The sequence below is a fragment of the Streptomyces rubiginosohelvolus genome (assembly GCF_014649875.1).
GTDB classification, from domain to species: Bacteria; Actinomycetota; Actinomycetes; order Streptomycetales; family Streptomycetaceae; genus Streptomyces; species Streptomyces rubiginosohelvolus.
Genome location: NZ_BMTW01000011.1, coordinates 1 through 56,696 on the forward strand (window position 1 = coordinate 1; position 56,696 = coordinate 56,696).

At 73.2% G+C, this 56,696-nt stretch carries 50 protein-coding genes and 1 pseudogene (1 of these 51 running past the window's edge); 27 read left to right on the forward strand and 24 right to left on the reverse strand.

Going from position 1 to position 56,696, the window contains the following annotated elements:
* Positions 1-141: pseudogene (locus tag IE134_RS22980) on the forward strand (electron transfer flavoprotein subunit alpha/FixB family protein); the annotation flags it as partial.
* Positions 142-311: 170 nt separating this feature from the next.
* Positions 312-1,610, forward strand: coding sequence for a DUF6986 family protein (locus IE134_RS22985; protein ID WP_097987051.1), 1,299 nt, complete (start codon positions 312-314; stop codon positions 1,608-1,610).
* 16 nt (positions 1,611-1,626) lie between these two features.
* On the opposite strand, the gene IE134_RS22990 is transcribed toward IE134_RS22985, so the two are convergent.
* Positions 1,627-2,574: an SMP-30/gluconolactonase/LRE family protein gene (locus IE134_RS22990; protein ID WP_229823702.1), complete on the reverse strand. Its 948-nt coding sequence runs from the start codon at positions 2,572-2,574 to the stop codon at positions 1,627-1,629.
* A gap of 290 nt (positions 2,575-2,864) precedes the next feature.
* A complete protein-coding gene (locus IE134_RS22995) occupies positions 2,865-3,413 on the reverse strand; it encodes a CGNR zinc finger domain-containing protein (protein ID WP_098896215.1) in 549 nt (182 codons plus the stop codon).
* A gap of 93 nt (positions 3,414-3,506) precedes the next feature.
* On the opposite strand from IE134_RS22995, the gene IE134_RS23000 reads away from it, so the two are divergent.
* On the forward strand, positions 3,507-4,340 hold the full coding sequence (locus tag IE134_RS23000; RefSeq protein WP_189431560.1) for an alpha/beta fold hydrolase: 834 nt from the start codon (positions 3,507-3,509) through the stop codon (positions 4,338-4,340).
* Positions 4,341-4,456: 116 nt separating this feature from the next.
* Here the strand turns inward: IE134_RS23000 and IE134_RS23005 are convergent, their stop codons facing one another.
* A complete protein-coding gene (locus IE134_RS23005) occupies positions 4,457-5,485 on the reverse strand; it encodes a LacI family DNA-binding transcriptional regulator (RefSeq protein WP_098896212.1) in 1,029 nt (342 codons plus the stop codon).
* 208 nt (positions 5,486-5,693) lie between these two features.
* On the opposite strand from IE134_RS23005, the gene IE134_RS23010 reads away from it, so the two are divergent.
* Positions 5,694-6,623, forward strand: coding sequence for an ROK family protein (locus IE134_RS23010; protein ID WP_030712711.1), 930 nt, complete (start codon positions 5,694-5,696; stop codon positions 6,621-6,623).
* Between the two features lie 137 nt (positions 6,624-6,760).
* Here the strand turns inward: IE134_RS23010 and IE134_RS23015 are convergent, their stop codons facing one another.
* Complete coding sequence (locus IE134_RS23015) at positions 6,761-6,943, reverse strand: DUF8839 family protein (RefSeq protein ID WP_030712714.1); 183 nt, start codon at positions 6,941-6,943, stop codon at positions 6,761-6,763.
* A gap of 234 nt (positions 6,944-7,177) precedes the next feature.
* Here IE134_RS23015 and IE134_RS23020 point away from each other — a divergent pair, with 234 nt between their 5' ends.
* The gene (locus tag IE134_RS23020) at positions 7,178-8,215 is read left to right on the forward strand and encodes an NUDIX hydrolase (protein WP_030712717.1); all 1,038 of its coding nucleotides are present in this window, start codon (positions 7,178-7,180) and stop codon (positions 8,213-8,215) included.
* An 81-nt stretch (positions 8,216-8,296) separates the two neighbouring features.
* Here the strand turns inward: IE134_RS23020 and IE134_RS23025 are convergent, their stop codons facing one another.
* Together IE134_RS23025 and IE134_RS23030 are read right to left on the reverse strand one after the other, a co-directional pair.
* On the reverse strand, positions 8,297-8,983 hold the full coding sequence (locus IE134_RS23025; RefSeq protein WP_189431562.1) for an MBL fold metallo-hydrolase: 687 nt from the start codon (positions 8,981-8,983) through the stop codon (positions 8,297-8,299).
* An 85-nt stretch (positions 8,984-9,068) separates the two neighbouring features.
* On the reverse strand, positions 9,069-10,433 hold the full coding sequence (locus tag IE134_RS23030; protein WP_030712723.1) for a dipeptidase: 1,365 nt from the start codon (positions 10,431-10,433) through the stop codon (positions 9,069-9,071).
* A 195-nt stretch (positions 10,434-10,628) separates the two neighbouring features.
* Here IE134_RS23030 and IE134_RS23035 point away from each other — a divergent pair, with 195 nt between their 5' ends.
* Complete coding sequence (locus IE134_RS23035) at positions 10,629-11,843, forward strand: geranylgeranyl reductase family protein (RefSeq protein WP_029182404.1); 1,215 nt, start codon at positions 10,629-10,631, stop codon at positions 11,841-11,843.
* Positions 11,844-11,897: 54 nt separating this feature from the next.
* On the opposite strand, the gene IE134_RS23040 is transcribed toward IE134_RS23035, so the two are convergent.
* Positions 11,898-12,353 (reverse strand): nitroreductase family deazaflavin-dependent oxidoreductase, encoded by a 456-nt coding sequence (locus tag IE134_RS23040; protein ID WP_126932415.1) that lies wholly within the window; start codon positions 12,351-12,353, stop codon positions 11,898-11,900.
* Between the two features lie 127 nt (positions 12,354-12,480).
* Here IE134_RS23040 and IE134_RS23045 point away from each other — a divergent pair, with 127 nt between their 5' ends.
* From IE134_RS23045 to IE134_RS23055, 3 genes are all read left to right on the forward strand, one after another.
* On the forward strand, positions 12,481-13,188 hold the full coding sequence (locus IE134_RS23045; RefSeq protein ID WP_126932416.1) for a TetR/AcrR family transcriptional regulator: 708 nt from the start codon (positions 12,481-12,483) through the stop codon (positions 13,186-13,188).
* A 134-nt stretch (positions 13,189-13,322) separates the two neighbouring features.
* Positions 13,323-14,555 carry a sensor histidine kinase gene (locus tag IE134_RS23050; RefSeq protein ID WP_189431564.1) on the forward strand — a complete coding sequence of 411 codons (1,233 nt, stop codon included), beginning with the start codon at positions 13,323-13,325 and terminating at the stop codon, positions 14,553-14,555.
* Positions 14,552-15,217 carry a response regulator gene (locus tag IE134_RS23055; RefSeq protein ID WP_030712735.1) on the forward strand — a complete coding sequence of 222 codons (666 nt, stop codon included), beginning with the start codon at positions 14,552-14,554 and terminating at the stop codon, positions 15,215-15,217. Before IE134_RS23050 ends, IE134_RS23055 begins: the two co-directional genes overlap by 4 nt.
* Before the next feature lie 12 nt (positions 15,218-15,229).
* On the opposite strand, the gene IE134_RS23060 is transcribed toward IE134_RS23055, so the two are convergent.
* Both IE134_RS23060 and IE134_RS23065 read right to left on the reverse strand, forming a co-directional pair.
* Positions 15,230-15,982 carry a maleylpyruvate isomerase family mycothiol-dependent enzyme gene (locus IE134_RS23060; protein ID WP_189431566.1) on the reverse strand — a complete coding sequence of 251 codons (753 nt, stop codon included), beginning with the start codon at positions 15,980-15,982 and terminating at the stop codon, positions 15,230-15,232.
* A gap of 68 nt (positions 15,983-16,050) precedes the next feature.
* Entirely contained in the window at positions 16,051-17,181 is a 1,131-nt protein-coding gene (locus IE134_RS23065) for an MFS transporter (RefSeq protein WP_098020264.1), read from the reverse strand.
* A gap of 240 nt (positions 17,182-17,421) precedes the next feature.
* Here IE134_RS23065 and IE134_RS23070 point away from each other — a divergent pair, with 240 nt between their 5' ends.
* Together IE134_RS23070 and IE134_RS23075 are read left to right on the forward strand one after the other, a co-directional pair.
* Complete coding sequence (locus IE134_RS23070; RefSeq protein WP_006122607.1) at positions 17,422-18,636, forward strand: ROK family protein; 1,215 nt, start codon at positions 17,422-17,424, stop codon at positions 18,634-18,636.
* A gap of 154 nt (positions 18,637-18,790) precedes the next feature.
* Complete coding sequence (locus tag IE134_RS23075) at positions 18,791-19,084, forward strand: SHOCT domain-containing protein (protein WP_030712742.1); 294 nt, start codon at positions 18,791-18,793, stop codon at positions 19,082-19,084.
* A gap of 59 nt (positions 19,085-19,143) precedes the next feature.
* On the opposite strand, the gene IE134_RS23080 is transcribed toward IE134_RS23075, so the two are convergent.
* Both IE134_RS23080 and IE134_RS23085 read right to left on the reverse strand, forming a co-directional pair.
* On the reverse strand, positions 19,144-19,662 hold the full coding sequence (locus IE134_RS23080) for an ATP-binding protein (protein ID WP_078614383.1): 519 nt from the start codon (positions 19,660-19,662) through the stop codon (positions 19,144-19,146).
* A 256-nt stretch (positions 19,663-19,918) separates the two neighbouring features.
* Positions 19,919-20,236 carry a hypothetical protein gene (locus IE134_RS23085; RefSeq protein WP_006122602.1) on the reverse strand — a complete coding sequence of 106 codons (318 nt, stop codon included), beginning with the start codon at positions 20,234-20,236 and terminating at the stop codon, positions 19,919-19,921.
* A gap of 235 nt (positions 20,237-20,471) precedes the next feature.
* On the opposite strand from IE134_RS23085, the gene cds1 reads away from it, so the two are divergent.
* Positions 20,472-21,605, forward strand: coding sequence for an L-cysteine desulfhydrase Cds1 (cds1, locus tag IE134_RS23090; RefSeq protein WP_030712748.1), 1,134 nt, complete (start codon positions 20,472-20,474; stop codon positions 21,603-21,605).
* A gap of 19 nt (positions 21,606-21,624) precedes the next feature.
* Here the strand turns inward: cds1 and IE134_RS23095 are convergent, their stop codons facing one another.
* The 5 genes from IE134_RS23095 to IE134_RS23115 form a co-directional block, all read right to left on the reverse strand.
* A complete protein-coding gene (locus IE134_RS23095) occupies positions 21,625-22,104 on the reverse strand; it encodes an SRPBCC family protein (protein ID WP_097886449.1) in 480 nt (159 codons plus the stop codon).
* A gap of 72 nt (positions 22,105-22,176) precedes the next feature.
* Positions 22,177-23,766, reverse strand: a complete 1,590-nt coding sequence (locus IE134_RS23100; RefSeq protein ID WP_030712756.1) for an SDR family oxidoreductase — start codon at positions 23,764-23,766, stop codon at positions 22,177-22,179.
* 102 nt (positions 23,767-23,868) lie between these two features.
* Positions 23,869-25,887 carry a hypothetical protein gene (locus IE134_RS23105; protein WP_189431568.1) on the reverse strand — a complete coding sequence of 673 codons (2,019 nt, stop codon included), beginning with the start codon at positions 25,885-25,887 and terminating at the stop codon, positions 23,869-23,871.
* A gap of 90 nt (positions 25,888-25,977) precedes the next feature.
* Positions 25,978-26,430, reverse strand: a complete 453-nt coding sequence (locus IE134_RS23110; protein ID WP_030712761.1) for an SRPBCC family protein — start codon at positions 26,428-26,430, stop codon at positions 25,978-25,980.
* A gap of 45 nt (positions 26,431-26,475) precedes the next feature.
* Positions 26,476-27,336, reverse strand: a complete 861-nt coding sequence (locus tag IE134_RS23115; RefSeq protein WP_030712764.1) for a DeoR/GlpR family DNA-binding transcription regulator — start codon at positions 27,334-27,336, stop codon at positions 26,476-26,478.
* A gap of 255 nt (positions 27,337-27,591) precedes the next feature.
* Here IE134_RS23115 and IE134_RS23120 point away from each other — a divergent pair, with 255 nt between their 5' ends.
* Positions 27,592-30,021 (forward strand): hypothetical protein, encoded by a 2,430-nt coding sequence (locus IE134_RS23120; protein WP_189431570.1) that lies wholly within the window; start codon positions 27,592-27,594, stop codon positions 30,019-30,021.
* On the opposite strand, the gene IE134_RS23125 is transcribed toward IE134_RS23120, so the two are convergent.
* The 6 genes from IE134_RS23125 to IE134_RS23150 form a co-directional block, all read right to left on the reverse strand.
* A complete protein-coding gene (locus tag IE134_RS23125) occupies positions 29,988-32,417 on the reverse strand; it encodes a right-handed parallel beta-helix repeat-containing protein (RefSeq protein ID WP_030712776.1) in 2,430 nt (809 codons plus the stop codon). The two genes, IE134_RS23120 and IE134_RS23125, sit on opposite strands and share 34 nt — an antisense overlap.
* Before the next feature lie 167 nt (positions 32,418-32,584).
* Positions 32,585-33,205 (reverse strand): Rv1733c family protein, encoded by a 621-nt coding sequence (locus IE134_RS23130; protein WP_098020451.1) that lies wholly within the window; start codon positions 33,203-33,205, stop codon positions 32,585-32,587.
* Positions 33,206-33,382: 177 nt separating this feature from the next.
* Positions 33,383-33,862: a DUF6643 family protein gene (locus IE134_RS23135; RefSeq protein WP_010061801.1), complete on the reverse strand. Its 480-nt coding sequence runs from the start codon at positions 33,860-33,862 to the stop codon at positions 33,383-33,385.
* Between the two features lie 462 nt (positions 33,863-34,324).
* On the reverse strand, positions 34,325-34,840 hold the full coding sequence (locus IE134_RS23140) for a glycine-rich domain-containing protein (protein WP_030712781.1): 516 nt from the start codon (positions 34,838-34,840) through the stop codon (positions 34,325-34,327).
* Positions 34,841-34,869: 29 nt separating this feature from the next.
* Positions 34,870-36,111 (reverse strand): phenylacetate--CoA ligase family protein, encoded by a 1,242-nt coding sequence (locus tag IE134_RS23145; protein WP_189431572.1) that lies wholly within the window; start codon positions 36,109-36,111, stop codon positions 34,870-34,872.
* A 129-nt stretch (positions 36,112-36,240) separates the two neighbouring features.
* A complete protein-coding gene (locus IE134_RS23150; protein WP_179888340.1) occupies positions 36,241-36,396 on the reverse strand; it encodes a hypothetical protein in 156 nt (51 codons plus the stop codon).
* An 827-nt stretch (positions 36,397-37,223) separates the two neighbouring features.
* Here IE134_RS23150 and IE134_RS23155 point away from each other — a divergent pair.
* From IE134_RS23155 to IE134_RS23175, 5 genes are all read left to right on the forward strand, one after another.
* Complete coding sequence (locus IE134_RS23155) at positions 37,224-38,723, forward strand: sensor histidine kinase (RefSeq protein ID WP_030712786.1); 1,500 nt, start codon at positions 37,224-37,226, stop codon at positions 38,721-38,723.
* Positions 38,653-39,312 (forward strand): response regulator transcription factor, encoded by a 660-nt coding sequence (locus IE134_RS23160; protein WP_030712789.1) that lies wholly within the window; start codon positions 38,653-38,655, stop codon positions 39,310-39,312. Before IE134_RS23155 ends, IE134_RS23160 begins: the two co-directional genes overlap by 71 nt.
* A 234-nt stretch (positions 39,313-39,546) precedes the next feature.
* On the forward strand, positions 39,547-40,146 hold the full coding sequence (locus tag IE134_RS23165; protein WP_030712792.1) for a carbonic anhydrase: 600 nt from the start codon (positions 39,547-39,549) through the stop codon (positions 40,144-40,146).
* Between the two features lie 83 nt (positions 40,147-40,229).
* Complete coding sequence (locus IE134_RS23170; protein WP_098020447.1) at positions 40,230-41,759, forward strand: SulP family inorganic anion transporter; 1,530 nt, start codon at positions 40,230-40,232, stop codon at positions 41,757-41,759.
* Positions 41,760-41,835: 76 nt separating this feature from the next.
* Complete coding sequence (locus tag IE134_RS23175) at positions 41,836-43,134, forward strand: TerD family protein (RefSeq protein WP_030712797.1); 1,299 nt, start codon at positions 41,836-41,838, stop codon at positions 43,132-43,134.
* Between the two features lie 43 nt (positions 43,135-43,177).
* Here IE134_RS23175 and IE134_RS23180 read toward each other — a convergent pair whose 3' ends face one another.
* Positions 43,178-44,359: a glycosyltransferase gene (locus tag IE134_RS23180; RefSeq protein ID WP_030712800.1), complete on the reverse strand. Its 1,182-nt coding sequence runs from the start codon at positions 44,357-44,359 to the stop codon at positions 43,178-43,180.
* 58 nt (positions 44,360-44,417) lie between these two features.
* Here IE134_RS23180 and IE134_RS23185 point away from each other — a divergent pair, with 58 nt between their 5' ends.
* The 4 genes from IE134_RS23185 to IE134_RS23200 all read left to right on the forward strand — a co-directional run bounded on the left by IE134_RS23185 (position 44,418) and on the right by IE134_RS23200 (position 48,162).
* Positions 44,418-45,203: a glutamate racemase gene (locus IE134_RS23185; RefSeq protein ID WP_098017223.1), complete on the forward strand. Its 786-nt coding sequence runs from the start codon at positions 44,418-44,420 to the stop codon at positions 45,201-45,203.
* A gap of 81 nt (positions 45,204-45,284) precedes the next feature.
* Positions 45,285-45,848: a hypothetical protein gene (locus IE134_RS23190; RefSeq protein ID WP_030712805.1), complete on the forward strand. Its 564-nt coding sequence runs from the start codon at positions 45,285-45,287 to the stop codon at positions 45,846-45,848.
* Positions 45,849-46,056: 208 nt separating this feature from the next.
* A complete protein-coding gene (gene lnt, locus IE134_RS23195; protein ID WP_098017222.1) occupies positions 46,057-47,649 on the forward strand; it encodes an apolipoprotein N-acyltransferase in 1,593 nt (530 codons plus the stop codon).
* A 30-nt stretch (positions 47,650-47,679) separates the two neighbouring features.
* Complete coding sequence (locus IE134_RS23200) at positions 47,680-48,162, forward strand: NUDIX hydrolase (protein WP_030712810.1); 483 nt, start codon at positions 47,680-47,682, stop codon at positions 48,160-48,162.
* A gap of 33 nt (positions 48,163-48,195) precedes the next feature.
* Here the strand turns inward: IE134_RS23200 and IE134_RS23205 are convergent, their stop codons facing one another.
* Complete coding sequence (locus IE134_RS23205) at positions 48,196-50,256, reverse strand: neutral/alkaline ceramidase (protein ID WP_030712812.1); 2,061 nt, start codon at positions 50,254-50,256, stop codon at positions 48,196-48,198.
* 232 nt (positions 50,257-50,488) lie between these two features.
* Here IE134_RS23205 and IE134_RS23210 point away from each other — a divergent pair, with 232 nt between their 5' ends.
* The 5 genes from IE134_RS23210 to IE134_RS23230 form a co-directional block, all read left to right on the forward strand.
* Complete coding sequence (locus tag IE134_RS23210) at positions 50,489-50,656, forward strand: hypothetical protein (RefSeq protein ID WP_007449166.1); 168 nt, start codon at positions 50,489-50,491, stop codon at positions 50,654-50,656.
* A gap of 118 nt (positions 50,657-50,774) precedes the next feature.
* Positions 50,775-53,225 carry a DUF4135 domain-containing protein gene (locus IE134_RS23215; RefSeq protein WP_229823716.1) on the forward strand — a complete coding sequence of 817 codons (2,451 nt, stop codon included), beginning with the start codon at positions 50,775-50,777 and terminating at the stop codon, positions 53,223-53,225.
* Positions 53,222-54,496, forward strand: coding sequence for a hypothetical protein (locus tag IE134_RS23220; RefSeq protein ID WP_189431574.1), 1,275 nt, complete (start codon positions 53,222-53,224; stop codon positions 54,494-54,496). Before IE134_RS23215 ends, IE134_RS23220 begins: the two co-directional genes overlap by 4 nt.
* On the forward strand, positions 54,493-55,704 hold the full coding sequence (locus tag IE134_RS23225) for a JmjC domain-containing protein (protein ID WP_030712828.1): 1,212 nt from the start codon (positions 54,493-54,495) through the stop codon (positions 55,702-55,704). Before IE134_RS23220 ends, IE134_RS23225 begins: the two co-directional genes overlap by 4 nt.
* A protein-coding gene (locus IE134_RS23230; RefSeq protein ID WP_098017218.1) for a lanthionine synthetase C family protein crosses the window boundary here: on the forward strand, positions 55,676-56,696 show its 5' portion. It continues 389 nt past the right edge of the window; 1,021 of the gene's 1,410 nt are visible here — the first part of the coding sequence; its start codon is at positions 55,676-55,678; its stop codon lies off the right edge, out of view. Before IE134_RS23225 ends, IE134_RS23230 begins: the two co-directional genes overlap by 29 nt.

The following is a 56,696-nucleotide window of genomic DNA, read 5'->3' on the forward strand; positions in this document are numbered from 1 at the left end:
ATGCAGACCTCGAAGACGATCGTCGCGATCAACAAGGACGCCGAAGCCCCGATCTTCGAACTCGTCGACTACGGCGTCATCGGTGACCTCTTCACCGTCGTTCCCCAGCTCACCGAGGACATCAACACCCGCAAGGGCTGATCCCCCAGCACCACCCCGCATCACCCCGCCCGGGCCGCACGGTGAACCCCACCGCGCGGCCCGGTGCCGTTCCGGGCGACCATTGACGCAGGTCGAGCGGCCTTATAACTTCACTATACGGATTGTTGATTCCGGGAAGCGGAAACAACGAGAGCGTGGAGGGTACGGTCATGGGTCAGCAGGAGAAGGTGGCAACGAGCCTCGCCGGTGCGGTCAGCGAGGAGATCAGCGCCTCCCTCACGGCGGTCGACGCGGAGCTCGCCCGTCGCTACCCGGGCGATCCCGGTACCCGCCAGCCCGTGCACACCGTCTACGTACCCGGTGACGTCTTCGAGCCCGGCACCCTGCGCTCCTGGGGTGACCAGGCGCTGGCCGCCCTCGACGAACACGCCCCCGACGCCTCGTCGTTCGCCGCCGTCCTCGGCATCCCCGAGGAACTGGCGGGCCCGGTCCACGACCGCGTACGCGCCAAGCTGGAGCGCGAGCCCGTCGAGGACCTGCGCATCGACTTCGAGGACGGCTACGGCCCGCGCCCCGACGCCGAGGAGGACGAGGCCGCCGCCCGTGCCGCGCGCCTGGTCTCCGAGGCGTACGCGAACGGCACCGCCGCCCCGTACATGGGCATCCGGATGAAGTGCATGGAGGCCGGTGTCCGCGACCGGGGCATCCGCACCACCGACGTCTTCCTCACCGGCCTGATGGAGGCGGGCGGGCTCCCCGAAGGGCTCGTGCTGACCCTCCCGAAGGTCACGTACCCCGAGCAGGTCACCGCTTTCGTCCAGCTCCTCGAAGCCTTCGAGAAGGCCCACGGCCTCGACGCCGGGCGCATCGGCTTCGAGATCCAGATCGAGACCAGCCAGTCCATCCTCGCCGCCGACGGGACCGCAGCCGTCGCCCGCATGATCGACGCGGCGCGGGGCCGGGCGACCGGGCTGCACTACGGCACCTTCGACTACAGCGCCTGCGTCGGGGTCAGCGCCGCCTACCAGGCCAGCGACCACCCCGCCGCCGACCACGCCAAGGCCGTCATGCAGGTCGCCGCCGCCGGCACCGGCGTACGCGTCTCCGACGGTTCCACCAACGTCCTGCCCGTCGGCCCGACCGACCAGGTCCACGAGGCCTGGAGGCTCCACTACGGCCTCACCCGCCGCGCTCTGGCCCGCGCCTACTACCAGGGCTGGGACATGCACCCCGGCCACCTGCCGACGCGCTACGCGGCCGTGTACGCCTTCTACCGCGAGGGCCTGGAGCCCGCCGCCGCCCGTCTCGCGGCCTACGTGGCCAAGGCCGGCGGTGACGTCATGGACGAGCCCGCCACCGCCAAGGCCCTCAGCGGCTACCTGCTGCGCGGCATCGACTGCGGCGCACTGGACACCGCCGAGGTCGCCCGGCTGACCGGTCTGACCCGCGCGGACCTGGACGCCTTCGCCTCCCCGCGCCGGGGCGACCTGACGGTCACCGCTCCGTAAGACCGGAACGGGTGACTCAGTAGCCTGCGCGCTCCGAGGGGATGGCCAGTCCCGCCGGGGTGCGCAGGCCCGCGACCGGCACCGTCCGCTGGCCGCCGCGTACCGGCAGCTTCACCACCCGGTCGTTGTTGAAGTCCGCGATGTACAGCGCGCCCGCCGGGTCGAAGGCCAGCCCGTACGGGGAGTTGAGTCCGACCGCCGGGACGGTCCGCTGCGGTCCGCCGCCCGCCGGGAGCCGTACCACCCGGTCGTTGCCGCTGTCGGAGACGAACAGGTCCCCTCCCCGGCCGAAGGCCAGGCCGGTCGGCTGGGAGAGGCCGGTCGTGGGCACGGTCGACTGAGGGCCGCCGTCGGCGGGCACCTTGACCACGCGGTCGTTGACGAAGTCCGCCACGAAGAGGTTGCCCGCCGTGTCCAGGGCGAGACCGTTGGGGTGGAGCAGCCCGGTGGTGGGGACGGTGACCTGGCCGCTGCCGTCGGCGGGGACCTTCACCACCCGGTCGTTGAAGCTGTCGGCGATGTAGAGGTCGCCGTCCGCGTTCAGCGCCAGCCCGATGGGGCGGGAGAGGTCGGTGGTCGGGACGACGGTCTGGGGGCCGCCGTCACCCGGCACCCGTACGACCCGGTTGTTGCCGGTGTCGGAGATGTACAGGTCGCCCGAGGGGGCGAGCGCCATCCCGGTCGGGCGGATCAGGCCGGTCACCGCGACCATGACCGGGGCCCCGCCGCCGGGCGGCAGGCGCAGCACGGTGTTGTCGCTGTAGTCGGAGATGTACAGGGGTGCCGCGCCGTGCGCCGGGGGGCGCCCGTCCGCAGTGCCGGGGGTGGTCCCGGGTGCGGCGGAGGCGACCGGCGCCGCGCACAGCATCAGCGCCGCGGCCGTCGCCGCGAGCCGCCAACGGGGCTGTCTGCGCCCCTGCTTCGGGGCTGAAGGGATCGGCGGGGTCGTGGTGGGACGGCTCATGGGTGCGTACCTGTTCTGGATGCCCTGCCCGCTGCCGTACCGGCCCGGGAAGGGGAGGGGCGCCCCCGTGGTCCGGTCCGCGCGGCCGCCCGAGCCGACGGGCGAAGGAGCGGGCGTGCCGAGGGGCTGGGGAGGTGACGGTCCGACACCCGGGTCCGCCGCTCGGTCCGCCGGAGCGTGCCGTACGGGGGCGGGGCGTCGGCCGCCGACGATAGGGAGCCGTCCCCGCCGATCCGTCGGCACCACGCCCCGACGGGCCGACCCGCCACCCCAACAGCCCTGGGGTCTGCTCAGCCGTCCCGGCGTGCGGCCGCGCCGCCACGGGCGCGGTAGGCCCGCATCTTGTGCCGGGCGCCGCACACGTCCATGTCGCACCACAGACCGTTCGACGACGGAGCCCGGTCGTAGAAGACCCAGCGGCATTCCGGCGCCGCGCAGGCCTTGAGCCGCGTCGCGTGACGCCCGGTCAGGCCGTCGCGCAGCAGGGCTTCGAGCACCGTCCGTACGATCCCCGCCGCCGGCCCGTCGTCGGCCGGGCGCAGGGCGAGTGTGCCGTCCGGGCGTACGGCAGGGGCGCCCGCCACGGAGCGGATCAGGTGGTTGAGGGCGTCGAGGGCCTCGGGCGAGGTCCGGTCCACCAGGAAGGCCCGCACGGTCTCCCGGGCCTCCGTGAGCGCCGCCAGGTCGGCCGGGGCGACCGCTTCCGGATACCCGTGCGCCCGCAGCCATCCGCCCGCCGTCCCCGGCCGGGCGAGCTCGTCCTCTTCGTGGAGCAGGGTCGCCGTGTTGCAGAACGCCTCGACCGGTTCGAGTTCCGCGGGTGCCGGGTTCCGTCGCATGATCCCCACTTTATCAACGTTACCGACAAGCGGCATGCTCTGGTAACGTCGAGAGTCAGGCAGGGTTCTGCACCCGACATCAGGAGGCGTGTCATGAACGGCAAACTGACCAGGACATTCGAGACCCCGGACGGGACGGTCCGCTGGGACGTGCTGGGGGAGGGCGATCCGGTCGTCCTGATCCACGGCACCCCGTTCTCGTCGCGCATCTGGCGCGAGATCGCACCGGCGCTCGCCCAGGACCACCGGGTCCACGTCTTCGACCTGCTCGGCTTCGGGCAGTCGGAGCAGCGCGCGGGGCAGGATCTCGGGCTGGCCGCGCACACGCGGGTGTTCACCGGACTCCTGGACCACTGGGGGCTGGAGAGCCCGAGGGTGATCGCCCACGACATCGGCGGGGCCGTGGCCCTGCGGGCCCTGCTGCTGGAAGGGGCCCGGTACGCCGATCTCACCCTGGTCGACGCGGTGGGCTGCGGCGACTGGGGGACCGGGCTGTTCAGGCTCGTACGGGAGAACGCGCACCTCTTCGAGCAACTGCCCGTCTACGCGCACGAGGCGCTGGCCGAGAGCCACCTGCGCTTCGCGAGCCACACCGGCTACCGGCCGGACGTCCTGGCCGCCCATCTCGACCCGTGGCGCGGTGAGGAGGGCAGGGCCGCGTACTACCGCCAGTACGGACAGCTGGAGCAGGCGGCCACCGACGAGTTCCAGCATCTGCTGGGGTCCGTACCGGTGCCGACCCGGATCATCTGGGGGCGCGAGGACGGCTTCCTGCCGCCGCCCTTCGCCGAGCAGCTGCACGCGCTGATCCCGCACTCCGAGCTGCACTGGCTGGAGGGAGCAGGCCACGCGACGCCCGAGGACGCGCCCGCGCGGCTCCTGGCGCTGCTCACCCGGGAGTTCCGGCCGGTGGCCGCCGCGGCCTGACGGCGGGTGCCCCGGGGGCGAGGGTCTTTCGGGGCGGCGGGCTCTCCGTCCAGCCCCGGACCCGCGCGGCTCCTGGCCCTGCTGACCCGGGAGCCCCGCGCGGGACCTGACCCGGCTCAGGCAGGAGGCAGTTCGCCCGAGCCGCGCGGGATCAGGGTCGTCGGCAGCTCCACCCGCGCCGGGGCGTGCTCCGCCCCGTCGAGGCGGCGGAAGAGATGCTCGGCGGCGGTCCTGCCGACCGCCGCCGCGTCCTGCGAGATCACGGTGATGCCGAGCAGGTCGGCCAGCTCGATGTCGTCGAACCCGACCAGTGCCACCGGCCGCTCCCGCTCCGCGATCACCCGTACCGCCGTCACCGTCACCCGGTTGTTGCCCGCGAACAGGGCGGTGACCGGTTCGGGGCCGCCCAGCATCTCCTCGGCCGCGGCCCGCACCCGCTCCGGCTCGGTGGAGCCGAGGGAGACCCAGCCGTCCTCGACGGTGATGCCCGCGTCCCGCATGGCGGCGTGATAGCCGCGCAGACGCTCGGTGGCCGTGTGGATCCGCGGCTGGTCACCGATGAACCCGATCCTGCGGTGACCGTGCGCGATGAGATGCGCCACGCCCTCCCTGGCGCCGCCGAAGCTGTCGGAGAGCACCATGTCGACGTCCACATGGCCCGCCGGGCGGTCCACGAAGACCGTGGCGATGCCCGCCTTGATCTCCGGCTCCAGATAGCGGTGGTCGTCGCCCGCCGGGATCACGATCAGGCCGTCGACGCGGCGGGCGCACAGCGCCAGCACCAACTCCTGCTCCCGCTCCGGGTCCTCGGCGCTGGAACCGTTGATCAGCAACGCGCCGTGCGCGCGGGCGACCTCCTCCACCGCGCGGCTCAGCGGACCGTAGAACGGGTCCGCCAGATCCTCCAGGACCAGTCCGATGGACGCCGTACGCCCCTTGCGCAGCACCCGCGCGCTGTCGTTGCGGCGGAAGCCCAGTGCGTCGATCGCCTCCTGCACGCGGCGCTCGGTGTCGGGCGTGACGCCGGGCTCGCTGTTCACCACCCGGGAGACCGTCTTCAGGCCGACTCCGGCCCGGGCCGCCACGTCCTTCATGGTCGGCCGGTTGCCGTAGCGGGTCTCGGAATGACGGGCGGTCCGGTCCACGTGCGCTGTCCTGTCGTCGGATACGGGCGGGGCGTGCGGTGCTCCGGCCGGGGCCGAGCGGGGCCGAGAAGGGGCGCCGCGCAGGTGATCGGAGGCTGTGGCGTCGAGCATAGGCCCTGGACAACGTTGTCAAGAGGATGAAGACTGTGCAGACTATGGACGGAACCCGCAGGTCCCGCCCCTTCACCGATCCGGAGAGCCCACACCGATGCATACCGACCTCGTCGCCGCGCTCGACATCGGCGGCACCAAGATCGCCGGAGCGCTGGTGGACGGCGACGGATCCCTCCTCGTACGGGCGCAGCGGCCGACGCCCGCCCGGGAGGGCGCCGAGGCGGTCATGGGCGCGGTGGACGAGGTGCTGGGCGAGCTGATGGCCTCGCCGCTGTGGGGCAGGGCCGGCTCCGTCGGTATCGGCAGCGCCGGACCGGTGGACGCCGCCGCCGGCACGGTCAGCCCGGTCAACGTCCCCGGCTGGCGGGACTTCCCGCTGGTGGAGCGGGTGCACAAGACGGCGGGCGGGCTGTCGGTCGCGCTGGTGGGCGACGGGGTCGCGATGACGGCCGCCGAGCACTGGCTCGGCGCCGCCCGGGGCTACGACAACGCGCTCTGCCTCGTCGTGTCGACGGGCGTCGGCGGCGGCCTCGTCCTCGGCGGCACCCTGCGCCCCGGTCCCTCGGGCAATGCCGGGCACATCGGCCACATCAGCGTCGACCTGGACGGCGACCCGTGCCCCTGCGGTGCGCGCGGCTGCGTCGAGGGCATCGCCAGCGGCCCCAACATTGCCCGCCGCGCCCTGGAGAACGGCTGGCGACCCGGCCCGGACGGCGATGCGACGGCCGCCGCGGTGGCCGTCGCCGCCCGCGCCGGGGACCCGGTCGCCATCGCCTCCTACGAGCGAGCCGCCCAGGCGCTGGCCGCCGGCATCGCCGCCACCGCGACCTTGGCGGACCTCGACATCGCGGTGGTCGGCGGGGGAGTGGCCGGGGCCGGTGACGTCCTCTTCGTACCGCTGCGCCGCAGCCTGCGCGAGTACGCCACGCTCTCCTACCTCCGCCGGCTGACGGTGGCGCCCGCCGTCATGGGCAACGACGCGGGCCTGGTCGGGGCCGCGGCGGCGGCCATCGCCCTGCGGTAAGGCCGGTCCGGAGACCGCAAGGGTTTCCGGCGGACGCCCGGTTCGTCAGGCCGGGCGTCCGCCGGGCCGCATCCCGCGCCGCACGTTCCCGGCCCGTACACGCGGATCTCGGGTGAGCGCCGCTCCGCCGACACGTCCTAGGGGGCCGGTGCCGTGCTGCCCGCCTGCTGCTCCACGATCACCAGGAAAGCGTCCTGGTCCAGGTCCATCACGACCTCCGCGGCCAGGCCCTCACCACGCTGCCGGGCCGCGAACTCCTCCGCGGTCCTGCTGCCGCGCGGGTCTCCCGCGGGAAAGTGCTCAAGAACAGTCCGCCGCACGGCGCACCCCCTGGTCTTCCGGCCCCCGGGTGTCCGGATGCCGACGCTCCGACGAATCCGGCCCGCAGGCGCTGTGGACCGGCATGGTTACGTCTGCCCCGGAACCCGCTTCCCTATCGTGGAGAGGCCTTGCTCGTCCCGGACGCCGCATCCGGCCAACGCCGTCGCCCTCGCGGGGTTTCCGCGGCAGGGTGTTGCGGGCAAGCCACAGGGGGCTACGGAAGAGGGGGAACCGTGATCGTCTGGGTCAACGGTGCGTTCGGCGCGGGCAAGACCAGCGCCGCCGGCGAACTGATCGATCTGATTCCGAACAGCACGCTGTACGACCCGGAGGTCACCGGCGCGGGGCTGCGCGCCCTGCTGCCGCAGAAGCGGCTCGCCGAGGTCACCGACTTCCAGGACCTGCCGATCTGGCGGCGGCTCGTGGTGGACACGGCGGCGGCGCTGCTCGCCGAGGTGTCCGGGGTGCTGGTGGTGCCGATGACCCTGCTGCGCCAGGAGTACCGCGACGAGATCTTCGGCGGGCTCGCCTCCCGGCGCATCCCGGTCCGGCATGTGGCGCTCTCACCTGAGGAAACGATCCTGCGCAGCCGGATCGCGGGCCGCGAGGAGTTTCCCGGCGACGACGAACAGAGCGACCGGGTGCGCCGGTGGTCGTACGAGCACATCGGCCCGTACCGCGACGCCCTCGGCTGGATCGCCCGGGACGCGCACGTGGTCGACAACAGCGCCCTCACCCCCCGGGAGACCGCCGAGCGGATCGCGGACGCCGTGCGCACCGGGAGCGTGCCGCCGTGCCCCATCGTGCAGACTCCCGAGCCGACCGGCGAGACGGTGGCCGCCGGGGTGCTGCTCTTCGACGAGGAGGACCGGGTGCTGCTCGTCGACCCCACGTACAAACCGGGGTGGGAGTTCCCCGGCGGGGTCGTGGAGGCGGGCGAGGCCCCCGCGCAGGCCGGGATCCGTGAGGTCGCCGAGGAGATAGGCCTCAGCCTGGACCGGGTGCCCACCCTGCTGCTCGTCGACTGGGAGTCGCCCCGCCCGCCCGGCTACGGCGGGCTGCGCTTCCTCTTCGACGGCGGCCTGCTCCGCTCCGAGGACGCCGGCCGGCTGCTGCTGCCGGGCTCCGAGCTGCGCGGCTGGCGCTTCGTCACCGAGGAGGAGGCGGCGGGGATGCTGCCGCCCACCCGGTACGAGCGGCTGCGCTGGGCCCTGCGGGCGCGCGAGCGGAAGACGGTGCTCAACCTGGAGGCGGGGGTGCCGGTGGGCTGAGCGGGGCCTGTACGGGGGCCGGGGCGAGCCCCCGGCCGGGCGGCGCTGGGGAAGCGCCGCGCGCCGGACACCCGTGCGGCCTCATACGCCGTTCGCCGCCGCCTCCATCACCGCCTCGGCGTCCTCGGTGAGCGGGTCGCCGTGGCCGAAGCAGACGGTACGGGGTGCGAGCGCGGCCAGTCGCCGGAACGTGGCCGCCGCCCCGGCACGGTCCACGTTGAACACGCCGAGCATCACCTGCTCCGCGGAGGCGACGGCGTCCCCGGTGAACAGCACGCCGTGGCGCGGCAGATGGAGCGCGATGGAGCCCGGTGTGTGACCGGGGGCGTGGACCACCCGCGCACCGTCCCCGAACGGCAGCACCTCGCCGCCGGTCACCTCACGGTCGACCCGGGTGGGCGGGGCCTCGGGGCACGTCAACCCGCGTGCGTACAAAGGCCGTTCCCAGTCCAGCAGGTCCGGCTCCGGCACGGGGCGCTCGCCCCGGATCACCGGGGCGTCCAGCGCGTGGGCGAGGATCTCGGCTCCGTACCGGTCCGCCAGTTCCTGCGCGGACCCGTAGTGGTCGCGGTGGCCGTGGGTGATGACGATGCGGCGGATCCGGGCCGGGTCGTGGCCGAGCGCCCGGACCCCGTCCTCGATCGCGGCGGCCGACGCGATGTCGCCCGCGTCGACCAGGGTCAGGTCCGCCCCGTCGCGCCAGAGGTACGCCTGACCGATCCGGAAGCGGAACCTGTGCAACTGGGGGAGCACCTCGACGAGATCCATGCGGCGAACGTACGCAGCGGCGGACGTTCGCCGCACGGATCTACGCTCCGGGCGACTTCGCCGAGGGCGAAGCCCACCCGCGGGATCAGGCCTTCTTCGACTCCGCGTAGTTGCGCAGGAACAGCGCCTCGGCGACCGACATCCGCTCCAGCTCCTCGGGCGACACGCTCTCGTTCACCGCGTGGATCTGCGCCTCGGGCTCGCTCAGCCCGATCAGCAGGAACTCCGCCTCCGGGTAGAGGCCCGCCAGGGTGTTGCACAGCGGGATGGAGCCGCCCATGCCGGAGGACTGCATCTCCTGGCCCGGGTAGGCGTCCCGCATCGCGTCCGCCATGGCCTGGTACGCCGGGCTGCTCATGTCGGCCCGGAACGGCTGGCCCTGGCCCACCTGTTCCACCTTCACCCGCGCACCCCAGGGGGCCCGCGACTCCAGGTGGGCGGTGAGCAGCTTCGTCGCCTCGGCCGCGTCGTGGCCCGGCGGCACCCGCAGGCTGACCTGCGCCCGTGCGCTCGCCTGCACGGACGGGGTCGCGCCGACCACCGCCGGGCAGTCGATGCCGATGACGGTGACGGCGGGACGGGCCCAGATGCGGTCCGCGACCGTACCCGTGCCGATCAGCTCGACGCCGTCCAGCACCTTGGCGTCCTGCCGGAACTCCGCCTCCGGATACTGGATGCCGTCCCAGTCGGCGTCACCGGTCAGACCGTCGACCGTGGTCGTCCCGTCCTCGGCGCGCAGCGAGGCCAGCAGCTGGATCATCGCGGCCAGCGCGTCCGGGGCCGCGCCGCCGAACTGCCCCGAGTGCAGGTTCCCTTCGAGGGTGTCCAACTGCACGCGCAGCATGGTCATCCCGCGCAGCGTCGCCGTCACCGTCGGCAGCCCGACCCGGAAGTTGCCGGTGTCGCCGATGACGATCGTGTCCGCGCGGAGCAGTTCCGGGTGCGCCTCCGCGTACCGCTCCAGACCGCCGGTGCCCTGCTCCTCGGAGCCCTCGGCGATCACCTTCACCGAGACCGGGACGCCGCCGTCCGCCTTGAGGGCGCGCAGCGCGAGCAGGTGCATGATGAACCCCCCCTTGCAGTCGGCCGCGCCTCGCCCGTACCAGCGTCCGTCGCGCTCGGTCAGCTCGAACGGCGGGGAGATCCACGCCGACTCGTCCAGCGGCGGCTGCACGTCGTAGTGGGCGTAGAGCAGCACGGTCGGCGCCCCGGCCGGCCCGGGCAGATACCCGTAGACGGACTGCGTTCCGTCGGGGGTGTCCAGGAGGGCGACGTCCGTGAACCCCTCGGCGCGCAGCGCGTCGGCTACCCAGTTCGCCGCGCCCTCGCACTCGCTCTTCGGGAACACCGCCGGGTCCGCCACCGACTGGAACGCCACCAGCTCGGCCAGCTCCTCCCGGGCACGGGGCATCAGCGAGGCGACGGTCTCGGGAATCGGACGGGCGGTCATGGGCACGCTCCTCGTGGGTGCGACGTTATGGGTAGGGCGCGGTGTGTACGCGACCGTGTGCGACGCCGTGCTTGTGACGACGCATGTACGACGAAATCATGGCCGATCCTCCCACAGGAGGGCCGGCCCGAAGCGCGCCGTAGGATGCCGTGAGCAGCTTGGGGCCACTGGTCGGATCAGGAGCAGAAGCACATCGTGAGCAGCGAGAACGCAGACGCCGGACGTGAGCCGGAAGAGTCGTTGGTGTGGGATGTCGTCGTGGTCGGCGCCGGACCGGCCGGGGCATCGGCGGCGTACGCGGCAGCCGTGGCGGGCCGGAGAGTCCTGCTGCTGGAGAAGGCGGAACTGCCGCGCTACAAGACCTGCGGCGGGGGCATCATCGGCTTCTCCCGCGACGCCCTGCCGCCCGGGTTCGAACTGCCCCTGAAGGACCGCATCCACGCGGTCACCTTCTCGCTCAACGGCAAGCTGGCCCGCACCCGCCGCTCCCGGCGCATGCTCTTCGGGCTCATCAACCGCCCCGAGTTCGACGCCGGTCTGGTCGAGGAGGCGCAGAAGGCCGGGGCCGAACTGCGCACCGGCGCATCGGTGGTGCGGGTCGAGCAGCACGGCCCCGCCGTGCCCGACCGGAGAACGGTCGCCGTGGTGCTGGCCGGTGGCGAGACCGTCCTCGCGCGGGCCGTCGTCGGCGCGGACGGCAGCGCGGGCCGGATAGGAGCCCATGTCGGGGTGAAACTCGATCAGGTGGACCTGGGCCTGGAGGCGGAGATCCCCGTTCCGGCCACCGTCGCGGAGGACTGGGCGGGCCGGGTCCTCATCGACTGGGGCCCGCTGCCGGGAAGCTACGGCTGGGTCTTCCCCAAGGGGGACACCCTCACCGTGGGCGTCATCTCGGCGCGCGGCGACGGCGCGGGCACCAAGCGGTATCTGGAGGACTTCATCGCCCGCCTCGGCCTCGCCGGGTTCGAGCCGTCCATCTCCTCGGGCCATCTCACCCGCTGCCGCAGCGACGACTCGCCGCTCTCCCGCGGCCGGGTCGTGGTCTGCGGCGACGCGGCCGGACTCCTTGAGCCGTGGACCCGCGAGGGCATCTCCTTCGCGCTGCGCTCGGGCCGGCTCGCGGGGGAGTGGGCGGTCAGGATCGCCGAGGCCCACGACGCGGTGGACGCCCGGCGCCAGGCCCTCAACTACGCCTTCGCCATCAAGGCCGGCCTCGGCGTGGAGATGGGCGTCGGCCGCCGCATGCTCAAGCTGTTCGAGCGCCGCCCCGGCCTGCTGCACGCGGTGCTGACCGGTTTCCGCCCGGCCTGGAAGTCGTTCGCCGGAATCACCCGGGGCACGACGTCGCTGGCCGAGCTCGTCCGTACGCATCCGCTGGCACAGCGGGCGCTCCACGCTATGGACCGCTAGCGGCTCACCTGTCGCGACCGCGCCCCCGTTGCCCGTACGGCGACGGGGGCGTCGTCATGCCTCGACGGTGATGCGGAAGACGGGGTGGTCCGGGGAGGCGGCCAGCAGTTCGGCGTCCGTGGACTTCGCCGTGATCCCCTGGAAGTACTGGTCGACCTCCCAGCCCCACCGCTCCAGATAGGCCCGGATGATCCGGGCCTTCTCCGCGTCGTCGGGGATCTCCACGGCGGTGAAGCGGCTGACCTTGCGCCCCAGGCGCAGCTCCCCGCCTCCCGCCACGCGCATGTTGCGCACCCACTGCGAGTGACCGCGCGCCGAGACCAGGTACCGGTCGCCCTCGAACGTGTGGGTGTTGACCGGGATGCGCTGCATCCGGCCGCTCTTGCGCCCGCGCACCGACAGCTCGGCGGAGCCCATCAGGCTGAAGCCGTGCCGGGCCAGCCAGCCGACGACCTTGTTGAAGCGGTTGGCGGTGGCGCTCGCCCGGAGGTAGTAGGGCTGCTGCGACATGATGACTCCCAGGCTACGAGGAGAGCGGTGCTCTCGCTTGAGATCAGTGTGCACGGAAGGGCTATCCAAAGCAAGAGCACTGCTCTCGTTCATGGTCAGTGCTCCGATCGCATGGCAGACTGACCGCATGAGCACCATCCGAGGGGCCAGGGAACGCGCCCGTATCGAAGTGACCGCGGCGATCAAGGACGAGGCCAGGAAGCAGCTCGCCGAGGAGGGCGCGCCGAAGCTCTCGCTGCGGGCCGTCGCCCGCGAGCTGGGCATGGTCTCCTCCGCGCTCTACCGCTACTTCCCCAGCCGCGACGATCTGCTGACCGCGCTGATCGTCGACGCGTTCGACGCGATCGGCGCGGCCGCAGAGCAAGCGGCGGCGGAACAGGCGGCGGGGGAGGCGCCGCCCGCCGAGCGCTGGGTCGCCGTCTCCTGCGCCGTACGGGAGTGGGCGCTCGCCCACCCCCATGAGTACGCCCTGATCTACGGCTCGCCCGTCCCCGGTTACATCGCCCCGATGGACACGGTGGGGCCCGCTGCGCGCGTGGGCCTGGTCCTCATCGACATCGTGCGCGGCGCGTACCGGGCCGGGGACCTCACCCTGCCGCCGCTCGCGGACGGGCTGCGCGCCGACGCGGAGCGGATGGCCGCCGATTTCGCCGAGGGTGTCCCACCCGAGTCCGTGGCGGCTCTGGTCGCCGCCTGGGCGCAGTTGTTCGGCCTGATCTCCTTCGAGCTGTTCGGCCAGTTCAACCGGGTCGTCGAGGAGCGTGAGGCGCTGTTCCGGCAGACCGCCGGTGAGCTGGCCCGCTCGGTGGGCCTGCGCGACGCCGGTACGGCCTGACGGACCGGGCGCCCGCCCGACCGGGCCGGGCGCCGCCCTTCCCGGCTTTCCCGGTGCGTACTCCCCACGGAGTACGGGTGATCACCACGCACGGCGGACGCCTCCGCACCCGCCCGCCGTCTAGCGTGGCCGCCATGGACGAACTGCAACCGCTGCACCGGGGCGGGCCGCCGTGGCTGTCCGGCGCGCGCTCGCGGACCGCCGGGCTGCCCTGGGTGTCGACGGCGGTGCTCCTGGTGTTCGTCATGGTCGGTACGGGCTTCGCCGAGGAAGGCCAAGGCCGCCGGCCCCTGGACCTGGCGGCCCGGCTCCTGCTGTTCGTCGCGGTCGGCGTGCTGCTCCTGCGCCGCCGCCGACCCGTGGTCGCCGTGGCCACGACCTGCGCGGCGACCCTGGTCTACCTCGCGGCGGGCTATCCGTACGGTCCGGTGTTCGTCGCCGTCGCCGTCGGCTGCTTCAGCGCGATCGTGACCGGACACCGCAAGGCCGCCTGGTGGTCGCTGGGCGGGCTGTGGGCCGGGCACGTCCTGGTCTCCCACTGGCTCTACCACTGGCTGCCACCGGACGGCGACCGGGCCGCGCCCTGGACGCAGCAAGGCTTCATCACCGCCTGGGTCGTCGCCGTCGTGGCCGCCGCCGAACTGCTGCGCGTGCGCCGCGAGCAGTGGGCGGCCGCCCGGGCGGAGCGCGAGGCGGCGGAGCGGCGCCGGGCCGACGAGGAACGGCTGCGCATGGCCCGCGAACTCCACGACGTGCTGGCCCACTCCATCTCCGTCATCAACGTGCAGGCCGGGGTCGGGCTCGCGCTGCTCGACTCCGACCCGGAACAGGCCCGCACCGCGCTCACCACCATCAAGGGGGCCAGCAAGGAGGCGCTCGACGAGGTACGCCAGGTGCTCGCCAACCTCCGTACGCCCGGCGACGCCCCGACCTCCCCCGCCCCCGGCCTCGACCGGCTGTCGGAACTCGTCGAACAGGCCGCGGCCGCCGGACTCACCGTCACCGTCGGGAGCGAGGGTGACCCGGCCGCCGTCCCGCCCGGCGCCGGACTCGCCGCCTTCCGCATCGTCCAGGAAGCCCTGACCAACGTCGTCCGCCACTCCGGCTCCCGTACCGCCGAGGTGTGCGTCGGCTACGGTTCCGGGCGTCTCCGCCTCCGTATCGACGACGCGGGACCGGCCACCGCCGGCGACGCGGGTGGCAGCGGCAACGGACTCGTCGGGATGCGGGAGCGGGCCGCCGCCCTCGGTGGCACGATCGAGGCGGGCCCACGCCCGGACGGCGGCTTCCGGGTCCTGGCCGAACTGCCGTTCACCGGCCCGGACCGCGACCGGCGCCCGCCCGGGCCTCCCGAGGAGACGACGTGATCCGCGTAACGCTCGCCGACGACCAGCTGCTCGTACGGGCGGGCTTCCGCGCCCTGCTGGACGCGCAGCCCGACATCGAGGTCGCCGGGGAGGCCGCCGACGGCGAGGAGGCCGTCCGCCTGGTGCGCGAACTGCGCCCCGACATCGTGCTGATGGACATCCGCATGCCCCGGCTGGACGGGCTGGCCGCCACCCGGCGGATCACCGGCGACCCGGAGCTGAACGAGGTGAAGGTGGTCATGCTCACCACCTTCGAACTCGACGAGTACGTCTTCGAGGCGCTCCGCAACGGGGCCTCGGGCTTCCTGGTCAAGGACACCGAGCCGGACGAACTGCTGCGCGCGGTAAGGGCGGTGGTCGGCGGGGACGCGCTGCTCTCCCCGGGCGTGACGCGCCGGCTGATCGCGGAGTTCGCGGCCCGCTCCAAGGAGCCGACCGCCGCCGCCTCGCTCGCCCTGCTCACCGAGCGGGAGCGGGAGGTGATGGCGCTGGTCGGCATCGGCCTGTCGAACGAGGAGATCGCCCGCAGGCTGGTCGTCAGCCCGCTCACCGCGAAGACCCATGTCAGCCGCACGATGGTCAAGCTCGGTGCCCGCGACCGCGCCCAGCTCGTGGTCCTCGCCTACGAATCGGGGCTGGTGCGTCCCGGCTGGCTCGGCTGAGCCGGTCCGTCCTCACCAGGTGACCGCGGAGTTGTCCGTCCAGAGCCTGGCCACCGCGCGCTCGCCGCGCAGGGTGACGGCGGTGAGCGGCAGCCGGTTCCAGAGGGTGAGGTAGAGCCCCTCGGCCGTACCGCTCAGCTCGCAGTCCACGTCCTCCGTGCCATCGCCGCCCGCCGTGCGTACGGTCTGCGGCGGGTCCTCGGAGATCCGTACCGTCCAGGTCGCCGCCGTGTCCACGGCCCGTACCCGCAGCGTGCGCGGCTTGTCGGAGCGGACCCGGCTCTTGGGGCGGCCGTGGAAGCCGGTGAGCAGTTCGTCGATGCCGTCGACGGCCCGGGTCGCCGGCACCGGGGTCAGCGGACCGCCGAGCGCCGATTCCGCGTCCACCCGGTGCACCGTCGTCTCGTTGAGCTGACGGCGGGACCAGAAAGCCAGGGGCGAGGGGGCCGGAAGGAACGTCCAGCACTCCAGGTCGGCGGGCGCCTCCTCCAGGGACCGGACCAGATGGCTGTGGCCCTCGCGGAACCAGGCCAGGAGTTCGGCCCCGTCGAGATCGGGCTCGCCGCCGTCGGGGTGGTACGCGGTGTGTCCCTCGGTGAGGAACGCCGCCGCCCACCGGTGGACCATGCCGGTGTGCCGCAGCAGATGGCGTATCTGCCAGCCGGGGCAGGTCGGGACGGATGCGCCGGGAACGGCCTGCTCGGCGGCCGCCGCGAGCAGCCGCCCCTCCTCCGACAACGACGCGATGTGCTCGGTGATCTGCATGGCGGCGATTGTGCCAGTGCCGCGCGGGGCCCGACCGGGTTGCGCGGCTCCGTCGGCCGGGCGGGCGGTCAGACGGGCGCGCTCGTGGTGGCGTTGCGGGCCGTGTAGCCCAGTACGGCAGCCCCGGCGGCCAGCAGGGCGACCGTGGTCAGGGCCACCGGGAGCGAGAACCAGTCGGCGAGGAAGCCGATCGCGGGCGGGCCGAGCAGCATTCCGCCGTAGCCGAGCGTCGAGGCGGCGGCGACCCCGCTGGGCCCTGCCAGTTCGCCCGCGCGCCCCACGGCGACGGGGAAGATGTTGGCGAGCCCGAGTCCGGTGACCGCGAAGCCGGCCAGCGCCAGCCAGGCGGTCGGGGCCAGCGAACCCAGCAGCATCCCGGCCGCGGCCGTGGCCCCGCCGAGAACCAGCGTGCGGGTCTGGCCGAGCCGTTCCAGGAGCAGGGTCCCCGTCAGCCGGCCCGCCGTCATCGTCAGGGCGAACAGCGCGTATCCGGCGGCGGCGAGCCCGGGGTGCGCACCCAGGTCCTGTTCCAGGTGGAGCGCGCCCCAGTCGGCGAGGGCGCCTTCCCCGTACGCCGTGCACAGGGCGATCACACCGAAGAGCACGACGATCCGGCGGGCTCGGGGCGACAGCCGCTGCTTCGGCTCGCGCGGGCCGGCGGCCTCCACGGCGGCGGGGGCCGGGCGGTGGCGGAGCAGGGCGGGTCCCGCGAACGCGGTGACCAGCAGGCCGATCCCGGCCAGCAGGAACAGATGGGTGGAGGCGGAGAGACCGCCCGCGACCAGGCCGCCGAGCCCGGCGCCGACCATCCCGCCGAGGCTGAACGCCGCGTGGAAGCTCGGCATCACCGGCCGGCGCAGGGCGGCGACCAGATCGACGGCGGCGCTGTTCATCGCCACGTTCATCCCGCCGTACGCCGCGCCGAACACGAGCAGCACGAGGCCCAGGGAGAGCGCGGAGTGGGTCTGGGCGGGCAGGGCGATGCTCAGGGGGAGCAGGACGCCGCAGGCCACGGTGACGGCATGGCTGCCGTAGCGGCGGCAGAGCCGGCCGGTGAGCATCATGGTGATCACCGCACCGGCGGAGACGCCGAGCAGGGCGAGGCCGAGGGTGGAGGCGGAGGCTCCGGTCTGCTGCTTGATGGCCGGGATACGGACCACCCAGCCGGCGAAGAGGAACCCGTCGAGGGCGAAGAACACGGTCAGCGCGGTACGGAGGCGGGCCGACGAGGGTGGGGCGGTGTCTCCGCCGGGTCCCCCGGGTAGGGCCGTCCGCAGTTTGTTTAGTTGCGGCACAAACTCAGCATAGGGGCGCTCCGGCGACGGACGCAACACCGCCGCACACCGCGCGTTCCGGGGGCGCGGGCGGTGGCCGGAACCGGGTCCCCGAACCGGCCCTGGGCGTCCGGGAAGCCTCCGGATCATGGGAGACTCGCCCCCATGAACGGCAAGGCGACCACCACCCGGACCAAGTTGGAGAGGGGCCGCAGCGCGCTCGGGCCCGCACTGGAACTGGTCCACACCGGACGCGCCCCCACCCGGGCCGTCCTCACCTCCGAACTCGGCGTCACCCGCGCCACCGCCGGGGCGGTCGCCGCGGAACTGGAGGCGCTCGGCCTGATCCGGGTCGACTCCAGCCCCGGGTCGGCGGCCGGGTCCCAGGGCCGCCCCTCGCATCGGCTGTCCGTCCTGGAGACCGGCCCCGTCGTCCTCGCCGCCCAGGTGCACGCCGACGGCTTCCGGGCCGCGCTCGTCGGGCTCGGCGGCCGGATCGTCGCCACCTCGCCGGGCTGTGTCGCGGTGATGGCCGACCCCGCGCAGGTGCTCGGCGAGGTCGTGGAGGCGGGAGCCGAACTGCTCCGCGCGAGCGGGCTGCGCTGCGTCGGCGCCGGCCTCGCCGTGCCGTCGGCGGTCGCCGAACCGGAGGGCACCGCCCTCAATCCGCTGCACATCGCCTGGCCCGCGGGCTCCCCGGTCCGCGACATCTTCGCCGCCTGCGTACGCCGGGCGGGCATCACCGGCCCAGCGTTCACCGGCAACGACGTCAACCTCACCGCACTGGCCGAGCACCGGCACGGCGCGGGCCGCGGCGCCCAGCACCTCCTGTGCGTGGCCACGGGACACCGGGGCGTCGGCGGGGCCCTAGTGCTCGACGGCCGTCTGCACAGCGGGAGTTCGGGCCTCGCCCTGGAGGTGGGCCATCTCACGGTGAACCCCGAGGGGCGGCCCTGTCACTGCGGCGGGCGCGGCTGCCTCGACGTGGAGACCGACCCGCTGGCCTTCCTCACCACCGCCCGCCGCGAACCCGGCCCCGAGGAGTCCCTCCTCAAGCAGGCCGGGAACCTGCTCCGCACGGAGTACGACGACCCGGCGGTGCGACAGGCCGCCGAGGCCCTGATCGACCGCCTGGGCCTGGGACTCGCCGGACTGGTCAACATCCTCAACCCCGACCGCATCATCCTCGGCGGCCTCCACCGCGACCTGCTGGAGGCCGACCCGGAGCGGCTGCGCGCCGTCGTCGCCGACCGGAGCCTGTGGGGGCGCAGCGGCAGCGTGCCGATCCTGCCGTGCACCCTGGCCCACAACAGCCTGGTGGGCGCCGCCGAACTGGCCTGGCAGCCGGTCCTCGACGACCCGCTCGCCGCGCTGGCCTGAGGGGCTGCCGGGCGGTCATCGCGCGGGGAGGCGTGCTCCCGCCGCAGTACGCACACGGCCGCCTCGCGTACGACGCCCCGGAGCACCTCGTCCCGGCAGGCTCGAAAGCGACCGGAAGGCATCACGCCATCCGCGAACGAGGGAGCTGACCGAGATGAACACCCTGGCGCACACCGGCGGACCCGGCCCCTGGGTCCTGCTCTTCCCGCTCTTCTGGGCGGCGGTCGTCATCGGGATCGTCACCCTGCTGCGCCGCACCGTGTGGCGCGGACGCAAGGGCCCGTGGGCGGCCGCCCGCACTCCGCAGGGCGCCCCCGGACCGTCCTCGCCGATCGCGCTGCTCGGCCGTCGGTTCGCCGCGGGGGAGATCGACGAGGACGAGTACTGGCGCCGACTGTCCGTGCTGGACGAGCAGTTCGGCCGGACCGCCGGCGGCGGCCCGGCGTGACCCCGTGCCCCGGTTCCGCCCGGCGGGCCCACGCCGGCCCGCCGGGCGGAACCGCCCGGTCAGCCGACGACGGCCGACCGGGCGGGCAGGGCCGCGATGTCGTCGGGGGTGATGGTCACGGCCCCGAACGGCCCGTCGGTCATCGACCCGTAGACCGCGAGCGGCGGCAGGGTCGAGGCGCCGGTGACCGCCGGCAGGGTGAACCAGACGGCCTTCCCGGCCGAGCCGATCGGCCGCACGCCCCAGCTCTCGCTGACGGCGGCGATCAGCGCCAGCCCCCGGCCCGACGTGGCGAACGAATCCGCCTCGTTCACCGTGGGCAGGCGCGGATCGTGGTCGTGGACGGAGACCGTCAGACGGTCGAGCAGCAGCTCGATGTCGACGGTGCATGACTTGTCCGGCTGAGCGTGCCGGTGAACGTTGGTGAGAAGCTCGGTGACGCCCAGGGCCGCCTGGTCGATCAGAGGATCGAGATGCCAGTAGCGCAGTTGCGCCGAGATGATTCTGCGGACTTGACCGATCCGCGCCGGCAGGGCCTGGAGCTCCACCGTGCAGTGCCTGCTTGGCTCGCTGATCACGGCTGCGACTCCCCGAAATAGGTCCGGAAGAAGAGAAGAGACACGAACGGGCCCGGCGGACGACTGACTGCCGAATCCGCTCTGCTCTTGTCGTGTCTGCTCGTGTCGCGCGACCCGGTCCGTGGAGCGGATCGCTCTGTCACCGAGGCTGCACCTTCAGTGACGTGGATCCAGCGTGGCCCAGGGGCTGTGGCTCCGCAACTCGCGGCGGAGCCCGACGGCCCCGGACCCCGGTCGCCGTGAACGTACGGCCGCCTCAGTCCCGGCGGCCGCGCGCGCTGCGCAGCGTCTCCAGGAAGCGCCGCAGCGGCGCCGCCCCGTCGCGTCTGCGATTGCGCTGCCCCATCGTCAACCGGTAGCGCACCCCGTTCACCCGTGCGATGACGGAATCCGCCGCGATGAACCACCACTTACGGGCGCTGACCGTGCCCACCGGGGCGCTGTCGATCTCCCGCCCGTTGCTCGTGAGGAGCGACAGCCGGCCGTCCTTCACCACCACCTGACCGGCCCTGGTCAGGGACCTGGTGAACCGTTCGATCCTGACCCCCGACGCACTGAACTCGACGTCCGCCATCGCGGATTCGCCCCCCTTCGTCACTACTCCTGCTGTTGCAGTGTGCCCGGACGCGGGCCGGACCGCCAGAGGGCCCGGAAGCCCGCCGCCCGGCCGCCCGCACCGCCCGTCACAGCCGCCCCGCAGGCGGCGCTCAAAGGCAGGGCTATGGGCCATCAAAGTGACCGTTTGTGCAGGTGGGGTGCCTATCGTGGGAGGTGCGAGCACCGGATCGACGACCAACAGGAGCAGGCCCATGGAGACCAGTGAACACACGGCCGGGGGCGGGGCCAGGGCGACCGTGGACGTCGACCGCAGCGACCCGGAGTACCGGTCCTGGCTGAAGGAGGCCGTCCGCAAGGTCCAGGCCGACGCGAACCGCTCCGCCGACACCCACCTGCTGCGCTTCCCGCTGCCCGAGGCGTGGGGCATCGACCTGTACCTCAAGGACGAGTCCACGCACCCCACCGGCAGCCTCAAGCACCGCCTGGCCCGTTCGCTCTTCCTGTACGGGCTCTGCAACGGCTGGATCCGGCCGGGCAAGCCGGTCATCGAGGCGTCCAGCGGTTCGACCGCGGTGTCGGAGGCGTACTTCGCCAAGCTGATCGGCGTCCCGTTCATCGCCGTCATGCCGCGCACCACCAGCCCCGAGAAGTGCCGCCTCATCGAATTCCACGGCGGGCAGTGCCACTTCGTGGACGACTCGCGCACCATGTACGAACAGTCCGCGGCGCTCGCCGCCGAGACCGGCGGGCACTACATGGACCAGTTCACCTACGCGGAGCGCGCCACCGACTGGCGCGGCAACAACAACATCGCGGAGTCGATCTACCAGCAGCTGCGCCTGGAGCGCTACCCGGAACCCGCCTGGATCGTCGCCACCGCCGGGACCGGCGGAACCTCGGCGACCATCGCCCGCTACGTCCACTACCTCCAGCACGACACCCGCATCTGCGTGCCCGACCCGGAGAACTCCTGCTTCTTCGACGGCTGGACCCGCCACGACCCGCACGCCACCAGCGACCGCGGCTCGCGCATCGAGGGCATCGGCCGCCCGCGCATGGAACCCAGTTTCGTGCCGGGCGCCATCGACCGGATGATGAAGGTGCCCGACGCGGCCAGCGTCGCCGCCGTCCGCGCCCTGGAGCGCGCCATCGGCCGCAAGGCGGGCGGCTCCACGGGCACCGGCCTGTGGAGCGCGTTCAAGCTGATCGCCGAGATGGTGGCGCGCGGCGAGCAGGGCAGCGTCGTCACGCTGCTGTGCGACCCGGGCGACCGCTACCTGGACAAGTACTACTCCGACTCCTGGCTGGAGGAACAGGGCCTGGACATCTCTCCGTACGCCGCCGCCATCGACGACTTCCTGGCCACCGGCACCTGGCCCTGCTGAGGGCCCGCACCCGGTCCGCTCAGGGCGTCGTCGCCGCCAGCCGTGTGTCCAGGCGGCGTACGGCGTGCCGGAAGGACCGGCCCACCCCGGCCCGGCCCAGGCTCAGCACCAGGCGGAACAGCCCCGTCCCGTCGGCCGCGAAGGTCCACTGCACCCGGGTCCCCGCCCCCTCCGGAGTGAGCCGCCACTCCTCCAGCAGGGCCCGCAGACCGGGTGCGTTGGTCTCGTCGACCCGGTAGGCGTAACAGCTGCCCGGCTCGGTGGCGACGATCGTCTCGCGGAAACGGACCCCGCCCCGCAGCCGCACCTCCCGGCCCGCGCCCCCGTCGGTGGGCGTGGCCCGGGTGACGGCCGTGAACCAGGACGGCCAGGACGCGACGTCATCGGCGAGCGCGCGGTACACCACGTCCGGCGGGGCGGACACCTCGGCGGCGAACACCAGCCGCATCGGCGCCGAGTCGGTGAAGTCCCTTCCCACGGTACGGAGTCGGCGTGCCATCCCGTGCACCTCCCGGCGGTCCGCGGTGTGCGGTGTGTGGTCTGTGGAGCGCACACCCTAGCGGCAGGACCGTCAGTTGTCTGTACCACTGTCGGTCACCGGTTCGCGACCGCTGCCGGTCACCGGTTCGCGCCGCTTCTCCTCCGTGGCCGCCGCCTTGGCGATATTGCGCGCCATGCCGCCGAACACCACCGAGTGGAAGGGCCACACGCTCCACCAGTAGGCGTGGCCGAACAGCCCGCGCGGATGGAACAGCGCGCGCTGCCCGTACACCGTGCGGCCCCGCCCGTCGCGCCGCACCGACAGCTCCAGCCAGGCCAGACCCGGCACCCGCATCTCGGCCCGCAGCCGCAGCAGTTCGCCCTGCACGATCTCCTCCACCCGCCAGAAATCCAGCGAGTCGCCCACCCGCAGATGCTGGGCGTCCCGCCGGCCGCGCCGCAGCCCCACCCCGCCGACGAGCCGGTCGAGCCAGCCCCGTACCGCCCAGGCCAGCGGGAAGGAGTACCAGCCGTTCTCGCCGCCGATGCCCTCGATCACCCGCCACAGCGCCTCGGGCCCGACCGGAACGGCCATCTCCCGCTCGTCGCGGTAGAGGCTGCCGCCCGCCCAGTCCGGGTCGGTGGGCAACGGGTCGCTCGGCGCGCCCGGCACCGCGGCGTTGGACCAGCGGGTGTCGACCCGCGCCTCCTGGATCCGCTTCAGCGCCAGCCGCAGCGCCCGGTCGAAGCCGATGGTCCCGTCCGGCGGATCGGGGACGTACTCCTTGATGTCGTGCTCCCGGCAGACCACCTCGTGGCGCAGCGACTCCGTGAGCGGCCGGGCGATGGAGCTGGGCACCGGAGTGACCAGCCCGACCCAGCGGCTGGAGAGCGTCGGGGTCAGCACCGGCACCGGCAGGATCACGCGCGGCCGCAGCCCCGCCACCGCCGCGTAGCGCTGCATCATGTCCCGGTACGTCATGACGTCCGGGCCGCCGATGTCGAAGGCCCGGTTCACCCCGGCCGGCAGCGCCGCGCACCCCACCAGGTAGCGGACCACGTCCCGTACGGCCACCGGCTGGATCCGGGTCCGTACCCAGCGCGGGGTGACCATCACCGGCAGCCGCTCCGTGAGATACCGCAGCATCTCGAACGAGGCGGACCCCGAGCCGATGACGATCGCCGCGCGCAGCACCGCCGTCGGCACCTTGGAGGACAGCAGGATGTGACCCACCTCGGCCCGTGAACGCAGGTGCGGCGACAGGTCCTTCTCCGGCACCCCCGCCGGAGTCAGCCCGCCCAGATACACGATCCGGCGCACCCCCGCCGCCCGCGCCTGCTCGCCGAAGGTCCGGGCCGCCTCGCGGTCGGTCTCCTCGAAGGTCGAGCCGGTGCCGAGCGCGTGCACCAGGTAGTACGCCACGTCGACGCCCCGCATCGCCTCCGCCAGGGAGTCGGCGTCCGTGACATCGCCGCGCACCACCTCGACCCGGTCCGCCCACGGGTAGTCGCGCAGTTTCTGCGGCGTTCTCGCCAGCGCGCGCACCCGGTACCCGGCATCGAGCAGTGCGGGCACCAGCCGGCCGCCGATGTAACCGGTGGCCCCGGTCACCAGGCAGCGCGGAGCGGAGTCGTCGGGTTGTTCTGTGCTGTCGCCGTGGCCGTTCTCAAGATCCGTCACCTGTCCGAGTGTGACACCGGACGGCTCCCGGGACCGGCCGAGGACTCCGTACGGCGGCATCGAGGCCATCGGTACGGTGACGGCCCCGGCCCTCGCGCCGGCTCAGTGCACCGCCGTGAGCGTCCCGCCCTCGCGCAGCGACGCCGTCAGCTCCACATCGGCGTCACGGGGCGCCCGCACCGCGAGCGTCGGCCCGCCCGCCGCGCCCCGCACTGCCCCGCTCGCCTCGATACGGGTCACCGCCCGGCTCCCCGCGGCCAGGACGTACCACCGGCCGGAGGACGCCTTCCAGTGCGTGCCCGCCAGCACGTGCTGCCCGAACCTGCTGCACAGCGCCGTGTCGTCGCGGTCGGCGACCACCACGGCCGGGTCCGTGGGCGAGGGGGCGGGCGCGAGGAACTGCACCAGGACGCGGCCGGGACCCCGCCAGGTGTCGGCCCGGGTGCACAGCCAGCCGGCCGAAGCGCCGCCCTCGGGCAGCTTCTGCTCGGCGAAGGCCCAGTTGTTGACCGACCGCACGCCGGAGCCCGCCAGGGTCCGCAGGGAACACGCCGTACGCGCCCAGGCGAGCAGCGCGTCGGTGCTCGTCGCCTCACGCGGCTGCCGGGCCGGCGCGCCGCGCCCGGGCTTCGGCGTGTATGTCAGATGCGCGGGAGCCAGATCGCCCAGATCCGTCACCAGGAACGCGTGCTTCTCCACGATCCGCTCCGAGGACCGCAACTGGAGCACCGGCCACGTCTCGCACGCGCCGCCCGCGGCGGGCCGGGGCACCTCGGCGGTGACGCCGTCCGGGTCCACCTCCAGCGGCCGTCCGGGCGTGTCGGGAGCGAGCAGGTCCCGAGTGGTGGACTCCGCGATCCAGGGGGCGAGCAGGAACCGCGCGCCGTCGCCCGTACGGCTGACGACGACCGCCGCACCCGTCGTCACGTCCGCGTCGTCGGTCCGGGCGAAGTCGATCGCCGCCCCGCCGGACCCGGACAGCGGCTCCGCGTACCGCACCACCCGGACCCCGCCGTCGTGGAACAGCACCACCGCCGCTCCGTCCACCTCACCCGCGAACAGCAGCCGGGGCGGCTGCGCGGGCGGCACCGTGACCGTGCCCGGCGTCGTGGACACCCGGACCGACTCGGGCGGCCCCGCCCAGGCCCGCAGCGCCCGGCCCAGCAGTCCGTCGTCGTCCGTACGCCCGCCCCTGGCCGGCCAGGCGGTGAAGTCGACGCGCGAGGTGTCCGCCCACCGCTCCGCCGCCGTCCGCATCAGCTCCGCCGGATCGAGCACCGGCGCGAACACACCCGCCGGGGACCGCTCTTCGCCCCCGTCCCGCGCCCCCTGCTCGACGGCGACCGCCAGGCCCCCCGCCACCACGCACAGCGCCGCGGCCACCGCCGCCGCCCGCACCCGGTGCCTGCGCCGCAGCAGGTCGCTCGGGCGGGTCTGGACCGTGCACGGGTCGAACTCGCCGGACCTGAGCATCGCCTGCGCCCCGGCCCGGTCCGGCCGCCCCAGCCGGGCCGCCCGGCGCACCGCGCCCGCCGGATCCGCCACCGCGGCGCCGGCCAGCAGCTCCCGGACCCCGGACTCGTCGAGCCCTTCCAGCAGCTGCAGCGCGAACGCCGCCCGGACGGGCCCGTCCACCGCCGACAGCGCCCGGTCCAGAGCCAGTTCGTCGACGCCGCCCGCCCGGGGGAAGAGCCGCAGCCCCCACACCACCGGCAGGGCCGGACGCAGCGCGGCCGGGGCCGGGAGCCGCCCGGGCCACCAGCGGGGCCGCCGCTCGTGGGCCAGCGCCGCCCGCAGCACCCGCAGCCGCACCCACCCGTACGCCGGATGCGCGGGGACCCGGTCCGCCGCGGCGCCCTCCGCGCCCGCCGGAGGGCCGGTCCGGCGGGACTGGGCCGGAACGCGCGGGCCCGACGCCTTGCTCCCGGCCGCGGGCAGGGCCCGCTGGACGACGGCGTGGGCGGTCAGGACCCGGCGGTGCCGGCCGAGCGCCGGCGGCAGGACGACATAGGCGAGCCGAACCAGGCGCGGGTAGTGCTCCACGAGGGCGGCCTCGGCCTGCTGCACGCCCGTGCGGTCGCTCTGTACGTCGGTCCGCTGCTGCGGTTGATGGATCGGCATGGAATCGGTGCCTTCCGGGGCCGTGGCGGGGGGTGTCATACCGACAAACGAGTCAATCGTGTGACGGTCACATCACCCGTACGCGGCGCCTCAGCCGTGCGCGCCGCCGGGGGAGGCGAGCAGGGCGTCCAGGACCCTGCCGAACATCCGTCGTCCTGCGGAGGCGAGCAGCGGGTCACCCCACCGGGGCACCAGCCGCACCCGCAGCTCCTCGACCCACACCACATGGGAACCGGAATCCGTGGGCAGCACGTCGATCGAGGCCCGGCCCAACACCACGGCGCCCCGCTTCTCCAGTTGGCACACCCCGGCCCGGCCCCCGGCGGGCGGCGTCCACCGCACCACTTCCATCGGATCGTCGAACGCCAGCGGGCCCAGCCCCGTACGCGCCACGAAGACCGTGCCGAGCTGCGAGGGAAGCCCGGTCGGAACCGAGATCGCGGTCAACGGCACCTGCGCGGCGTGCCGTTCCCAGTCGGTCACCCGACGCCAGGCCTCGGCTGCGGGGAGAGGGGAGAAACGCTCGATCCGAAAGACGGCCACAGCCCGATCCTAGTCCCGCACACCGGGAGCCGAGCGGAACCCGCGTCAGCCCTCGGTGGCGGGCGGGGCCTCGGCGGTCCCGGCGGGAGCGTCGCCCGCCACCAGCAGACCCGGCAGATGCTCCTCGATCTCCGCGCGCAGCTCCGGAGCCAGGCCCGCGTCCGTGACCAGCGTGTCGACCTCCTCCAGCGCGGCGAACGAACTCAGGCCCACCGTGCCCCACTTGGTGTGGTCGGCCACCACCACGATCCGGCGCGCCGCCCGCACGAAACGGCGGTTGGTCTCCGCCTCCGCCAGATTGGGCGTCGAGAGCCCCGCCTCGGCCGAGATCCCGTGCACACCGAGGAACAGCACATCGAAGTGGAGGGAGTCGATGGCCCGGTCCGCGACCGGGCCGACCAGGGAGTCCGAGGGGGTGCGCACCCCGCCCGTCAGCACCACCGTCGCCGCCCCGGGCCGCGCGCCGCGCCCCCCGGCCGGACGCTGCGCGTCGTGGAACACGTCGGCCACCCGCACCGAGTTGGTCACCACCGTCAGGTCCGGCACGTCCAGCAGATGCCGGGCCAGCGCGAAAGTCGTCGTCCCGCCCGAGAGCGCGATGGCGCTGCCGGGCACCGCCAGCGCCGCCGCCGCCCGGGCGATGTCCTCCTTGGCGCTCAGCTCCAGCGCCGACTTCGCCTCGAACCCGGGCTCGTGCGTGCTCGCCTCGACGACCGGGACCGCACCGCCGTGGACCTTCTCGATGACACCCTGGCGGGCCAGCGCGTCCAGGTCCCGGCGGATCGTCATGTCGGAGACGTTCAGCTTGCGGGTCAGCTCGTTGACCCGGACCCCACCACGCCTGCGCACCTCGTCGAGGATCAGCGCACGGCGCTGCTCCGCGAGCAGGTTCTGATTCTCGCTCAACGCCGGGTCCGGTCCTTCCCTCTGCCGTACCGTCCGCAGCGGTCTGCGGGCCACGCTCATCCTGCCACGCAGGCATGTCCGGCGTATCACCTGGGGAGATTCCGTGAGACCGCTCACGCGGCCGCCCCGGGCCGGGGATCGTGGCTCCGGGCGACCCGCCGCATCCCCGCCTCCCGGCCCGCCCGCCGCTCTGCCCGCATCCGTGACCGCTGTGCCGCTTCCCGCTGTGCCGCTCGCCCGAGAAAGAGTTCCCCCTTGGCTCCTGCCACCCCGCCCCCGTCCGCCTCTCAGCCCGCCACCGAGCCCTCCCAGCACTCCGGGACAGCCCTGGAACTGCTCGTCCACGGCGTCGGCGGCGCCACCCCGCAGGAGATGCTGGACGACCCGCGTACCGTCCGGGTCACCGGGGACGCGACCGCCGCCGTGTACCGGCGCACCGAGGACGCCCATGGCGAGAAGCACCCCGAGCGCTACCGGGACGAGCCCGTCGCCGAGGCGTACTGCTGGTCCGGCCTTACCTCCGGCAACGGCTCCCGCGCGCTGTGGCTGCTGCTCCTGCCGTTCATGGTGGTCAACCTCGCCCACTGGATGCGCCCCACCGCCACCGGCCGCACCCGCGCGGTTCGGCTGTACGGCGTCCTGGTGCGGCTCGTGGCCCTCAGCCTCACCGTGCTGCTCACGGCGGCCGCCTGCGAAGTCGCCCTCGACCTGCTGGCCTGGCAGTGCGCCGGCGCCGACGCCTGTGCCGAACGCCGTTCCTGGCTCGGCTTCCTGTCGGAGCGTCAGGGCGGCTGGTGGTCCCAGCCCGGCCGCCGCCTCGCCCTGGCCGCCGTCGTGCCCGCGGCCCTGGTGGGACTCCTGTGGTACCTGTCCAACCGGACCTGGAGCGCGTACGAGTCCCAACGCCCCCTGGACGGAGAGGACTTCGCAGAGGACGAGTCCTTCGGGGCGGCGGCGGACCACGGCCCGGACGCCGACGACCACCCGCGCCCGCCCCTTCCGGTCCGCCCCGCGCTCGGCAGGCCCGGCTTCTGGTACGGCAGGCGGCTCGTCGCCCGGCTCCGCGCCGCCCACACGGCGGCCGGGTTCCTGACCGTCGCCGCGGCCGTCGCCGGCGCCGCCGCACGCTACGACCGGGGCACGGAAGGACCGGTGCCCCGGTTCATCGGCGCGGCCGTCGAGGGCGGCATCGTGCTGTGCGCGCTCGTCGTCGTCTGGGTCGTCTGCCGCCGGGGCCGCAGCGAACGGACCCGCGACACCCGCCTGGACGGCGCCCTGATCAGCTGTCTGCCCGGCTCCGCGCTGGCCCTGCTCGGTCTCGCCGTGCTGTACGCGTCCTGGTCGCGCCCCGGCTGGCAGTCCTCGGGCACCCTGCCCGGCGAGGCCGCCTTCCGGTTCCTCGCCCTCGGCCAGGGCATCCTCGTCATCGCCCTCGCCGTGGTCGCCCTGGGCCTCTACCGGCGCATCCCCGAACCCCGCACCGTCCTGTACGGCCTCGGCGGCCCCGCGGTCGCGATGCTCGCCTGTGCCCTCGGCGGTGTGATGACGGGCGGGGTGGCCCAGCGCGTCGCCGACTGGCTGGACGGTCCGGGCACCCCGGGCATGGGCCGCAGCTCCGACATCGCCGGGCCGCCGGTTCTGCTGAGCTGGCAGGCCTCCGTCATCCCGGTGCTCCTGCTGCTCCTGCTCGTCCCCGTCCTGGTGCTGGTCGTCCGCACCGCGCGCACCGCCCGCCGGCTGGGCCCGGTCATCGAGGCCGAGTACGCCCCCGAACCGTCCGACGAGGGCCGCACCCGCCGGATCGCCCGGATCCGCGCCGCAGCCGCCCTCACCGACTCCGCGCCCTGGATCGTCGGCGTGGTCTCCACCGCCTCCCTGCTGCTCGGGGCGGTCGCGATCGCCGGCTCCTGGTACAGCGAGCAGGTGCCGGGCCGGGCCGCCGACGGCAGCGGTCCGCTCCTCGAATCGTTCGCCGAGGCCGCCCAGGCCACCGGCTCCTGGCTGATCGGCTTCGGCTTCCTCCTCTTCGTCGCCGGCGGCCGCCGCGCCTACAAGGACGCCTCGGCCCGCCGGACCATCGGCATCCTCTGGGACGTGGGCACCTTCTGGCCCCGCGCCGCCCACCCCTTCGCGCCCCCCTGCTACGCCGAGCGCGCCGTCCCCGACCTCGCCTCGCGGATGTCCGCGTGGACGTCGACCACACCCCGGGGCCGGCTCGTCATCTCGGGCCACTCCCAGGGCAGCGTGCTCGCCGCCTCCGCCGTCTGGCAACTGCCCGACGCCACCCGCCCGCGGGTCGCGCTGCTCACCTACGGCTCGCCCCTGGAGCGGCTGTACGGACGGTGGTTCCCGGCCTACTTCGGCCCGGGGCCGCTGCTCGGGCTGCACCGCTCGGTGCACTGCTGGCGCAATCTGTGGCGGGCCACCGACCCGATCGGCGGCCCCGTCCGCATCGGCGCCGACCCCGACCCGGGCGTCGACCGGGGCCCGCTGAGGGACCCGCTGGCCTACGGGCGGACCACGGAGCTCCCGCTGCCCGAACCGATCCTCGGGCACTCCGACTACCAGGCCGACCCGGCCTTCGCCGACGCGCGCGCCGACCTCCTGGCGGAGCTGGGCCCGCACGTCCCTCGGCAGGCGGAGGCGCGGACTCAGAAGGGCACGTCGGGGAGGTCCTCCGGGTAGAGCAGGGTCAGGTCGTCCGTGCTCGGCTCGGCGAGCTGGGCGACCCGGCCCGCGTGCCGCTCCACCATCGACTCGAAGGTCTGGCGGGCGGTGCGGCCGTTGCCGAAGGCGGGGCCCTTGGGGAGCGCCGTGAAGTGCTTCAGGAGCGCCTCCCCGGTCCCCGCCGCCAGGCTGTACTCATGCTCCTCGGCCTGCTGCTCGACGATCCGCAGCAGCTCCTCGGGGAGGTAGTCCTGGAAGGTGATGGTCCGGGAGAACCGTGAGGCCACACCGGGGTTGACGGTGAGGAACCGCTCCATCTCCACGGTGTAGCCCGCGACGATCACGACCACCGCGTCCCGGTGGTCCTCCATCAGCTTCACCAGCGTGTCGATGGCCTCCCGGCCGAAGTCGCGGCCGGAGTCCTCGGGGGAGAGGGCGTACGCCTCGTCGACGAACAGCACCCCGCCGCGCGCCCGGTCGAACGCCTCCTGGGTCCGGATCGCCGTCGAGCCGATGTGCTCGCCGACCAGGTCGACCCGGGACACCTCGACCAGATGGCCGCGCTCCAGCACACCGAGCGAGGCCAGGATCTCCCCGTACAGCCGGGCGACCGTGGTCTTGCCCGTACCGGGGGAGCCGGTGAAGACGAGGTGGCGGCGGACGGACGCGGCCTTCAGACCGGCCTCCGCGCGGCGTCGGCCCACCTCGATCATGTCCGTGAGCGCCCGCACCTCCCGCTTGACGCTCTCCAGGCCCACCAGCGCGTCCAGTTCACCGAGGACCGCCGAGGAGTCCCGGGCCGGCTCCGCCGGGGCGAGGGGCTCGGGGGCGGGCTCGACCGCGCGCTGCCCGGGCAGCGCGCCCAGCAGACCCGGCGTCGACTGTGTGGCCGTCAGCACCGGGGGAGGCGGCGCCGGAGCCGTCCGCAGACCGCTCTCGTCGCTCGTGCAGTCCCGGGCCACCGGCCCGGCCGCGGAACCGCCGTCCCCCTCGGGGAACTCGTAACCGCCCCGCGCGCACCGCTCGGTACGGCACCGGGTCAGGGTCGTACGGCAGCCCTCCATGACATGGAAGCCGTACCCCTCACTGCCCGTCACCCGGCAGCCGTCGAAGGTGCCCCGGCCCTCGGCCGAGACGTAGAACCCCGCCTCGGCGGGCGAGGTGACCGTGCAGCGCTCGATGGTGGGGTCCGCGCCCTTGGTGACGATGACCCCGGTCTGCGCCGCGTCGATGGTGCAGTTGTTCAGCGTGCCGCCGCTGCCGTGGTCACGGAACCAGGCGCCCGTGGACGCCTCCCGGATCCGGCAGTCGTCGAGCTGCGCGGTCGCCCCGTCGCTCACCGACACGGCGGTGTTACGGATCTGGGAGAGGTCGCTGTCCACCACATCGGCCCGCGAACCCCGGTCGAGGACGAACAGCGCGTCGGGCACGTCGTGCACCCGGCAGGCGTCCAGTATCACCGTCGCGCCGTCACTGACCCAGACCGCCGGATAGTCGCCCGTACTGTCGTGGATCTCGCACTGGTTGGCGTCGACCCGGGTCCCCGGGTCCCAGACCGAGAGTCCGTTGCGGCCGAACCGGCGGACCGTGGAACGGGTCAGCGTGAGCACCGAACGCGACCGCAGGTCGACGGCGTTCTCCGGGATGTCGTGGATGTCGCAGTCGGCGAGCGTCAGCACCGCGTCCGTGTCCAGCGTGACGCCGTCCGCCGACGTGCGGTGCACGGTGCAGTCGGTGAGGTGGGCCGAGGCGCGGGCCGTGACCTGGATGCCGCTGCCCTTGATCTCGTACACCTCGCAGCCGAACGCCTCCAGACCGCTGCCGTCGCCGGTGACGCCGATGCCCGCCCCGGACGCGTGGTGGATCCGGCAGCGGTCCAGACGCGGGTGCCCGCCGTCGCGGACCGACACCCCTGACTGGCCCGCCGAGACGATCTCGCACTCCTCGAACACTCCGCCCGCGCCGTCCAGTACGGCGATCCCGACCCCGGCCGGATTGTCGACCGTGCAGCGCCGCACGGTGGGCCGCGCCGCGCCGCGCACCTCGATGCCCGCGGCGGACCGGGTCACGATCCGCAGGTCCGTCAGCTCTGCCGTGCCGTCCTCGACCAGCAGCGCCGGGGCCGCCGAGTCCTGGCCCTCGATGTGGAGGCCCTGGACGACCGCGGAGGCGCGCACGGTCAGCGGTACGCCGTCGAGCGGCGCGATCCGTACGGAGCCGGCCGAGCCCTCGGGGCCGCGCAGCGTCACCGCGCGCGGGACGACGAGGTTCTCCCGGTAGGTCCCGGGCGCGACGGTGAGGACGTCGCCCTCGGCCGCCGCCTCCAGGGCCGCGGAGAGGGAGGCGTACTCGCCGGTGCGGCGGCGCCATCGCGATGTGCCGGTGTGCGTCACCTGGACCGTGCCCTGTGCCATGGCGTTGCTGTGCCCCCACCTCGTGCTGTGCGCTGCCTCGGGCCCGTCCGTCGCCGGGGAGGCGGACGGGGTCGGACCACCGTAGCGCGCGTGAGGGCCGGGAGTTGACGAGTCGGCCCCGCGGGGTGATGTCGCCGGCGGCCGCGTCCGGCCGACGGGGACCGTGGTCAGCCGCCCGTTCCGGCCCGGCCCCAGTCCGTGCCCGCCGCGGCCCACTCCCGGTCCAGACGCGCGTACCGCTGCCGCACCATGCGCCCTACGACCACCCTGCGGCCCGCCTCGACACATCCGGCGGCGAGCAGGAACGTACCGATACCGGCCAGCACCGCGTGGGACCGGGCGGCGCGCCCGTCCATCGGCGGGGCGACCGGAAGGCCCGCCGCGTCCGTCCAGATCCGCAGCGGGGACCCCGATGCGCCGGACCTCGACGCGGTGGCCACCTCTCCGGTGCGCCGGCTGCCGTCCGGGGCCTGCCAGGACGCCACCACCCAGATGCGCGCGGCCCGTTCGGAGCCGCCCTCGGGATCTCCCACGTACCGCTCCCTTCCCGGCGCCCGGCCCACCACGACCGCGTCGACGGGATGGCGCTCCTGGTGCTGGGCGCGTACCGACCGCTGGAGGGCGTCATCGGCGAGGGAACCGCCGGCCCAGCCCGCGGCCGGGGCGCCGATCACGAGGAGCAGCAGCGCTCCGAGTGCCACCCAGGCCTCGCGGCGGTCGGTGGCGCGGCGCAGCGGATTGTCCCGCCCGCTCGACAGCCCCCGCAGCAGTGCCCACTGCCCCCTCACGCCGTGCCCCCGTCTCCCCGTCGATCGATGTCCCCGCGGCCTGCTACTGCGGGCCCGTGGTGCGGTGGATCGTCGAGATGCCGAGCCCGGCCTCCGTACCCCTAGACCGCTTTCAGCCGTCCGAGGTTGCCTGGTGCGTCCCCCGGCGCGCCGTGCCGTACGGAGAGGGTTGGCGGTTCAGTACCCCCGGCTCTGGTACGGCCGGTTGTACGGGTCCTCGTACGGCGACTGGGCCGGTACGGGGCGCGGCGAGGCCGGGCGCATCGACTCGTACCCGGTGGCGGGCGCGGGGCGCTGCGGCTGGGGCTGCTGCGGATAGCCGCGGACCGCCGAGGGCTGCTGCGGGATGTACGGCGCGGGCGCGTGCTGCAGCTGGGCGTGCTGCATCGGCTGCGCCGGGGCCTGCTGGTACTGCGGCATCGGCTGCTGCTGCGGGTAGCCGTAGGAGCCGGTCTGCTGCGACGGGGCCGCGGGCAGGGCAGGCAGCGCCGACGGCAGGGCCGGCAGGTAGCTGTTGCCGGTGTCGTACGCGGCCGGCACACGGATGGGGGCGATCTGAGGGGTTCCCCGCTCCGCGACCAAGGAGTCGTAGATCGGAGTGTCGGGGAACGACGCGGCGTAGTAGCCGCCGCCGAAGGTGGAGCGGGGGGACGTCATGCCACCTAAGTTAAGCCCACGATGTGCCGGATGGGGAGCCCCAATCTTCGGGTTATCCGTTTTACGCGGGTTCTGTGCGCCTGGCCCGCCGAAACGGCGTTAAAGACTTCGTTAACGGCAAGAGTCTTTCCGCTGGTGGCCAGTGGCTTCGGTGGGAGCTCCCGGCCTTGATCGGGAACGGTGCCGGACGCACTCGGACGGGAAGCGAATAGCAGAGGGCAAAGGACGATGCCTCGCCGGTCCGGGGACGGGGCACCGGTCGCGGTCGCGATCATGACGGTCCGGGTACGGCTCGTCACGTCAGCGTCGACGGCGGTATTGCGCCCGCCCACCGGGGCGTGGACGTCCCGGTGCGGAGACCACCCGTCGCCACGCGTCCCGTGCCGTCGGCCGGGGGAGGGCCCGGCCGACGTCACGGAGAGCGCGGGTGCTTCCTGCCGCCGTAAGGGTGGGGCGCTCCGTTCAGGCCACGGCAACGGGTTCCAGGGCCGCGATGTCCGCGAGTGAGAAGAGCATCTGCTCGTGGAGGAATCTCACCATGGTCCAGTGCGGCAACGCGCCCTCGTCGAAGGGTCCGAATTCCTGGCAGTACAAGGGAATCCAGCGCAATGCCTCCTCCAGTGCCTGTTCGCGCCCCGGACCTTCCTGATAGTTCTCGTAGGCGATGCTGCGGTGATTGATGAAGAACCGCCCGGGGAGCTGTTCCTCGCACAGTGCGCGGTATTCACGGGTCTGCAGGATGAGATAGTGCCAGATCTCGTCGATGTCCTGTTCGACCGGCAGGAAAAGGCCGCTGAGCCGATCCCGGTGGAGGGAGACGAGGTAGAGGTAGCGCAGGCATTCGGTGACCTGCCGTTCCACGAAGCCGGGCGGTGCCTCCGGTGCCTTCTCCCGGAAGTGCCGCACCGTTTCGGTGTGGAGGTTCTCGCCGAGCAGGTGCTTGAGGTCGTCGGCGGAGACTTTCTGTCCGCTGGTCATGGCGTTCCTATTCCGTGGAGGGCGGTGCGTCAGGTGCGTCGGCCGGTGAGCCAGGCGTACTTGCCGGATGGTCCTATCGGGATGCGGGTGCGGTGCTCGACCCGGCAGTTCCGTCCGGTCAGTTCGCCGGTGCTGCGCCGCAGCGACTCCGTCTCGGACTCCCCGAGTGGCTCGCCGGTGAACGTCGTGTACAGCAGAGTGGCCTCCGTGTCTCCGTGGAGCCGGAGTTGGTGCAGGAAGATCCGGGGGGATGCGGCCGCGATAAGCCGGTCGAGGTCGCCCTGGGCGACCGGTCCCTTCGGTGTCGGGAGCAATTCCGCGAGCCGACCGCAGAATTGGACGATCCCGGCGGGATCGGGCGCGCCGTCCAGAGTGCGCACACAATCGCCCGACCGGTAGCGGACGAGCGGCATGTAGGGATTGCGCACGCTGGTGACGACAAGTTGTTGCATCGTGCTTCCGGGGGCCACCGGGAGGAGTTCGACGCTCATCCCGTCCAAGTGCGGCCAGTACCTTCCTTCCCGGTCGCTGGAGAAGAGATAGCCCAACTCCGTGCTGCCGAAGAGGTCGATGACCGGGCAGGCGAAGCGCTGGTGCAGGAATCGCCGCACGTTCACCGGCGTGTACTCGTAGGCGTGGATGATGCTGGCCGGTTCGGGAAACGCGTCCCCCAGCCCCCAGGCCTCGGCCTTCCGCACCAGATGCGCCAAGTGGTAGCCGGAGCAGTCGAGATGGTAGTGGCCCTGCGGATGCGAAGAACGGGCCTGGTCGATCTCCCGGAGCATCCGCAGCACCTCCGATCGGTCCCAACGTGCGGGGTCGAGGCGGAGGTTGAGGTAGCAGGTCCGATCATCCAGCCGACGGTCGGCCAGGGTCGGAGTCCGCTTCGGCTCGACGCCGCGCCGGGCGGCATTGACCCGCGCCACGTGTTCGGTGGCCAGGACCGTGGTCAGCGAGACACGGGGGCAGCCCGACTCCCAGGTGCCGCCGATGTCGGGGTGGTCACGCCACAGTTCGTAGTAGGAGCGGAGCAGGAAGTACGGAGGCCGGATGATCCGCATCCGCGCGTGGTTGGTGCCGGTGGTCAGGACGAACTCCGCCTCACCGCTCTCCAGCGCCGCTGCCAGGCGGGGCGTCATCCAGTTGCCGGGGAACCCGCGGGCGATCTCCGGCTTGTCCAGTACCGGGAAGTAGCCCTTGGCCAGGGACTCCTGATAGATCGGTATGTCGCGTATATGCTCGATGACCGCGTCGGTCGGCTGGCCCTTCATTAATTCCTTCTCATGTTTCGCACAGCTGAAGAAATGCGGGCGGTGAGAGCCGGGGCAGGGGATCCGGGGAATGCGCCACCGTCGGGGAACGAGCTCTCGCACAGTCGGCCCCGGAGCCCCCGCGATCCGTCAGGAAATACAGCCGGCCTTCGGTGCGGCACTGATGCAGCCGCTCTTGGGTGTTGCGCTGATACAACCGTACTTCGCGGATCCCTGTGCCGAGTTCACGGCGATCCAGTTCTGCCAGATGCCGTCCTCGGCCATCTTCTTGATGAGCTGTTCCATGAGGTCCTCCGATGACAGTGCGGAAGGTGCTTCCGGTCATGGGGTCGACGGGCGATGGATTTCCCCTCGACCCGCTCGCCGAAGGTAAAAGGAAGATTGAGCGACTGTCAACGAACGGCAATGCCGAACCACGGGAATCGGCCCCGAACGGGTTGGATTCGGCGCGATCCCGCAGCATGACGCACGGGCCATGGCCGCCCCGGCCCACAGCGCCGCGCCATCCGCGAAGTCCCTGATGGACACGGGTGGACAGCGGTGCGCGGAGACTTCCTGGCCGGCCGCCCGGCAGCGCGGTCACGGGTGATGGACGGGGCCGCCGCCCTCGAAGATGAGAATGCTCTCCTCAAGTCCGTTCACAGAGTCTTGCGAAGGCAGAATGGCCATATGTTCTGGCGAGGGGTGGGGTCGGTATTAGCGGGCTGCGGCGCTGGTGCTGTGGCGCTGCTGGCCGTCTGGTTATGGCCCGGCCAGAGTGTGCCGCCCTCGATGGGGCCGGTGGTGGTCGTGCCCGTTCCGCACGCCCCGACTCCCTCGGCCACCTTTCCGTCCGGCCCGGGCCGCCCTGCTGTGACGCCGTCGGCCGCCGTACCCGGCCCGCTCCGCACGTGCTCGGGCGGCCGGCCGGTGCCCCCGTCGCCACCGCCCGCCGCCGACGACGGGGGTGAGCGGGCGTCACGCGTCGCCGGCGAGGAGGAGAAGGTTTCACGGGCCCCCCGGAGCGAGGTGGATGACGAGGGCGACGACGGGTGGCGCGTCGAGAGCGACGACGAAGAGACGGAAGCTTCGGACGGCCCTGCGGAGGATGCGGACGACGAGTGGGACGACTGATGATCTGGCGCACACTGAGCGCGCGCTCCCGCATCGTCGGCTGGATGCTCCTGTTGCTCGGCGCGGCCCTGGCTGTGCCCACCTTCGGCATCACGATCGTGTGGCAGACGGAACTGGACCGCCAGATCGACGCGAAGCTTCTTTCCGAGGCCGACAAGCTGCGAGAGTTCGCCCGCACCTCCCGAGACCCGTACACCGGTGAGCGCTTCACCTCCGGGGCCGCGCTGCTGACCGCGTTCATGGCGGTCCACCGCCCCGAGCACAACGCCGCCTTCTTCAGCGTCGTCGACGGGCGGGCGGACCGGCGCAGCCCCGGCCCGGCCCCGGCCCGCCTGGACCGGGACCCGTCGGTCGTGGCCCTGATGGCGCGCACCTCCGACACCCGCGTCCGGTGGCTGGACTCACCGGCCGGCAAGGTCCGTTATGGCGTCGTTCCGGTTCAGATGGCGGGAGACACCGCCGACACCCGGCTCGTCCTGTTGTCCTTCCGGGATCAGGAACTGCGCCAGGAGCGCCACATGGCCCGGCTGCTGCTGCTCTCGGGCTGCTTGGCCCTGGTGCTCGCCGGGCTGGCGAGCTGGCTGGTCGCGGGCCGGGTCCTGGCGCCGATCCGGCTGGTGCGGCAGACGGCCGAGCGGATCAGTGAGACGGACCTCAGCCAGCGGCTGCCGGTGCGGGGGAGCGACGACGTGGCCGCCCTGGCAGAGACGTTCAACCACATGCTCGACCGGCTGTCGGGCGCCTTCACCGCGCAACGCCGGTTCCTGGACGAGGTGGCGCACGAACTGCGGACCCCCATCACGGTATTGAGGGGGCACCTGGAGCTGATGGAGGAGGACCCCGGTAGCCCGCACGGGCAGACCCGGACCCTGCTCTTCGACGAACTGGACCGGATGCGGCGGATCGTGGACGACCTGCTGCTCCTGGCGCGAGCCGAGCGACCCGACTTCCTCACACTCGGCCGGACCAGTCTCACCGACCTCGTGGTCGACACGGCGGCCAAGGCCCAGGCACTGGGGCGCCGGCACTGGACGGTGGCCGAGGTCGCCGACGTCAGCGTGCTTCTGGACGGACAACGGGTTACCCAGGCTCTGATGCAGCTCGCGGCCAACGCGGCCGGTCACACGGGTGCGGGCGACACCGTCGAGATCGGGTCGCGCCTGTGGCGCGGCCGGGTTCTGCTGTGGGTGGCGGACACCGGGCCCGGTGTGGCCCCGGAGGACCGCGAACAGATCTTCCAGTGTTTCTACCAGGGAGGCACGGCGGTCCCCGGCCGGGCCGTCACCGGCATCGGCCTGGGGCTCGCCCTGGTCCGCGAGATCGCCCAGGCTCACGACGGCGTCGCGCGCGTCGAGGAGGCCGACGGAGGCGGCGCGAGATTCGTCATCGACCTGCCCGCACTGCACCCCACAACCGAAGGAACCTTCTGTGAGCAGGATCCTGATAGCCGAGGACGAGGCGCGCATCGCCGCCTTTGTCGAAAAAGGCCTGCGCCGTAGCGGGTACGTCACCCGGGTCGTCGCCGACGGCGTCGCCGCCTACGAGCACGCTCGCGGCCGGGACTTCGATCTCCTCATCCTCGACCTCGGCCTGCCCGGTGACGACGGACTGACCGTGCTGCGCAAGCTGCGGAAGGCACGCGTCAGTCTGCCGGTCGTCATCCTCACCGCGCGCGACAGCGTGAGCGACATCGTGGCGGGCCTGGACAGCGGCGCCGACGACTACATGGTCAAACCGTTCGCCTTCGACGAACTGCTCGCCCGCGTACGGCTGCGTCTGCGCCGCGAGGAGCCGCTGGAGAACTTCCTGCTGCGGGTGGGCGATCTGCTGCTGGACCTTCGGACCCGCCGGGCCCAGGTCGGCGAGCGCGTCGCCGACCTGTCCGCCCGGGAGTTCGCCCTCGCCGAGATTCTCATGCGCAATCCCGACCGGGTCCTGTCCCGGGAGCAGCTGCTCAGCCAGGTGTGGGGGTTCGACTACGACCCGGGCTCCAACATCGTCGACGTGTACATCCGCTACCTGCGGCGCAAGATCGGTGCCGAACGGGTCCAGACCGTGCGGGGCGTCGGCTACCGGCTGCGGGCCTGACGCAACGCCGCCCCGGCCGGACCACTGCGCCGGGGTGGCGGTCGCGTGCCGTCGTACGCGATGAGAACAGTCTCACTGCTGTCTCACCGCCACCTCATCGCCCGCTCACAGACTGCTCCTTGCGGGTCGTCCGGTGACGCGAGGCCCGTGAGCGGCCCCGATGGCGGTTGCAGCGGCCCCACTCTCGCGCGACGAGCCGCACGCCGCTGCCGTACACCCGTATGGAGGACCCCCGTGCGACGACTCATCGACCATGCCCGCGCCTTCCCCGCCCGCTGCGGCGGGGCAGGCCGCGACCTCAAGGAGTTCGAGGCCGGCCAGCGGCCGTCCACCATGTTCATCACCTGCTCGGACTCCCGAGTGGTCCCCGCCCTGCTGACCGACTCCGGCCCCGGTGAACTGTTCGAGTTGCGTACGGCGGGGAACATCGTCCCACCGTACGACCCGGACGCGCCCACCAGCGAGATGGCGACCATCGAGTACGCCGTCTGCGTGCTGCAGGTGTCCGACATCATCCTCTGCGGACACTCCCACTGCGGCGCCGTCGGCGCCCTGGCCCGGGGCGAGGACCTGCGGACCCTGCCGGCGGTAGGGGGCTGGCTCGGCCGGGCCGCCCCCGCGGGCGGCTTCCAGGACCCCGAAGGCTTCGGCCCCGACTGCGAACAGCCCGTACAGCGCCATGCGGTGGCGCAGCTGGACAACCTGCGGGCCTATCCCTGTGTGAGCCGGGCCGTGGGCGAGGGCCGGCTCGGACTGCACGCCTGGTACTACGAGGTCCACACCGGCTCCGTGCTGACCCACCAGGTCTCCACCGGAACCTTCTCCTCCCTGTGACAGCGATCCGGCGGTGAGCGCGGCGGCCGCCCCTGCCGCCACCCGCCGTCTCCCCCCACCACTCCTCAAGGAGCTGAGATCTCATGTCCTCACCCCACCGCGGGTTACGCCCCGACGTCCTGTCCCGTGACGTCCTCGCCTCGATCGTGGTGTTCCTCGTCGCCGTCCCCCTCTGCGTCGGGATCGCGGTCGCCTCGGGCGTCCCCGCCGAACTGGGCCTGGTCACAGGCATCGTCGGGGGACTGGTCACCGGCGCGATGCCGGGCAGTTCGCTCCAGGTCAGCGGTCCGGCCGCCGGACTCACCGTGCTGGTCTACGAGGCCGTCACCACCCACGGGGTCGCGGCCCTCGGCATCCTCGTCCTGGCCACGGGAATCCTTCAGATCGGGCTGGGTCTCATCGGCTTCGGCCGGTGGTTCCGCGCGATCTCGACCGCCGTCGTCCACGGCATGCTCGCCGGCATCGGTCTCGTGCTGATCAGCAGCCAGCTCTACGCCGTGGCAGGGTTCAGCGCTCCCGGCAGCGGTCTCGACAACCTGGCCGGACTGCCGGACCTGTTCACGCGGATCCACGGAGCCCCGGCGATCTCCTCCTGCGCTGTCGGCGTGGGCACCATCCTGGTCCTGGTCCTGTGGAAGCGGATTCCCGGGCGGCTGCCCCGGACGCTCCCCGGGCCCTTGGCGGCTGTGGGGCTGGCCACCGCGGCGGTGGCCGTGTTCGACCTGCCCGTCGCCCCGATCGAGGTCCAGGGGCTGATCGACTCACTGCGGCTGACGGGCCTGGAGGACTTCGGTCTCCTGGCGGACGTCGGTCTTCTGGGCGTCATCCTCGCCTTCACGCTCATCGCCTCGGCCGAATCCCTCTTCAGCGCTGCCGCCGTGGACCGGATGCACGACGGTCCGCGCACGCATTTCAACAAGGAGCTCGTGGCCCAGGGGACGGGCAACACCATCTGCGGCCTCGTCGGCGCACTGCCCATGACCGCCGTCATCGTGCGCAGTGCCGCCAACGTGCAGGCAGGCGCGTGCACCAAGGCGTCCCGGATCCTGCACGGCGTGTGGCTGCTGGTGTTCGCGGCCCTGTTCCCCGCGATGCTCGGCCTCATACCGGTGGCCGCCCTCGCCGGGATCCTCGTCCACGCCGGCGCCAAGCTCATCCCGGTCACCACCATCCGTCCGCTCTGGCGAGAACACCGGGGTGAGGCCGTGGTCCTGATGGTGACCGCGCTGGCCATCGTCCTCACGGACATGTTCATGGGCGTCCTGCTCGGCATCGGGCTCGCCGTGGTCAAGACCGCCTGGGAGACCTCCGCGGTCCGGCTCGACATCGACGAGCGGGAGGACCGCACCACCGTCTCCCTCAGCGGAAGCGCCACCTTCCTCCGGCTGCCGCAGATCCTGGACACGCTGGAGGCGCTGCCGAAGGACCGACCTGTGGAGCTCGACCTCTCGCAGCTCCGCCACCTCGACCACGCCTGCCGCACCGCACTCCAAGCGTGGAGTACGCACAGCGGAGCCGTGCGGCTCGACGGACCGGCGAGGGACGGCACACCGCGCGAGGCCGCCCTCGCGGGGCTCGCCCGGGACGGCGAAGGCCCTCCGCGCGCCCGCTAGGGTGCCGGCGCCCCGAGGCTTTCCCACCACCGGCCGTTAGGTTGTGGGGGAAAGCCTGCGGGCAGCCGGACACGCGATGGGGGCCAGTATGAGCATGAAAAAGGGAAGCAACGTTCCGGTGCCGGCCGGTATCGTCCGCGTCGAACTGGGATGGCACGCCGCGCCGGGGGGCCCGGACGTCGACGCCTCCGCGCTCCTGCTGGTGGCGGGCAAGGTCCGCAGCGACGCCGACTTCGTCTTCTACAACCAGCCGGCCCACGCCTCCGGAGCGGTCCGGCACGAGGGCAAGCGGACCGCCCCCGACGGGGTCACCGACACCCTCCTCGTCGACTTCGGGAAGGTCGAGCCCGGGATCGAGCGCATCGTCGTCGCGGCCTCGGCGGACGGCGGGAGCTTCGGCCGGGTGAGCGGACTGTACGTGCGGGTCACGGACGCGGCGGGCGGTTCGGAACTGGCGCGTTTCGAGAGCGCGGACGCCACGGTCGAGACCGCCTTCATCCTCGGCGAGCTGTACCTCCGTCAGGGCGCCTGGAAGTTCCGGGCGGTAGGCCAGGGCTACAGCACCGGCCTCGAAGGCCTGGCGACGGATTTCGGCATCTCCGTGGACGAACCGCAGCAGGCCCCGCCCGCCCCGCAGGCTGCCGCCCCGGCCGCCCCGGCCCCGGCTCCCGAGCCCGCCGCGGCACCGGCCGCCCCGCAGCCCCCCGCTCCGGCGGCCCCGCCCGTCACGCAGCCCGTACGACTGACCAAGATCACGCTGACGAAGAGCGCCCCGTCCGTCTCGCTCGCCAAGCAGGGCGGCACCTCCGGTGCGCTGCGCGTCAACCTCAACTGGGAAGTGCGCAAACAGTTCAAAGGCTGGGGAGCGAAACTCGGACGGGCCGTCGCCATGCACGCCGATCTCGATCTTGATCTCTGCGCACTCTACGAACTCACCGATGGACGCAAGGGAGTTGTGCAGTCTCTCGGAAACGCGTTCGGTTCTCTGAATCAGCCGCCCTTTATCCATCTCGACGGGGACGACCGCACCGGCGCGCTCTCCACCGGCGAGAACATGACCATCAACCTCGACCACAAGAACCAGCTGCGGCGCGTACTGATCTTCGTCACCATCTATGAAGGTGCCCGGAGTTTCGCCGATCTCCATGCCACGGTCACCCTGCAGCCGCAGAACGGCGCAGCCGTCGACTTCTCCCTCGACGAGTGCACCGTGCCCTCCACCGTCTGCGCCCTCGCCCTCATCACCAACGACGGCGGCGACCTCACCGTGCAGCGCGAGGCCCGCTACCTCGTCCCGGACCGGGGCGTCAGCCCCCAGCGCACCATCGACGCCGCCTACGGCTGGGGCATGAACTGGACGCCCGGCCGCAAGTGACGACCCGCGCCCGCCCGGACCGGCCGCCCGCCTTCCGGCGGCATCACCGGTCGGGCGCGGCCTCCGGGCGCGCGTAGGTGCGGCCCTTCCAGGCCGCTCCCCGCCCCCGGTAGTGCTGCACGGCCGAGTCGACCGTCATCAGCAGGTACAGCACCGCCGTCAGCGGCAGCAGCGGGCCCAGCCACAGCGACTGCCGGTAGTACGCCAGCATCGGCAGATACGTCGCCGTCATCACCGCCCAGGCCGCGCCGCCCGCCCAGGCCGCCGCCGCGTCACCCGCCAGCAGCCCCGCCACCAGCGTCGCGGGCGGCGCCACATATACGAGCAGCAGCCCCGGGACCGTCCCCGCCAGCAGCAGCGGGCTGTGCCGCAACTGCGCGTACGCACTGCGCGCGACCATCCGCCACAGATCCGCGAGACGGGGATACGGCCGAACGCTGTCCACCCGCTCCGCGAGCCCCAGCCAGATCCGGCCGCCGCTGCGCCGCACCTCCCGCGCCAGCGACACGTCGTCGATCACCGCCTGCCGGATCGACTCCGGGATCCGGGCCCGCTCGGCGGCCTCCGTACGCAGCAGGACACAGCCCCCCGCCGCCGCGGCCGTCCGCGACCGGGCGCTGTTCACCCGGCGGAACGGGTAGAGCTGCCCGAAGAAGTAGACGAACGCGGGCACCACCAGGCGCTCCCAGACGCTCTCCACCCGCAGTCGCGCCATCTGCGACACCAGGTCGAAACCGTCGGGCCCGCCGGGGCCGGCCGCGGTCACCAGATCGCGCAGGCTGTCCGGCTCGTGCGCGATGTCCGCGTCGGTCAGCAGCAGGAAGTCCGGCTTGTCCCGCCGGGCCACCGCGATCCCGTGCCGCAGGGCCCACAGCTTGCCCGTCCAGCCCCGCTCGGGCTCCCCGGGCGTCACCACCGTCAGCGGGAGACCGCCGTACCGGGCGGCCAGGTCCCGGGCCAGCTGCCCGGTGCCGTCGCTGCTGCAGTCGTCGACGAGGATGATCCCCGCCTCTCCCGGATAGTCCTGGACCAGCAGCGACGGCAGGCTCACCGGCAGCATCGCCGCCTCGTCGCGGGCAGGCACGACCACCGCGACCGACGGCCAGCGCGCCGGGTCGGTGCGCCGGGGGAGCCGCTGGTCCGTCCGCCAGTAGAAGCCCTGCCCCAGCAGCAGCCACACCCACGCGATCAGCGAACCCACGGCGATCCAGGCAACGGCGCTCATCCGCCGAAGTCTGCCCCACCGAGCCGGGTTCGCAAGGGCTGTCGGCTAGGGTGACCGGGTGAAGATCGCGCTCATGGACTCCGGAATCGGCCTGCTGGCGGCAGCGGCCGCCGTGCGCCGCCTGCGGCCCGACGCCGAGCTGGTGCTCTCCTCCGACCCCGGCTCGATGCCCTGGGGGCCGCGCACCCCCGAGGACCTGACCGCCCTGGCCCTGGACGTCGCCCGCGCCGCCGCCGCCCAGCGCCCCGACGCGCTGATCATCGCCTGCAACACGGCCTCGGTCCACGCCCTGCCGGCGATCCGCGCCGAGCTGGAACCCGCCCTGCCGGTCATCGGCACGGTCCCCGCGATCAAGCCCGCCGCCGCAGGGGGCGGCTCCGTCGCCATCTGGGCCACCCCGGCCACCACCGGCAGCCCCTACCAGCGCGGACTGATCGCGGAATTCGGCGGCACCGCCGAGGTCACCGAGGTCCCGTGCCCCGGACTCGCCGACGCCGTGGAGCACGGCGACGAGGCCGCGATCGACCGGGCCGTCGCGGCGGCCGCCGCCCTCACCCCGCCCGACGTCCGGGCCGTCGTCCTCGGCTGCACCCACTACGAGCTGGTCGCGACCCGGATCCGCGACGCCGTGCAGCGCCCCGGCCGCCCGCCGCTCGCCCTGCACGCCTCCGCCGGGGCGGTCGCCGCCCAGGCGCTGCGCCGCATCGGCGCGGAACCCACCCCGACGGCCGCACCCTCCGGCGCGCTCACCGTGCTGCGGGCGGGCCGGGTCGCCGTCCTCCCGGACGCCGCCCTGACCTACGCGGAAGGCCGGATCCTGGCCGCCGGAGCGCCCGTCCGCTGACCGTACAGCCGATCGGACGGCTCGCCCGATCGGCCCCCGCAGCCCCGGCCGGGAGCCCGGAACCCGGCTACGCTGCTGAATATGACCGACCACCCCGAGAGTGCGAGGCACGGGTCGAGCCAGGCGCCGCCCACGGAGTGGAACGGCCGCGCCACCAACCGGCTCCAGTGGCTGCTGGCCCTCGCGGGCGCGGGATGTGTGGCGCTCGGTATCGAACTCGCCGTCGACGGAGCCTGGACCTCGGGCATCGCCCCGCTGCTCATGTCCGTGATCGGCTGCCTCGCCGCCGGACTGCTGATCCTCTTCGGCACGCTCGCCTTCGTCCATGTGGCCGTCAAGGTCGACGGGGACAGCCTGGAGGTCCGCTGCGGCCACGCCGGCCTGCCGCGCCGCCGGATCCTGCTCAGCCATGTCACGGGCGCGGAGTTCGTCCCCCGGATCAATCCGCGCGAATGGGGCGGCTGGGGCTACCGCTGGCGCCCCGAACAGGGCACCGCCGTGGTGGTCCGCAAGGGCGAGGGCATGGCCCTGCGCCTCGGCGACGGCCGGACCTTCACCGTCACGGTCGACGACGCGGAGACGGCCGTACGGTTCATCCGGCAACGCCTGCATCTGCCGTCCTCGGGGAAACGGCCCGGCGACTGACCGGGCAGGGGCGTCGCCGGGCATCGCGTCCGGTGGCCGGGCAGCCCCGGTGGCGAGCACCCCGCCTGGTCGGCGGGCGGCCCCGGCGCCCGGCACCCACGCCGCCCCGGCGACGAGCCGCCCCACAGCCACCGGTGACCCGGCCCCGCGCAGGTCAACGCCGCCGCTCACAGCCGCCCACCGTAGACTCCGGCGGGTGAGCGCCACCATGACCCCCGTCGACGATTCGCCGCCCCCGGCAGCCCCTCGGGCCGCCGGACTGCCCCGGCGGCTCCTCCGCCCGGCCGCCGCCGTGCTGTCCGGGCTCCTGCTCTACGCGAGCTTCCCGCCCCGGACCGTGTGGTGGCTCGTGCTGCCCGGGTTCGCGCTGCTCGGCTGGGTGCTGCACGGGCGTCGGCTGCGGGCCGCGTTCGGCCTCGGCCTCCTCTCGGGCCTCGGCTTCATGCTGCCGCTGCTCCACTGGACCGGCGAGGACGTCGGCCCGGTGCCGTGGCTGGCCCTCGCCGCCGCGGAGGGGCTCTTCATCGCCGTGGGGTGCCTGGGCGTCGCCGCGGTGACCCGCCTCGCGTACTGGCCCGTGTGGGCGGCCGCGGTCTGGACGCTGGACGAGGCGGTCCGCGCCCGCATCCCGTTCGGCGGCTTCCCCTGGGGCAAGATCGCCTTCGGCCAGTCCGAGAGCGCCTTCCTGCCGCTCGCCGCGCTCGGCGGCACTCCGCTGCTCTCCTTCGCCGTCGTGCTGTGCGGCTTCGGCCTCTACGAGGCGGTGCGCCAGGTCATGGCGTACCGCTCCACCGGGAAGATCCCCCGCGCCGCCGTCGCCGGGGCCGCCGCGAGTGTCCTCGTACCCATCGCGGGGGCCCTCGCCGCGCTGCCCCTGGTCGACGACTCGGCCGAGAACGGCACGGCCACCGTCGCCGCGGTCCAGGGCAACGTGCCGCGCCTCGGCCTCGACTTCAACGCCCAGCGCCGCGCCGTCCTCGACAACCACGCCCGGCGCACCGCCGAGCTGGCCGAGGAGGTGAAGGCGGGCAAGGAGAAGCAGCCCGACTTCGTGCTGTGGCCGGAGAACTCCTCCGACCTCGATCCCTACCTCAACGCGGACGCCCGCCAGGTCATCGATGACGCGGTCAAGGCGATCGGCGCCCCCACGGTCGTCGGCTCGGTGGTCGAGAAGGGCTCCGACAGCCTCCGCAACACGCTGATCGAGTGGGACCCGGACCGGGGTCCCGTCGACACCTACGACAAGCGCCACATCCAGCCGTTCGGCGAGTACATGCCGATGCGCACGGTCGCCCGCTTCTTCAGCGAGGACGTGGACCGGGTGCAGCGCGAGTTCGTCCCCGGCACCGAGGTGGGCGTCTTCGACCTCGCGGGGACGAAGGTGGGGCTCGTGACCTGTTACGAGGCCGCCTTCGACGACGCCGTACGCGACACCGTGACCCACGGCGGGCAGATGATCGCCGTGCCGAGCAACAACGCGACCTTCGGCCGCAGCGAGATGACCTACCAGCAGCTGGCCATGTCCCAGGTGCGGGCCGTCGAGCACGGCCGGGCCGTCGTCGTCCCCGTCACCAGCGGGGTCAGCGCGGTGATCCGGCCCGACGGCACGATCGTGGAGAAGAGCGGGATGTTCACCCCCGACGCCCTCGTCGACGAGGTCCCGCTGCGCTCCTCGCTGACCCCCGCCACCCGGATGGGCCCGCTGCCCGAGGGCGTCATCGCGCTGCTGGCCCTGGCGGGCCTGGGCTGGGTGACCGTCTCGGCGCTCCGGGCCCGCAAGGTGCCGGGCGCCGGGAAGTAGCACCACAACCGGCCACGTAGGCTCGGATCCATGGCTACTCCCGACTTCATCCGTGACATCCGCGCCACCGCCGGGCACCAGCTGCTCCTGCTGCCCGGCGTGACGGCCATCGTGCTCGACGACGAGGGCCGGGTGCTGCTGGGCCGGCGCGCGGACACGGGGAAGTGGTCGGTCATCGGAGGGATCTCCGAGCCCGGGGAGGAGCCGGCGGCGACGGCGGAGCGCGAGGTGCTGGAGGAGACCGGGGTGCACTGCGTGGCCGAACGGGTCGTGCTCACCCAGGCGCTGGAGCCCGTGCAGTACGCCAACGGCGACCGCTGCCAGTACCTGGACGTCACCTTCCGCTGCCGGGCGACCGGCGGCGAGGCGCGGGTCAACGACGACGAGTCGCTGGAGGTGGGCTGGTTCCCGCTGGACGGGCTCCCGCCGCTCGGCGAGTTCGCCCTGTTCCGGATCAAGCAGGCCCTCACCGAGGGGCCCGCCTGGTTCCAGCCCACCCCGCGCACGACCTGAACCTCTCCTGCACGGTTAGGGTTCCCGTCACCTCTACTCCACGGTGAAGGTCCCGGTCGCCCCGGTGAACGGCGTGATCTTCCCGAACAGGTTCTTCGCGTCCCCGTGGTGGACGATCCGGTAGGTGCCGGGTGCGGTGTCCGCCGCGATCTTCCAGGTGATCGTGGCCTTCGAGGTGCCGGTCAGACCGTTGAGCCGGGTCCAGCGGTAGGTGGTCTCCCAGTCACCGTCGTCCAGCACCCGCTTCCAGGTGCCGTTCTCCAGCCGCTGGACCTCCAGGAAGGTGGAGCCCCGGCGGACGTTGTTCTTCGGGTGGCCGGTGGCGAACTCGACGGTGGCGGTGGAGCCGCGCGCGTACGAGTTCTCCGGGGCCTTGAGGACTCCGCCGAACGCCTTGCCCGAGGGCGGGTTGTCGTACACGACCCCCGTCTGGAAGGTGAACTGCCTCGCCGACTCGTCCGCCGGCGACGTGCCCCGGTCCAGGGCCGTGCCCTCGCGCAGGGACTCGGCGATGCGGGCGTACTCCTGCTGGTAGGCGGGCAGGGTGTAGCGGCCGTACAGCGTCGAGCCGCCCTCGTAGTTCTGGGTGTCGTACTCCTCCGGCGTCGTGGCGTACTGGCTGTAGGCGTTGGCGTACCCCTGGAGCAGGACGCGGTCCAGCGGCACGCCCAGCCGCTCGGCCACCGTGCGGCGTACGCGGAGGCCGGAGGCGATCGTGAACTCGCCCGGGGCGGCCACCAGGTGCAGCTCGCCGATCTTCATGATCTGCAGGGGGAGCCGCTTCGGGGTGACCGGGTGGACGTTGCTCAGCAGGCCCGTGGGGATCAGGCTCGCCTTGGGGTACTGGCAGGACTGGAGCCAGGACGGGGTGTCGATGCGCAGCGCTTCGAGGATGGGCGCGATCGGGGTGCGCATGCCCTCCTCGAAGAGCGGGATGGCCGGGCCGTCCTCGACGCTGCCCGCGAGCGTGGACGCGCCCACGACGGCGGGGCAGGTGCGGTGCTCCTTGCCGTCCGGGGTGTACTCCGGCCGTACGGTCACGTTCTCCATGTCGACATAGGCGAGCCGGGAGTCGACCCCTCCGGCGACGGGCCGCGCGTCCTCGTAGATCTCCCGGGCCTTGTCGAGCTGGCGCTCGCCGATGATGCGGGCGTTCTCGAACTCGTCCTCGGTGGGCCCGGAACCGGGCTTCAGGTTGAGGTTGGGGGACATGTCGCCGGCGTTGGTGTTGGGGAAGGCCGCGACGAACCCCGGGGTGTCGTCGAGGTAGCGGACGCCTTCGTGGTCGTGCTCCCAGGCGTAGGAGGCGTAGCCCTTGTTGTCGGGGCTGATGAGCGTGTTCTTGTTGGTGATGGAGGTGTTGTGGGTGGCGAACCAGTTGATCGCGCCCGCGTCCTTGTCGCCCTGCTTGAAGCGCAGCACGGTCATCGCCGGGTCGATGCCGTCGGGGAAGGCGGCCCGGTCGGCGGCCGGATTGCGGTCGAACGCCTCCCGGGAACGGTTGACGCTGGCGTTGGTCAGGGTCCCGGTGCCGAGGCTCATCGTGCCGGGCTTCAGGTCCTCGTGCGCCTCGGCCACGGACTCGGTGATGCCGTCGACGATCGCCCGGTAGGTCTCCTTCTGGAAGCCGAGGACGGAGAGGTTGTAGGCGACGTTGTGGGAGTACCCGCCCGGCCCCGAGTGGGTGTGGGTGGCCGAGAGGAGGACGTTGTCCTCGCCGTACAGGCTGCCGTAACGCTCCTTCAACTGCGCCATGACGCCCTGCCGGACGGACTGGAAGATCATCGCGAGGTCGGCGTTGACGTACACCACCCGCTTGCCGCTCGCCCGGTCGACGACGACGAAGGCGCGCGACCGCTGCCGCTGGTGGATGCCCGAGGTCTTCTGGTCGAAGCTGGAGTAGCCCATCATCCCTGTCTCGGCCGCCTCGCCCGTGACATCGGCGATGCCGCGCCCGACGAGGTAGCCCGTGTCCTCGGCAGCGCCCGACGCGGACGCGGGGGAGGGGGCGCCGAGGGTGACCGCTCCGAGGGCTGCGGCGAGCAGGGCGACGGGAAGCCGGCGCCGGGAGCGGCGGACGGTGGGGGGTGGCATGGAACCTCCTGGGGCGGGAGACGGGATGCCGGGGCCCGGTCGGCGGCTCACCGACGTGGGGGCCGGGGCAGTGCCCCGACCGTAGAGCAGTGTGACCTGCGTCGCATAGATGTCTACCGGCCAGTAGAGCTCTCGCGCCGGTGCCGCGCCCGCATACGCCTCGTTGACAGGTGCATGCCGCATTGTTCTACTGAGTGGCGGATCAATTGGCCAGTACGGGAGGAGGATATTCATGCAGGCAGTTGAGGAAAAGGTCCAGAGCGGAACGGACCGGAACGCCGATGAGGTATTCGATCTGGTGATCGGCGATCTGGAACAGGAAATTCCGCCGCTCGCCTCTCCGACGAACTCGGGCAGCGGCACCGCCTGTGGTACGTGCGCGGGCGTCTACTGCTGTTGATGCGTGGCGGGTGGCGCCGGCCTGGTCCGGCGTCACCCGGTCGCGCCGTCCGTCCATCGGTGACGAGTCGGAGGCTGCTGTGCCGGATTCCCCCCTGGACCCCCGGGTGCTCTGGGAGATGCGCGCCCCGGGTGAGGCCTCCGGAACGGCCGCTGACCGGGACGTAACTCCCCAACTGCCACCAGCGGCACGGCGGATGGTCGACGCCGTCCGCAAGGGCGAGGCCGGCGGAATGTTCCCGCCTGTGGTCGCCGCGGGCCCCGAGGGGACCGTCGCGGTCGACCGGCTGCTCGGCGGCGAGAGCGACGCGCGGATGATCGAACATGCCCTCCGCGACCGGCGGTTCGCGCCGCTGCTGGAGCTGTGGGAGCGGCTCGACGGCTGGTGCGCCCATTCCCGGCAGCGCTATTCGTCCGTTATTTCTCCCGAAATACTCGACATCACGAACGCCGACCTATTCGGCCCCGTGGTATCCGAGGCATTCGTCGCCTGCGCTGCCGGGAAGCCGCGCTACGCCCACGACCGGGTGGCCGAGTGGTCGGTGCGCTGCGAGGAATTCCTGACGCTCTTCCTCGACCGGTTGCTGCGGGACATGAACACCTGCTGGCCCCACGAACCGGCGTTCCGGGGCCCGGTCGTCGGACTCTGGACCCACGGCGAGGAGACCCACAACGGACGCCAGCGCGTCCTGCGCCTCGACTGCGCGGGCGGCGGCCGAGTCGCCTACAAGCCCCGTCCGGCCTCCGGTGAGCTGCTGTTCACCCAGGCCGCCCGAACCGGCGCGACAGCTTCGCCCGCCTCGCTGTTCGACCTGCTCAACCAGGCACCCGCCGCGTCCGGCGGGATCCGGCTCCCCGTGCTGTCCTGCTGGCCCGGGGCCGAGCCCGGCTACCTCTGGCAGGAGTGGATCGAACCGCCCGCCCAGTGGGGGCCGATCCGCACCTCCGGGCCGTGGGAACTGACCGGCACCCGGCTGACCCCGGCGGAGTCGGGGCGGTTCTGGCACCGGACCGGTTCGCTGACCGCCGCCACGTTCGCCTTCGGGATCACCGACATGATTGGCGGCAACGTGGTCACCGGGAGCAGACCCGGCGACCCGGAACCGCTGCTCCACCCGATCGACCTGGAGATCTACTTCTGCCGGGTCCCGCGCCTCTACGACACCGGCCTCCTGCACGACGCGACCGCCGAGATCGACCAGCACCACGTCGGCCTGGAACGCACCGCCCGCTGGTGCAGCGCCGAGGGCCCGCCGGTGGTCTGGAGCCCGCGGCCGGCGGGCGCGCTGAGCCTGCACCGCCGCCGGGTCTCCTTCGCCCGGGACGAGACCAGGAACGTCGTCGCCGACACCGAAGGGCGGACCGGCTACGGGCCCTACCTCCCGGCCATGCTGCGCGGCATGTTCGACGCCTGGACCCTGATGTGCCGGCAACGGCCCGCCATCCGGGACTTCCTGGCGACCGCCACCGCCGGCCACTACGTCAGGGTCCTGCGGCAGCCCACGTTCCGGTACTTCGACGCGCTCGTGCCCCGCTGGCTGTCCGGAGGCGGGGCCGCACCCCGTCCCGCCGAACCAGACGTCCACTTCGACCGGTCCGAGACCGACCAGCTGCGGCGCATGGACGTGCCCTACTTCGTCCGCTCGCTGGAGGGCGGCCCGGTGCTCGGCGTCGAGCCCCCGCCCGGGCCGTTCGGCACGTCCCGGGTCGCGGCCCGGCCGGAACCCGAGGGCGGCTGGCCCCCGCTGCCCCAGCTGCTGGAGGGGGGGAACCTCACCCTCGCCGGTCTCGGGGTGGCCCTGCGGGACGCCGTGGAGCACGTCTTCGACGATGTGACCGACCACGTCGTCACGGACGCCGCGCTCGGCGTGCGGCTGCATCTGCAGAGCCCCTCCGAGGGCCGGGTCTCCTTCGACTGGCCGGAGGCCGGACGGCGGATCACCTACCTCTGGGACCGGCAGAAGGTGCGGCTGAGCATCGACCCGGTCGACGCGCCCGAGGCCCCCGCCGAGCCCGCGCCCGCCGGGGAGATCCGGCGCAGGCTGCTGCGGCTGGACCGGCTCGACGGCACGATCCGGATGCCGTGGGCCGACGGCGGCATGTGCGACGAGAGCGCGGAGCGCCGGCTGCGGGAACTGACCGACGCCGGAATCGCCTGGCTCGCCACGGTCGTGGCCGACCACGGATGGCCGGGACACGCCCTCGTGGGCGCGGAGGCGGCCGCCGCCGCGAGCCGCCTCGTACAACACGCCAGGGAGAACCTCGACTTCCGGCACCGCTGCCTGGAGCTGATGCGGGACGCGGCGGAGCGCCGGGATCTGCCGTGGCGTGAAGTCGCCTATCTCACGGACGAGTTGCGCGTCGACCAAGGGCGCCCGCAGGTCTACGGGACCAAGTTCGAGCCCGTCGCGGGCGAGTTGGTGCCCTGGCCGGTCGAGGAGCCGGAGCAGGTGGACCGGCGGCGCGCCGCGCTGGGCATGGAACCCCTGGCCGATCACACGGACCGGATCCGGCGGCGCTTCCCCCTGGGGGACGCCGGGCGGACCCCGGCCGGAAGGGAAGCGACATGAGCACCCTCGCCCCCGAGACACGGCGGACGCCGCCCGGCGGTGTCGACTGGGAGCTGTTCGGGCAGCGCTACTGGGACCGGCGGCCCGTCCGGCTGCACGCCAGGCCGCCGTTCGGCCTCGACGCGGTCCACCCCCTGAACGTCGCCTCGTGCGCCCCCTTCCGCGTCGGAACCCGGTTCTGGGTGATGCCCGACGTCCGGTTCCTCGTCGGCGACGGCTGGCTGCGTGCCCCCGGGGCCCTCCTGCCGGACGCCACCGATCCGAGCCTGGACGCCTACCTCGACCGGTTCGACGCCGACAGCGGGCGCCAGGGCTACCTGCTGACCGTGCGTCAGCCGCTCCTCCTGGACCACGCGCTGTGGTCCGCCGTACGGGACACGGTCAGCGGGCTGTGGCGGCAGGTCGGCTGGCCCAACCTCCCCGTCGTCGCCGAGGTGCTGACCGGCGACCGGTTCACCCAGCACGTCGGCGCGACCGAGGCCCCGACCCACGCGGCGCTGACCTGGGTGCTGCGCGGCCGGATGGACGTACGGCTGTGGGACGAGCGCGGCGGGCCCCCGCCCCCGGACATCGCCGACCCGGACCGGGCGGTACCCGGGGTGCGCACCCTGAGCGCGGGGGCCGGGGAGCTGCTGTACTGGCCCGGCGACCAACGGCACGTGGACACCTACCGGGACCGGTGCGTCGCCCTACGCCTGCGGATCCCCGTCGACCGGACCCTGCCGTTCACCGCCCTGCGGGACCTGCTCGCGGACCTGGTGCACGCCGGGCAGGGCAACGACGAGACCGTGCCCTACTTCCCGTTCGGCCCCGGAACCGGCATCGACGGCCAGGACGGCGTGCTGCCCCGGCTGACCGGGCTCGGCGACGACCTGCGCACGGTCGTGGACGGCGAACACCTGCGCAGGACCCTGCGGATCCGCTGGGCCGCCCTGCGCTCCGCCGCCGGCCTCGAACCGATCCCGGTGCCCCGCGAGGGCGTCACCATCACCCGGTCCACCCGCTTCCGCCGCACCGGCGAGATCGTCCGGATGCCCGACGGGCCCGCGCACGAGGTCTGGGCGGTGGACGGGAACGTCTTCACCCTGCCGCGAGCGGCGGGCGACCGGGTGTACGCCGCGCTCGGCGACGGAGAGGAGACCGGGGCCGACGAGGTCTGCCGCGCGCTGGCCGCGGGCGACGACGACCGGAACGCGGCGACGGTGCTCGCGCTGCTCGACAAGCTGTACCGGCTGCGTGGCATCGACCTGGCCGAGGAGGGGACACGATGACGCTGACCGTCGAGAAGTCCTTCGACTGGGACACCTTCACCGAGCGGTTCTGGGACCGGCAGCCCGTGCTCTACAAGGCCGTCGACGCCGTGCCGTTCGCCGAGTCCGAGGTGTTCCGGTCCGCGGTGCTCGGCAGCCGCCCGCCCCACCCGCTGGCCGTACCGGGCAACCTCCAGTTCCTCGTACGGCGAAGGCAGCAGACCCGGCCCCACGACTATCTGCCCGAGCTGTCCGACGCATCGTTCGACGGCTACGAACAGCGCATGGCCGACCGGCTGGGCGGACAGCGCTACGCCCTCGTCGTCCACCGCTTCCACTCCTTCTCCCACCCGCTGTGGGACCGCGCGCAGCGGTTCTACGCCGGACTGTGGGAGCGGGTCGGCCAGCCCACGCACAGCGCGGGCTCCACGATGTTCCACGGCTCCTACGAGCACAGCCCGGTCGGCGTGCACCAGGACCGCTTCGCCACCTTCATGTTCTGCGTACGCGGCACGAAGCGGATGAGGTTCTGGGCCGAGCGCCCGTGGTCGGACCCGGTGCACACGGTGCTGGACTACCAGCCCTACCTGGCCTCCTCGTTCGTCGCCGAGGTCGAACCCGGCGACCTGCTCTACTGGCCCTCGCGCTACTACCACGTGGGGGAGAGCACCGGGGACGCCCCGGCGACCAGCGTCAACGTGGGCATCCCGCGCCGCGAGCACCGGCCGTACTACGAGATCAAGGACCTGTTCCGGGGCACCCGGCCCGCCGCGTCCGCCCCGCTGTTCACCCCGGACGCCGCCCCGGGCGGCCGCCTCGCCGCCGAACTGCCCACGGCCCTCGCCGACGCCGTGGACGCCTTCGCGGCCCGCCTGGACCAGGACCGGTTCGCCGACCGGGCCACCGAGCTCGCCCTGCGGGTGAGAACGGCGGGCGGCTTCTGGCCGACCGAACCGCCCGCCGCGCCCCGCCCCCTGGACGACGACACCCCCGTACGCGGCTGCGCCCCGCTGCTGCCCGCACCCGGCAAGGGCCCGCGCCGCTGGGCCACCGGCGGCCATGTCACCTCGGGCGCGACCACCGCCGAAGCCCTCGCGGTCCTGCGCCGGCTGGACGCCGGGGAGGCGGTACGGGTTGGTGAACTGCCCGAGACCGGCCGCGCGGAGGTCCGCCGCCTGCTGCAGGAACTGGAGAGCTTCCGTGCCGTCATCCGCGTCGACGCCCACTGACCGCTCGCCCCGCGGGCAGGCCGGCAGGGAGACCGCCACCGGGAACGACCGCGAGCCGGCGCACCGGGAGGCCGCCGCCCGGGTCGTCGCCGAGGTCGCGGACCGGCTGGCCGACCCCGAGCGGGTGGCCCGCATCGCCGGTGTGCCGGACAACCTCATGCACTACCCGGGCGACCCCCAGCCGGTGTGGGACCCGCTCCAGCTCTCCGACGGACACCCCGGAGTCGCCCTGCTGTACGCCGAGTTGGCCGTCACGGACCCGGCTCTGCGCCACCGGGCCCACGCACACCTGTCCGCAGGACTCGCGGCCGGGATCAGGCCGGTGCCCCAGTCGCTGTTCGGCGGCATGGTGGCGCTCGCGTACGCCGGACACACGACGGCCGTCGGCTCCGGCGGCTACACCGCGATGCTCGCCGGACTGGACCGGCACATCCTCGACCGGGCCCGGACCCGCGCCCGCGCCGACCTGGAGCGGTCCCGCGCCGGGGAGCCCGCCGGGGCGTGGAGCCGCTACGACGTCCTCGCCGGCACCGCCGGGATCGGCCGCTATCTGCTGGCCCGCCACCTGGCGGCGGACGGGCAGGAGGCGCGGGAGGCGGCCGGAGCCGCGCTGACCGAGGTGCTCACGTCCCTGGTGGCCGTGGCCACCGCCGACGACATCACCCGGCACGGCTCTCGGCTGCCCGCGTGGTGGGTCACCGACGGGCTGGACCACGGGCTCCCCGAGCACGTCAACCTCGGCCTCGCCCACGGTGTCCCCGGCCCGCTGGCCCTCCTCGCCCTCGCCTGGCGGGCGGGGGTCCGGGTGGACCGCCAGGACGAGGCCGTCGAACGGATCATGGCGCTGCTGACCCGCCTGCGCACCCGTGACGATGCGGGCCCACGCTGGCCGCACCTGATGTCACGCGAGCGCATCGAGAAGGAGGAGCCGCCGGAGCGCGGACGGGACTCCTGGTGCTACGGAGCGGCCGGTGCGGCCCGCGCCGTCCACC

Excerpts from the sequence above, each read along its gene's own strand:
- IE134_RS23125 (WP_030712776.1), bottom strand. The coding sequence starts at position 32,417 with ATGGCACAGGGCACGGTCCAGGTGACGCACACCGGCACATCGCGATGG.
- cds1 (WP_030712748.1), top strand. The coding sequence starts at position 20,472 with ATGGAGACCAGTGAACACACGGCCGGGGGCGGGGCCAGGGCGACCGTG.
- IE134_RS23040 (WP_126932415.1), bottom strand. The coding sequence starts at position 12,353 with ATGTCGCAGCAGCCCTACTACCTCCGGGCGAGCGCCACCGCCAACCGC.
- IE134_RS23180 (WP_030712800.1), bottom strand. The coding sequence starts at position 44,359 with ATGAGCGCCGTTGCCTGGATCGCCGTGGGTTCGCTGATCGCGTGGGTG.
- IE134_RS23150 (WP_179888340.1), bottom strand. The coding sequence starts at position 36,396 with ATGGAACAGCTCATCAAGAAGATGGCCGAGGACGGCATCTGGCAGAAC.
- IE134_RS23200 (WP_030712810.1), top strand. The coding sequence starts at position 47,680 with ATGGCTACTCCCGACTTCATCCGTGACATCCGCGCCACCGCCGGGCAC.
- IE134_RS22985 (WP_097987051.1), top strand. The coding sequence starts at position 312 with ATGGGTCAGCAGGAGAAGGTGGCAACGAGCCTCGCCGGTGCGGTCAGC.
- IE134_RS23060 (WP_189431566.1), bottom strand. The coding sequence starts at position 15,982 with ATGCAGATCACCGAGCACATCGCGTCGTTGTCGGAGGAGGGGCGGCTG.
- IE134_RS23050 (WP_189431564.1), top strand. The coding sequence starts at position 13,323 with ATGGACGAACTGCAACCGCTGCACCGGGGCGGGCCGCCGTGGCTGTCC.
- IE134_RS23145 (WP_189431572.1), bottom strand. The coding sequence starts at position 36,111 with ATGAAGGGCCAGCCGACCGACGCGGTCATCGAGCATATACGCGACATA.
- IE134_RS23220 (WP_189431574.1), top strand. The coding sequence starts at position 53,222 with ATGAGCACCCTCGCCCCCGAGACACGGCGGACGCCGCCCGGCGGTGTC.
- IE134_RS23105 (WP_189431568.1), bottom strand. The coding sequence starts at position 25,887 with ATGCCGATCCATCAACCGCAGCAGCGGACCGACGTACAGAGCGACCGC.
- IE134_RS22995 (WP_098896215.1), bottom strand. The coding sequence starts at position 3,413 with ATGCGACGGAACCCGGCACCCGCGGAACTCGAACCGGTCGAGGCGTTC.
- IE134_RS23175 (WP_030712797.1), top strand. The coding sequence starts at position 41,836 with ATGGGGGCCAGTATGAGCATGAAAAAGGGAAGCAACGTTCCGGTGCCG.
- IE134_RS23070 (WP_006122607.1), top strand. The coding sequence starts at position 17,422 with ATGAACGGCAAGGCGACCACCACCCGGACCAAGTTGGAGAGGGGCCGC.
- IE134_RS23155 (WP_030712786.1), top strand. The coding sequence starts at position 37,224 with ATGATCTGGCGCACACTGAGCGCGCGCTCCCGCATCGTCGGCTGGATG.
- IE134_RS23000 (WP_189431560.1), top strand. The coding sequence starts at position 3,507 with ATGAACGGCAAACTGACCAGGACATTCGAGACCCCGGACGGGACGGTC.
- IE134_RS23205 (WP_030712812.1), bottom strand. The coding sequence starts at position 50,256 with ATGCCACCCCCCACCGTCCGCCGCTCCCGGCGCCGGCTTCCCGTCGCC.
- IE134_RS23010 (WP_030712711.1), top strand. The coding sequence starts at position 5,694 with ATGCATACCGACCTCGTCGCCGCGCTCGACATCGGCGGCACCAAGATC.
- IE134_RS23170 (WP_098020447.1), top strand. The coding sequence starts at position 40,230 with ATGTCCTCACCCCACCGCGGGTTACGCCCCGACGTCCTGTCCCGTGAC.
- IE134_RS23190 (WP_030712805.1), top strand. The coding sequence starts at position 45,285 with ATGACCGACCACCCCGAGAGTGCGAGGCACGGGTCGAGCCAGGCGCCG.
- IE134_RS23215 (WP_229823716.1), top strand. The coding sequence starts at position 50,775 with ATGCGCGCCCCGGGTGAGGCCTCCGGAACGGCCGCTGACCGGGACGTA.
- IE134_RS23030 (WP_030712723.1), bottom strand. The coding sequence starts at position 10,433 with ATGACCGCCCGTCCGATTCCCGAGACCGTCGCCTCGCTGATGCCCCGT.
- IE134_RS23210 (WP_007449166.1), top strand. The coding sequence starts at position 50,489 with ATGCAGGCAGTTGAGGAAAAGGTCCAGAGCGGAACGGACCGGAACGCC.
- IE134_RS23045 (WP_126932416.1), top strand. The coding sequence starts at position 12,481 with ATGAGCACCATCCGAGGGGCCAGGGAACGCGCCCGTATCGAAGTGACC.
- IE134_RS23075 (WP_030712742.1), top strand. The coding sequence starts at position 18,791 with ATGAACACCCTGGCGCACACCGGCGGACCCGGCCCCTGGGTCCTGCTC.
- IE134_RS23085 (WP_006122602.1), bottom strand. The coding sequence starts at position 20,236 with ATGGCGGACGTCGAGTTCAGTGCGTCGGGGGTCAGGATCGAACGGTTC.
- IE134_RS23025 (WP_189431562.1), bottom strand. The coding sequence starts at position 8,983 with ATGGATCTCGTCGAGGTGCTCCCCCAGTTGCACAGGTTCCGCTTCCGG.
- IE134_RS23140 (WP_030712781.1), bottom strand. The coding sequence starts at position 34,840 with ATGACCAGCGGACAGAAAGTCTCCGCCGACGACCTCAAGCACCTGCTC.
- lnt (WP_098017222.1), top strand. The coding sequence starts at position 46,057 with ATGACCCCCGTCGACGATTCGCCGCCCCCGGCAGCCCCTCGGGCCGCC.
- IE134_RS22990 (WP_229823702.1), bottom strand. The coding sequence starts at position 2,574 with ATGAGCCGTCCCACCACGACCCCGCCGATCCCTTCAGCCCCGAAGCAG.
- IE134_RS23225 (WP_030712828.1), top strand. The coding sequence starts at position 54,493 with ATGACGCTGACCGTCGAGAAGTCCTTCGACTGGGACACCTTCACCGAG.
- IE134_RS23135 (WP_010061801.1), bottom strand. The coding sequence starts at position 33,862 with ATGACGTCCCCCCGCTCCACCTTCGGCGGCGGCTACTACGCCGCGTCG.
- IE134_RS23095 (WP_097886449.1), bottom strand. The coding sequence starts at position 22,104 with ATGGCACGCCGACTCCGTACCGTGGGAAGGGACTTCACCGACTCGGCG.